At 51.6% G+C, this 54727-nt stretch carries 50 protein-coding genes and 1 pseudogene; 7 read left to right on the top strand and 44 right to left on the bottom strand.

The genetic code is table 11. The features are described 5' to 3' along the window. Positions 1-543 precede the first annotated feature (543 nt). Complete coding sequence (locus EKN00_RS05595) at positions 544-2085, bottom strand: ABC-F family ATP-binding cassette domain-containing protein (RefSeq protein WP_127849171.1); 1542 nt, start codon at positions 2083-2085, stop codon at positions 544-546. 200 nt (positions 2086-2285) lie between these two features. Here EKN00_RS05595 and lepB point away from each other — a divergent pair, with 200 nt between their 5' ends. Then, complete coding sequence (lepB, locus tag EKN00_RS05600) at positions 2286-2897, top strand: signal peptidase I (RefSeq protein ID WP_127849172.1); 612 nt, start codon at positions 2286-2288, stop codon at positions 2895-2897. Between the two features lie 112 nt (positions 2898-3009). On the opposite strand, the gene EKN00_RS05605 is transcribed toward lepB, so the two are convergent. Beyond that, entirely contained in the window at positions 3010-3330 is a 321-nt protein-coding gene (locus tag EKN00_RS05605) for a hypothetical protein (protein WP_127849173.1), read from the bottom strand. A 267-nt stretch (positions 3331-3597) separates the two neighbouring features. On the opposite strand from EKN00_RS05605, the gene EKN00_RS05610 reads away from it, so the two are divergent. Then, positions 3598-4311 (top strand): histidine phosphatase family protein, encoded by a 714-nt coding sequence (locus tag EKN00_RS05610; protein ID WP_127849174.1) that lies wholly within the window; start codon positions 3598-3600, stop codon positions 4309-4311. An 85-nt stretch (positions 4312-4396) separates the two neighbouring features. Here the strand turns inward: EKN00_RS05610 and nagA are convergent, their stop codons facing one another. From nagA to EKN00_RS05640, 6 genes are all read right to left on the bottom strand, one after another. Continuing rightward, positions 4397-5560 (bottom strand): N-acetylglucosamine-6-phosphate deacetylase, encoded by a 1164-nt coding sequence (gene nagA, locus EKN00_RS05615; RefSeq protein ID WP_127849175.1) that lies wholly within the window; start codon positions 5558-5560, stop codon positions 4397-4399. Between the two features lie 201 nt (positions 5561-5761). Continuing rightward, positions 5762-6157 carry a PTS sugar transporter subunit IIA gene (locus EKN00_RS05620; RefSeq protein WP_127849176.1) on the bottom strand — a complete coding sequence of 132 codons (396 nt, stop codon included), beginning with the start codon at positions 6155-6157 and terminating at the stop codon, positions 5762-5764. Between the two features lie 211 nt (positions 6158-6368). Then, positions 6369-7187: a PTS system mannose/fructose/sorbose family transporter subunit IID gene (locus EKN00_RS05625; RefSeq protein WP_127849177.1), complete on the bottom strand. Its 819-nt coding sequence runs from the start codon at positions 7185-7187 to the stop codon at positions 6369-6371. Then, positions 7174-8073 (bottom strand): PTS mannose/fructose/sorbose/N-acetylgalactosamine transporter subunit IIC, encoded by a 900-nt coding sequence (locus tag EKN00_RS05630; RefSeq protein WP_127849178.1) that lies wholly within the window; start codon positions 8071-8073, stop codon positions 7174-7176. The genes EKN00_RS05625 and EKN00_RS05630 overlap by 14 nt, the downstream gene beginning before the upstream one ends. Positions 8074-8169: 96 nt before the next feature. Next, positions 8170-8649, bottom strand: coding sequence for a PTS sugar transporter subunit IIB (locus EKN00_RS05635; protein ID WP_127849179.1), 480 nt, complete (start codon positions 8647-8649; stop codon positions 8170-8172). A 211-nt stretch (positions 8650-8860) separates the two neighbouring features. Continuing rightward, the gene (locus tag EKN00_RS05640) at positions 8861-10036 is read right to left on the bottom strand and encodes an SIS domain-containing protein (RefSeq protein ID WP_127849180.1); all 1176 of its coding nucleotides are present in this window, start codon (positions 10034-10036) and stop codon (positions 8861-8863) included. 287 nt (positions 10037-10323) lie between these two features. Here EKN00_RS05640 and EKN00_RS10820 point away from each other — a divergent pair, with 287 nt between their 5' ends. Next, the gene (locus tag EKN00_RS10820) at positions 10324-10461 is read left to right on the top strand and encodes a hypothetical protein (protein WP_164848041.1); all 138 of its coding nucleotides are present in this window, start codon (positions 10324-10326) and stop codon (positions 10459-10461) included. Here EKN00_RS10820 and EKN00_RS05645 read toward each other — a convergent pair. From EKN00_RS05645 to guaB, 10 genes are all read right to left on the bottom strand, one after another. Then, positions 10450-11190: a GntR family transcriptional regulator gene (locus tag EKN00_RS05645; RefSeq protein WP_127849181.1), complete on the bottom strand. Its 741-nt coding sequence runs from the start codon at positions 11188-11190 to the stop codon at positions 10450-10452. The two genes, EKN00_RS10820 and EKN00_RS05645, sit on opposite strands and share 12 nt — an antisense overlap. A gap of 754 nt (positions 11191-11944) precedes the next feature. Next, the gene (locus EKN00_RS05650; protein WP_127849182.1) at positions 11945-13489 is read right to left on the bottom strand and encodes a UDP-N-acetylmuramoyl-L-alanyl-D-glutamate--2,6-diaminopimelate ligase; all 1545 of its coding nucleotides are present in this window, start codon (positions 13487-13489) and stop codon (positions 11945-11947) included. 134 nt (positions 13490-13623) lie between these two features. Beyond that, the gene (locus EKN00_RS05655) at positions 13624-14103 is read right to left on the bottom strand and encodes a GreA/GreB family elongation factor (protein ID WP_127849183.1); all 480 of its coding nucleotides are present in this window, start codon (positions 14101-14103) and stop codon (positions 13624-13626) included. A 216-nt stretch (positions 14104-14319) separates the two neighbouring features. Beyond that, positions 14320-15621, bottom strand: coding sequence for a serine hydrolase (locus EKN00_RS05660; RefSeq protein ID WP_127849184.1), 1302 nt, complete (start codon positions 15619-15621; stop codon positions 14320-14322). A 190-nt stretch (positions 15622-15811) separates the two neighbouring features. Then, positions 15812-16963 (bottom strand): sensor histidine kinase, encoded by a 1152-nt coding sequence (locus EKN00_RS05665; RefSeq protein ID WP_479680742.1) that lies wholly within the window; start codon positions 16961-16963, stop codon positions 15812-15814. Positions 16964-16980: 17 nt separating this feature from the next. Further along, the gene (croR, locus tag EKN00_RS05670; RefSeq protein WP_127849186.1) at positions 16981-17667 is read right to left on the bottom strand and encodes a response regulator transcription factor CroR; all 687 of its coding nucleotides are present in this window, start codon (positions 17665-17667) and stop codon (positions 16981-16983) included. A gap of 1001 nt (positions 17668-18668) precedes the next feature. Next, on the bottom strand, positions 18669-19268 hold the full coding sequence (locus EKN00_RS05675) for a TetR/AcrR family transcriptional regulator (protein WP_127849187.1): 600 nt from the start codon (positions 19266-19268) through the stop codon (positions 18669-18671). Positions 19269-19386: 118 nt separating this feature from the next. Further along, positions 19387-20736, bottom strand: coding sequence for an Nramp family divalent metal transporter (locus EKN00_RS05680; protein WP_127849188.1), 1350 nt, complete (start codon positions 20734-20736; stop codon positions 19387-19389). 405 nt (positions 20737-21141) lie between these two features. After that, positions 21142-21603 (bottom strand): hypothetical protein, encoded by a 462-nt coding sequence (locus EKN00_RS05685; protein ID WP_127849189.1) that lies wholly within the window; start codon positions 21601-21603, stop codon positions 21142-21144. Between the two features lie 171 nt (positions 21604-21774). Beyond that, entirely contained in the window at positions 21775-23259 is a 1485-nt protein-coding gene (guaB, locus tag EKN00_RS05690; protein ID WP_127849190.1) for an IMP dehydrogenase, read from the bottom strand. A 481-nt stretch (positions 23260-23740) separates the two neighbouring features. Between guaB and EKN00_RS05695 the strand changes: the two genes are divergently transcribed. The 3 genes from EKN00_RS05695 to EKN00_RS05705 all read left to right on the top strand — a co-directional run bounded on the left by EKN00_RS05695 (position 23741) and on the right by EKN00_RS05705 (position 27017). After that, the gene (locus EKN00_RS05695) at positions 23741-24652 is read left to right on the top strand and encodes an ABC transporter ATP-binding protein (protein WP_127849191.1); all 912 of its coding nucleotides are present in this window, start codon (positions 23741-23743) and stop codon (positions 24650-24652) included. After that, positions 24642-26258, top strand: a complete 1617-nt coding sequence (locus EKN00_RS05700) for an ABC transporter permease (protein ID WP_127849192.1) — start codon at positions 24642-24644, stop codon at positions 26256-26258. Before EKN00_RS05695 ends, EKN00_RS05700 begins: the two co-directional genes overlap by 11 nt. A 120-nt stretch (positions 26259-26378) precedes the next feature. Further along, entirely contained in the window at positions 26379-27017 is a 639-nt protein-coding gene (locus tag EKN00_RS05705; RefSeq protein ID WP_127849193.1) for a TetR/AcrR family transcriptional regulator, read from the top strand. A gap of 154 nt (positions 27018-27171) precedes the next feature. Here EKN00_RS05705 and EKN00_RS05710 read toward each other — a convergent pair whose 3' ends face one another. The 7 genes from EKN00_RS05710 to rsmG all read right to left on the bottom strand — a co-directional run bounded on the left by EKN00_RS05710 (position 27172) and on the right by rsmG (position 33210). Then, on the bottom strand, positions 27172-27873 hold the full coding sequence (locus EKN00_RS05710) for a DUF1129 domain-containing protein (RefSeq protein WP_127849194.1): 702 nt from the start codon (positions 27871-27873) through the stop codon (positions 27172-27174). Positions 27874-27989: 116 nt separating this feature from the next. Then, positions 27990-29090, bottom strand: a complete 1101-nt coding sequence (ychF, locus tag EKN00_RS05715; protein WP_127849195.1) for a redox-regulated ATPase YchF — start codon at positions 29088-29090, stop codon at positions 27990-27992. Positions 29091-29196: 106 nt separating this feature from the next. After that, positions 29197-29382, bottom strand: a complete 186-nt coding sequence (locus EKN00_RS05720; RefSeq protein WP_127849196.1) for a DUF951 domain-containing protein — start codon at positions 29380-29382, stop codon at positions 29197-29199. 142 nt (positions 29383-29524) lie between these two features. Then, positions 29525-30394 carry a ParB/RepB/Spo0J family partition protein gene (locus tag EKN00_RS05725; RefSeq protein ID WP_127849197.1) on the bottom strand — a complete coding sequence of 290 codons (870 nt, stop codon included), beginning with the start codon at positions 30392-30394 and terminating at the stop codon, positions 29525-29527. Beyond that, positions 30384-31151: a ParA family protein gene (locus EKN00_RS05730; RefSeq protein ID WP_127849198.1), complete on the bottom strand. Its 768-nt coding sequence runs from the start codon at positions 31149-31151 to the stop codon at positions 30384-30386. The genes EKN00_RS05725 and EKN00_RS05730 overlap by 11 nt, the downstream gene beginning before the upstream one ends. A 437-nt stretch (positions 31152-31588) precedes the next feature. Then, positions 31589-32476 (bottom strand): nucleoid occlusion protein, encoded by an 888-nt coding sequence (noc, locus tag EKN00_RS05735; RefSeq protein ID WP_127849199.1) that lies wholly within the window; start codon positions 32474-32476, stop codon positions 31589-31591. A gap of 5 nt (positions 32477-32481) precedes the next feature. Continuing rightward, the gene (rsmG, locus tag EKN00_RS05740; protein ID WP_127849200.1) at positions 32482-33210 is read right to left on the bottom strand and encodes a 16S rRNA (guanine(527)-N(7))-methyltransferase RsmG; all 729 of its coding nucleotides are present in this window, start codon (positions 33208-33210) and stop codon (positions 32482-32484) included. Between the two features lie 474 nt (positions 33211-33684). On the opposite strand from rsmG, the gene EKN00_RS05745 reads away from it, so the two are divergent. Next, positions 33685-34716 carry an IS30 family transposase gene (locus EKN00_RS05745; protein WP_127849201.1) on the top strand — a complete coding sequence of 344 codons (1032 nt, stop codon included), beginning with the start codon at positions 33685-33687 and terminating at the stop codon, positions 34714-34716. A gap of 577 nt (positions 34717-35293) precedes the next feature. On the opposite strand, the gene EKN00_RS10825 is transcribed toward EKN00_RS05745, so the two are convergent. The 19 genes and pseudogenes from EKN00_RS10825 to EKN00_RS05835 all read right to left on the bottom strand — a co-directional run bounded on the left by EKN00_RS10825 (position 35294) and on the right by EKN00_RS05835 (position 54629). Then, positions 35294-35467 (bottom strand): hypothetical protein, encoded by a 174-nt coding sequence (locus tag EKN00_RS10825; protein ID WP_164848042.1) that lies wholly within the window; start codon positions 35465-35467, stop codon positions 35294-35296. Next, the gene (locus EKN00_RS05750; protein ID WP_127849202.1) at positions 35464-35691 is read right to left on the bottom strand and encodes a hypothetical protein; all 228 of its coding nucleotides are present in this window, start codon (positions 35689-35691) and stop codon (positions 35464-35466) included. Before EKN00_RS05750 ends, EKN00_RS10825 begins: the two co-directional genes overlap by 4 nt. 104 nt (positions 35692-35795) lie before the next feature. Then, positions 35796-36341 carry a CvpA family protein gene (locus EKN00_RS05755; RefSeq protein ID WP_164848043.1) on the bottom strand — a complete coding sequence of 182 codons (546 nt, stop codon included), beginning with the start codon at positions 36339-36341 and terminating at the stop codon, positions 35796-35798. Between the two features lie 266 nt (positions 36342-36607). Further along, positions 36608-36814: an LBP_cg2779 family protein gene (locus tag EKN00_RS05760; RefSeq protein ID WP_127849204.1), complete on the bottom strand. Its 207-nt coding sequence runs from the start codon at positions 36812-36814 to the stop codon at positions 36608-36610. Between the two features lie 222 nt (positions 36815-37036). Then, positions 37037-37666, bottom strand: coding sequence for an LVIS_2131 family protein (locus EKN00_RS05765; RefSeq protein ID WP_127849205.1), 630 nt, complete (start codon positions 37664-37666; stop codon positions 37037-37039). Between the two features lie 49 nt (positions 37667-37715). Continuing rightward, positions 37716-39083 carry an NAD(P)/FAD-dependent oxidoreductase gene (locus EKN00_RS05770; protein WP_127849206.1) on the bottom strand — a complete coding sequence of 456 codons (1368 nt, stop codon included), beginning with the start codon at positions 39081-39083 and terminating at the stop codon, positions 37716-37718. A 296-nt stretch (positions 39084-39379) separates the two neighbouring features. Continuing rightward, the gene (locus tag EKN00_RS05775) at positions 39380-39772 is read right to left on the bottom strand and encodes an LPXTG cell wall anchor domain-containing protein (RefSeq protein WP_164848044.1); all 393 of its coding nucleotides are present in this window, start codon (positions 39770-39772) and stop codon (positions 39380-39382) included. 219 nt (positions 39773-39991) lie between these two features. Further along, positions 39992-41032 carry a WxLIP family cell surface protein gene (locus EKN00_RS05780; protein WP_127849208.1) on the bottom strand — a complete coding sequence of 347 codons (1041 nt, stop codon included), beginning with the start codon at positions 41030-41032 and terminating at the stop codon, positions 39992-39994. A gap of 121 nt (positions 41033-41153) precedes the next feature. Further along, positions 41154-42026, bottom strand: a complete 873-nt coding sequence (locus EKN00_RS05785; protein ID WP_164848045.1) for a WxL domain-containing protein — start codon at positions 42024-42026, stop codon at positions 41154-41156. Positions 42027-42546: 520 nt separating this feature from the next. Beyond that, on the bottom strand, positions 42547-43887 hold the full coding sequence (locus EKN00_RS05790; protein WP_127849210.1) for an APC family permease: 1341 nt from the start codon (positions 43885-43887) through the stop codon (positions 42547-42549). Further along, a complete protein-coding gene (locus EKN00_RS05795; protein ID WP_206611266.1) occupies positions 43874-44638 on the bottom strand; it encodes a gamma-glutamyl-gamma-aminobutyrate hydrolase family protein in 765 nt (254 codons plus the stop codon). The genes EKN00_RS05790 and EKN00_RS05795 overlap by 14 nt, the downstream gene beginning before the upstream one ends. 411 nt (positions 44639-45049) lie before the next feature. Beyond that, positions 45050-47422: a phosphoketolase family protein gene (locus tag EKN00_RS05800; protein ID WP_127849212.1), complete on the bottom strand. Its 2373-nt coding sequence runs from the start codon at positions 47420-47422 to the stop codon at positions 45050-45052. 243 nt (positions 47423-47665) lie between these two features. Beyond that, complete coding sequence (locus EKN00_RS05805) at positions 47666-50485, bottom strand: YhgE/Pip family protein (RefSeq protein ID WP_164848046.1); 2820 nt, start codon at positions 50483-50485, stop codon at positions 47666-47668. A gap of 294 nt (positions 50486-50779) precedes the next feature. Then, positions 50780-51535: an aminoglycoside 6-adenylyltransferase gene (locus EKN00_RS05810; protein WP_164848047.1), complete on the bottom strand. Its 756-nt coding sequence runs from the start codon at positions 51533-51535 to the stop codon at positions 50780-50782. A 4-nt stretch (positions 51536-51539) separates the two neighbouring features. Next, a pseudogene (locus EKN00_RS11145) lies at positions 51540-51704 on the bottom strand (aminoglycoside 6-adenylyltransferase); the annotation flags it as partial. Between the two features lie 40 nt (positions 51705-51744). Continuing rightward, complete coding sequence (locus EKN00_RS05820) at positions 51745-51966, bottom strand: hypothetical protein (RefSeq protein WP_127849216.1); 222 nt, start codon at positions 51964-51966, stop codon at positions 51745-51747. Positions 51967-52144: 178 nt separating this feature from the next. Further along, positions 52145-53293: an aminotransferase class III-fold pyridoxal phosphate-dependent enzyme gene (locus EKN00_RS05825; RefSeq protein WP_127849217.1), complete on the bottom strand. Its 1149-nt coding sequence runs from the start codon at positions 53291-53293 to the stop codon at positions 52145-52147. Positions 53294-53303: 10 nt separating this feature from the next. Next, positions 53304-54041: an acetylglutamate kinase gene (locus EKN00_RS05830; protein WP_127849218.1), complete on the bottom strand. Its 738-nt coding sequence runs from the start codon at positions 54039-54041 to the stop codon at positions 53304-53306. A 12-nt stretch (positions 54042-54053) separates the two neighbouring features. Continuing rightward, positions 54054-54629 carry a bifunctional ornithine acetyltransferase/N-acetylglutamate synthase gene (locus EKN00_RS05835; protein WP_127849219.1) on the bottom strand — a complete coding sequence of 192 codons (576 nt, stop codon included), beginning with the start codon at positions 54627-54629 and terminating at the stop codon, positions 54054-54056. Positions 54630-54727 lie beyond the last annotated feature (98 nt).

The following is a 54727-nucleotide window of genomic DNA, read 5'->3' on the forward strand; positions in this document are numbered from 1 at the left end:
ATAATGTGTTAATTCTTCCTTCAGCTAAAGCTGAAGAACCTACATTTATACGAAACTTTGTTCAGTTTTCAAGGAACCACTTTTTAATTCATTGCCTCGCGACAACTTTATTATCATACAACGATGATAACTTGTTGTCAACAACTTTTTTCAATCGTGATGATTGCTTTGGGTTGCTGTGAAGCTGTTGTCGTTGCGTTTCCGCATCAGGCAACTTAAATATAGTACCAGCCAGCAATGAGTGTGTCAAAGGTTATTTTCAATTTTGTCCCAACTATTTTCCGAAAACGTGCCTGCATCCTTAACCTCATATTTATTCTTCTATAGAGTAGCACGCACAAATATCTTATTGCTGGTGCGAAAATAAATGCGAACTTTCGCCGTTGCTATCGCGCGCATCACCCCGCCTCTAACCAATCACGGTGTGAATAAACTGTTTTCCCACGCTAGACATTGCTGATGGTTAGATTAGACTGCCGGTCATGGGCACAAAAAAGCCCGGCGAACTAGGTTAGTCCGCCGAGCTTCCATGATTAAGCAAAATTAAACGCGCAGGGCCGCGACGTTCACAACTGTATCAACCCATGAATCGTCATAGAATCCTTCTTCATGGGAAACGAGCACTACCGCACCAGGAAAATCAATTAGCGCTTGGCGCAATGCATTCTTGGTGTCGTCGTCCAAGTGGTTCGTTGGTTCATCCATGATCAGCAAATTGGTCGGCTGCATCATCAAATCCGCAATCTTCACCTTGCTCTGCTCACCACCGGACAGAAGCATCAATGGTTTGTCCGCTTCTTCACGGGTGAGCGCGGTGCGACTGAGCACCTGCCGCAAAGTCCGCTGGTTCGCCGCCGGGTATTTACCCATCATGTACTGAAGTGGGGTCTGCTTTGGCACCTTCCAGTTCAGTTCCTGTTCAAAGTAACCAAAGACGACGTTCTGCGCAACTTCAACACTGCCACTGATGGCTGGCTGTAGTCCCAGAATCGTGCGCAACAGCGTTGACTTACCGACACCGTTAAAACCTTCAAGGACCAGGACTTCATCTTCCGCAATGGTGAAATTCATTGGGCTGAGCAACGGTTTGTCGTACCCAACGACCAAGCTGTCGACATCAACCAGCACCTGACTGTTTTGTTCCACGAACGGAAAGGCAATCTTGGCGTGCGCCCGGTTACCAGGTGGCGTCAGCCGATCAACCCGGGCCAATTGCTTTTCCCGACTCTTCGCCGAGTTACTACGGCTACCGGCCTTGAACTTCCGGATGTACGCTTCGGTTTTTTGAATCATTTCTTGCTGCTTGTGGAAAGCCTTCATGTAGGTCTCCGCATTGGCCGCCTTCTGCCGCATCGCCTGCTTCAGGTTACCGGTGTACTTGGTGATGGTCGCAAACTCAACGTCCAGGATGGCGTTGGTCACGAGTTGCAGGAAATCATAATCATGGCTGATAACGATAAATGCACCCTCGAAGTTTTGCAGCCAATCCGCAAGCCACTCAATGTGGTCCTTATCCAGGTAGTTCGTTGGTTCATCAAGAAGCAGCATGTCCGGTTCTTCCAGCAGCAGCTTCGCCAAAATAATCTTCGAACGTTGGCCCCCAGATAGCTGGTCCACCTTGTGATCAAGCCCGATTGCCAGTAGTCCTAGCCCACTAGCAACAGTCTCAATGCGCGTATCAATACCATAGAAATCTTTTGCCTCGAGTTCCTGCTGCAGGGCGCCCGCTTTTTCAAGCAATTCGTCGTCCGCATTCGTTGCGTAGTCTTCATATATTTGGTTAATCTTGGCTTCCTTGGCGTACAAATCGGCAAAGGCCGTCTTCAGGAAGTCGCCAATCGTCTGGCCGGGCGTCAGGTTAGCGTACTGGTCCAAATACCCAATGTGCAGGTGCTTTTGCCACACAATTTTGCCGGCGTCCGCTTCCATTTGACCAGTCAGAATTTTGATTAGGGTACTCTTCCCCGCCCCGTTTTGACCAATAATCCCTAAGTGGTCTTCTTTGTTCACCTGGAAACTGGCATCCTGATACAGCTGCTTATCGACGAAGCGCTGGCTCAGACCCGTTACCGTTAAAATACTCATTATCTTTCTCCTTAAACCAAACGGCGAAGTCGCCACCGCACCAATAATTCCAATGCGGGGACTCACCGTTTACCGACACGTCCGGCACGTTCTGTCCGACGATTAAATGCGCGTTTTAAAAAGCTGGAGTGCGCACTCTTCTCCCGTCACGTTAGCACATGTGGTATGATTATCACAACATTAGTTGGAGGATTAATCAGTTGCAGTCTAATAAAAATGACGCTCTAAAAACAATTTTACAGTTCATCGCGTTATTCGTCGCGGTGCTGGCAGCCACCATGTTGATTATGCGGTTTGTCATCAGCAAGGATGTTGTCCAGGGCCCTTCCATGGAGCCCGGTTTGGAAAGTGGCGACCGGCTAATCTCCCTGCGCCTCAAGAAGCCAAAGCGCAACGATATCGTCGTGCTTTATGCTCCCGAGTCCGACAATCCTAAACCTGGCGAGCTCTACATCAAGCGTGTCATCGGCATGCCGGGCGACACTGTTTCCAGCAAGAACGACCAACTCTACGTCAACGGCAAGAAGGTCAACCAGAATTACCTCGACCAAAGCTTCATCAAGAAGGAGCTTGACGAGGCCGCGGCTTCCCAAGGCGTGAACGCAAGCAACCTCAAGTTCACCGGCGACTTCACCCTGAAGACACTCGCATCAACGCACCGCGCCACCGTGCCCGCGGGCGAATACTTCGTCATGGGGGACAACCGCTACGTCTCGCACGACGGCCGGGCCTTTGGGTTCATCCCCAAGAGCGAAATCCAATCAGTAGTCGGGCTACGTTACTGGCCACTGTCGAAGTTCAAGATTTACTAATCTAAACCAATTAAAAACGAGCGCGTTGCGCTCGTTTTTTTGTTTTTAAGCCAACATCTCGCTAACAATCCTAACGCAAGGACCACTGACAATCAATTGGCGCCATTTACTACTATAGTTGAATCTCGTGTGTATCGATCAGTTTGCGCAACGCATTTTGAATCTGGAGCAGCGTTCCGCGGGCGTCCTTCTTGAATGCTTCAACGTAGGTCTGCCCAGTAAGAGCAGGTGCAGCAACCTCGCTGCCACCAATATCGGTGATGTGCAGAATGTTGCCGTCAATCTTGGCGGTGAAGTAACCACCCTCGGCACCCTCGTCCAGCAGTTCCTGCGCCCAGTTCTGGAGGCCGGCAATAATTACATCGTCTTCATCGCCGTACTGGCCCCCCGCAAGCTGTTTAACTTCATCCATACTCTGTGGTACACCATGCATATCATTACCTCCACGCGGACTTGGACCGCATTCAATCAGATTTTATTTACGCTTAACTTTCTTACCTGTCTATCTTACAATAAGTAAGCACGTTTGACACAAAAAAACGGGAATTTTCCCAATTTATTTGAATTATCGCCACCATTTACGTTCTCCATTCTGACCGCGGGATAAAAACTTGCGCCGAATTGGGGAACGACGGACAATTAAGTTAATAACTGGTCTGTGCTCTACCCATTACATCAATTTACTTTAGGAGGAATCAATATGGTTGAACTTTTGCTCACACGACACGGCGAAACCCAGTACAACGTTAAGGGCGTCGTGCAAGGAATCGTTAACTCCAACCTCACTGACCGCGGCGCTGCCGATGCCCAGGCTCTCGGCCGCGGATTTGCGCAAAGCGGCGTGACCTTTGACGCAGCCTATGCCAGCGATTTGCAGCGGGCGGTTGATACGGCCCAGCTGGCACTAAATGCGGCCGGCATCCAGCTACCCGTCACGAAAATGGTGGGGCTGCGCGAGCAAAACTTCGGCATGTTCGACGGCCAACCGGAAACCCAGCGGCAAGGCGCACTCGCAAAAATGCTCGCTGATGCCGGTGTCGCGAACGTCGATTCACTGAACATGAAGCAAATGGTCGATTTGGTGCGCATCCTCGACATCCACCATGGCCACAGCACGGCGGAAAACAGCAAAATGAGCATTAGCCGGTTCACCGCTGCGATGACCAAAATTGGCCAAACCGCTGAGCAAAACAATCAGGACCGCGTGTTCATCGTTGCGCACGGGGCCATCATCTGGCTTTTCCTCAACTCACTGGGCATGCCCGATGACGCCGGCTTCATCAAAAACGTCGCCGTCTCCAAGCTAATTTACCGCGACGGAAAATTCACAATTGCATCAATCAACGATCGGCAGTACGTGGAACTTGGTGGCGGCACTAAGAACGTGCCCACCCAGGAATTCAAGCTTAACTAAGTAGTCGGCCCAAAGCCGAAAAAATCCCCAGTTGCGGTGGTCCTAATGGACACCGCGACTGGGGATTTTTGATTACTCTTTGGCTTTATGCTTTAGCGGCCCAACGTGACTGACCATCCAGATAGGTTTCGGTCAAAGTCATGTCTGGCGCAAGCACGATGAAGTCCGCCGCGCGACCAGGCAAGATGCTGCCGCACTTGTCGTCGACCTTGCAGGACTTCGCGGGTACGTAGCTGGCCATCATCACAGCTTCTTCAGGTGTGTTGTTGTTCCAGTCGACCACATTCTTGACGGCGTCGTTCAGCTTCAAGATGGAGCCGGCCAAACTGTGCGCACCATCACGCAACTTGGCCATGCCGTCCTTAACGATAACTGGGAATTCACCCAGAACGTATTCACCATCAGGCATCAACCCGGCACGCATGCAATCAGTAATGAGGGCAATGTGCTCTGGTGTCTTTTCGCGAATCAGGGCTGCGGCAACTTCTGGACGAACGTGGCGCCCGTCACAGATCAATTCATCGTCGACAACCTGCGTGAACATCGCCGCACCAACCATCCCGGGTTCGCGGTGGTTCAACCCGCTCATCCCGTTGAATGTGTGGGTGAAAACAGATGCCCCGGCTTCGATGCAGGCCTTGGCCTCTTCGAACGTTGCACTGGAGTGGCCCAGGGAAACAACCTTGCCGGACTGAGCTACGTGCTTGGTGAATTCAACGGCACCCTTACGTTCTGGCGCAATGGCAATCTTTTGCAGAAGGCCCTTGGCGCTATCCTGCCATTCATCGAATTCCTTGATGGATGGGTCCTTGAAGTACTTAGGGTTCTGCGCGCCCTTGTGCTCTTCAGTGAAGTACGGGCCTTCGAAGTAAATTCCCTGAATCTTGGCCCCGGTTTCTTCGCCCTTGTGGTCCCCAATGGTCTTACATACAGCATTCAATTGGTCAAAAGAGCCAGTGAGTGTGGTTGGCAACCATGAAGTAACCCCGCAAGACAAAAGTCCTTCGCCCATTTCCTGGATTGCGTCCCAGTCATTGTCCATCACGTCGTGCCCCAAAAGCCCGTGAATGTGGGTGTCCACCAGCCCAGGTGCAACCCACTGATTGCCCAGGTCCTTGATTTCCCCTTCTGGCTTCTGACCTGCTGGGTAGTAATCACCAAACTTACCGTCATCGGTGATTTCGAGGTACCCCCCGTTTTCGGTCACATTCTTCAGGAAAAACTTTGCTGCGTGAATGTAATAACTCATTGCTATATTCTCCAATCTATTACTTACGTTCAGCGCTTTTGCATTAGCGCTTTCACAAACATTCTAACACTCGAGCGTTTGCTTGTTTACCGCCGTCAATGCAACGGGGCCGGAACTTGCGTCCCCGCCCCGTCGCTCACTTATTCATTGTCGCTTAGTTAGCCGATGCACCCCTGCAAATGCGCGATGCTTGGCCCAAAGCTACTTACCACTAATTCCAGCAATCACATCGTTGACGCGAACGATACCAGCCTTACTTTCGTCCACAATTGCGGGCGTCGATCCGAGTAATTCACCGTTGATGAAGCTGACTAACATCGGTAGGTTCATCCCCGCGTACAGTTCGAACTGTGCCTTTCCTTCCATCAACAAACGTGATGCGACGTTGCAAGGCGTGCCACCCATCAAGTCAGCAAAGACGGTGTAGTCGGTCAAGCCATCAAGTGTGGCCAGTAGCTTTTTTTCGAAATCTTCCGGTCCTTCACTTGGCTGCAAGCCAACGCTGTAAATGTTGTCCTGGGGGCCCATAATCATTTCCGCACTCTTCTTCAATTCGTGACAGAAGTCGCCGTGACTAATTAGTACCAATTCGCTCATACAATGTTTCCTCCTATGGGTTGAGCGGCAGCAGGTAAGGCGGTTGCCGCTCAACTTATTCACGCGGACACGCCACGCGGTTAACTATTGATGCAGTTATTCAAAACTGACCCTTATGTGCCCAAGCCTGAATGCTGTTCCGCCGGTCGCATAACTTCTATCTATGTTAGGCGACCATCAAGATATCATTTCGGCTTAGGTTGTTTCCTAATTAACCCTTAGCAATAACACCAAGTGCAGCAAGGGCAATGGAGACGAACAGAACAATGAAGATGGCCTTGGTGGAAGTCATGTGCTTCTTACCAAGCATCCAGTAGATGATCCCTACGATAACTGCAGGCAGCAGCTTTGGCAGGATCATGTCCAGGTTGTTTTGCAGGTTCAGTGGCACGGAGCCAATTGTTGGTGCCCAAGCAATCTTAACGTTAATCATCGTTGCAACAAGACCACCGACCATGAACACACCCATCAAGGTAGCGGCGTCGGTCAAAGCGGACAGCTGGTGCTGCATCGTGGTAACCAGGGAAACCCCCTGCTTGTAAGCAATCTTGAGTTGTACCCAACGGAATACGTTGACGGCCATCTGGGCAATAATCCAAATGAACAGCCCGGTTGGGTTACCTTGTGAAGCCATCGTGGCAGCAATTGCCCCGAAAATAGCTGGAATCAGGGAGGCGAAGATGGAGTCACCAATTGCGGCGAATGATCCCATGAGCCCGGTCTTCATCCCGGAAACAGTTTCGGCCCCGTCAATCCCTTGTTCTTCTTCGACAGCCAGGTCAATACCAGTGATGATGGTGTTGAAAAAGTTGGAAGTGTTGAAGAACTGGGTGTGCATCTTCATAACTTGCTTCAGTTCAGGGGTGTCATCCCCATAAATCTTCCGCAGTTGTGGCAAGATGTGGTACAAGTACCCAGAACCTTGCATACGTTCGTAGTTCCAACCCAACTGGAAGCCGAACAGGCTACGACGGTTAATCTGGTTAAAGTCTTTGTCAGTAAGTTTGTAGGTAGGCTTAGAGTTCGTCATCTTCGATTTCCCCCTCTTCTGCAGAATCTGAATTGCCGGCAGCTGGTGCTGCTACAGCTTTAGGCATGGAAATTGCACGCTGGTAACTGATTGCGGCAAGTGCAAGACCGATGAACGCAATGGCAAGCATGGACAAACCGTTGAAGCTGGTTGTGAATGCCTTGGATGCTGCGGCCAAGCCTGTACCAACAGTCTGAACGTCGGTGAACAGGGTGGACATCAGCATGGTGATAACAAACCCGAGGATCAGGTATGGCCAGTGCTTCTTAACTGGCAGGTAACGGAGCAAAATAGCAAAACCAACGGCTGGCAAAACGGCACCGGCAACGGAGAGACCATCCCCGAGCCACTTCCAAGGACCGTTCAGAGCATCAACAAGCTTGGTGATGAAACCACCACCCAGAGACAGACCCAGGGAAACTGGAATCATCCGGGACAGTGCCCATGGAAGTGCACCGGCAACGAAGTAACGCTGAATTCCCTTGTAGTTCATCTTTTCAACTTCGGCATCAATCCGGTGTGCGAAGAAGGTGTTGGTGAAACGACCCAGGATATCCATGTAAACCATCAGGCTGGCAACAGGAACGGCAACGGCTGCAATTGCGGCTGAAGCATCCATGCCGGCACCAACGGAAAAGGCTACGGCAATCAATGTCCCGGTGTTCGCGTCGATACGGGTTGCACCCCCGAAAGTACCAACACCGAGGATGGTAAGCTGCATCCCACCACCAATAATCAATCCGGCCTTAACGTCACCCATGACGAGCCCTGAAATAAGACCCGCAGCAACTGGTGAGCTCAATGAAGAGTAAATCTGCAGTTCATCGAGAATCTGGTAGCCGGCATAGAGCGTAATCAGTAAAATCTGCCACCATACAATGTGCATTGTTCTTCCTCCTTTTTGACAAGCGGTTAGGTAGACCATTGAATTACCAATGAATGTTTAACTATTGCCTTGAATGATCTACCTAATGCCGCTTCGTTACTTGTTCAGCAGCGGCATGAAGTCAGTCGCGGTGTCCCCAGGTGCCATCTGGCTAAACAATTTAACACCCAACTTGTCCAACTCTTTGAAGTTCTCAACATCGGCATCCACCACGTTGACGGAACGGGTAATTGACCGCGTCTCGTCTGTCTGGGACATGTTCCCAACGTTGATTTCCTTAATCGGTACCCCGAGCTTAATTAGTTCCAGCAGTGGTGCTGGTGTCTTAGCGACGATGAATACCTTCTGGGAGTCGTACTTGTGCGCCAGAATGTGGTTAGCAGCCGTCTTCACCGGCAGTACGGAAAGGCGTACGCTGGCAGGTGCTGCCATCCGCAAACCACTTTTTTCAATTGCGCTTCCGGCCACCTTGTCATCAACAACCATGATGCGCGTTGCCTGTAACTTAGTGGTCCAAAGGTTAGCAACTTGACCGTGAACCAAACGGCCGTCAATACGTGTTGCAATAATTGCCATGACCATTCCTCCTTGACCGGTATAGATGGATTAATGAACCCGTCCATCTGTACCGTAGCTTGGGTTACTATCACCAATTCCACTGCGTGTTTTGGTTCGCCACGGTGATATCAACCCTGTAACCTACAATGTAAAATCAATGCCGCAGCACCGATTTTATGAATGAAATAATTGCCTTAATGGCGTGGAATCCAAATTAGAAGTTTCTATTTTACCCTGCGTAGTCGTGCAGGATTACCCCTTTGACGACACGGTTAACGGTGCCTGATGGGGATGGGGTATCTGGTGTGTTACCAACCTTAATGGAGCTTAGCAGTGCCAGCGTTTGCGCAAACATCACATCAGGTAGTGCCTGGTACGCCTCGGGAAGCTTACTGTCACCCGTTGCAAACGCGAAGTTTTCACCGGAGAAGTTATTGTCCTGATTGGTGCCAATTGCGACGATGCGCTTGGCGATCTTGTCGTCGTTGATTTCTTCCATCACGTCCACATCATACTGGCGCGTGTAAGCATTATTGCTCAGGAAGTCAAAGACAAGCGTCTTGTCATCAACGAACGACTTAGGACCGTGCCTAAAGCCCATTGAGGTATCGAAAATTGTGGCCAACTTGCCGGCTGTTAGTTCCAAAACCTTAAGCTGTGCTTCACGGGTCAAGCCACCCAGGCTACCAGAGCCAAGGTAAGTGATGCGGTTGAAATCTTCATCGACGAAGTTTTGAATTTCCGCTTCACGATTAATGACTTCGTGACCCATGTTGACAATCGTTGCCACGTAATCAGCCTTAGCAACAGCATCCGCCTGATCAAATACAAGCAGTGCGGTCAGTGCCATGCAGGAAAAGCTCCCCGTCATCGCGAACCCTTTATCGTTCGAGCCAGCTGGCTGAAGCAACAACAGATTCTTACTCTCGCCGGTTGCGTGCCGCGCGAGGTTGCCGTCTGGTGCACAGGTAATGGTGATCTGGTGCAGGTTCTTGACCACTTGTTCAGCAAGTTCCACCGTCTTCACGGACTCTGGTGAGTTCCCGCTCCGAGCGAAGGAAACGAGTACTGTTGGTGTTTCCGGTTCGAGGAAATCATATGGCGCAGACACAATGTCCGTCGTCGCGATTGATTCAAACCGGAAGTGGCTGCGGTCGCCATGCTGATTCAGGTATGGGGTCACCGTGTCACCGGTGTACGCACTGGTACCGGCCCCCGTAAAGATGACGCGGGTAACCTTGCCAGATGCAGCATCAATTACCTTCTGCAGGAATTTGCCAATTGCATCCTTCTGCGCTGAATAGTTATCAAATGCCTCTTCCCACAATTCTGGCTGCTGCTTGATTTCCTTAGTGGTTATCTGCGCGCCAAGTGCCGTTAATTCTTCCGTCGATTTTGCAAACACGACTGTCTCTCCTCCTAACAGAGCGGAGTGTCCCGGGTTGAAGTTGAGGATTACCGTTGAATTTGGTTTGATGGGCGCTTTTCCCATCGGACCAAATTCAGTGGTAACCGCAAACTTCAGGGACACGGAGCTCGACTACATCACAGAGCGTAGCCACCCGGGTTGCTTTTGAGCATTACCGTGAGTTCAGTTTTGATGGGCGTTTTTCCCATCAGAACTGGACTCGTGATAAGCGGAAAAAGCAGGGTGGCGGAGCTCGACTACATCACAGAGCGGAGTGTCCCGGGTTGAAGTTGAGGATTACCGGGAAGGTGTCGGTGATGGGCGCTTTTCCCATCATCGACAGCTTCTTGGTAACCGCAAACTTCAGGGGCACGGAGCTCGACTACCACGAAGTTCTCCCGAACCTCGCCCTACGTCGTTGATCCACGTCCTGCACCATGGTGCAAAACGCGATAAACAAATTGGTCGGCGCGGGTCACGCTGAGCGTAAACTCAACGATTTCCCCGCTCGCACCAGTACTAGTACGTTGGACATTTAAACTAGGCGACCCCTTTGGTACTTCGAGCAAGTCTGCATCCTTGTCGGGCATCAAACTTGCATAGAAGGCCTCACGCGCATCAATTACCGGCGAATCGTACTTTTGCAGCATCACCGCGTACAGCCCCAAACGTTCAATCTCTGTTGCCGTCAGCTTTGGAAACCGATCGGCAGGCAGAAATGTTCGTTCAACCATCAGCGGAACCCCATCGGCACAACGCAGACGTTTTAGCTTGTATGCTGGTGTGCCAAGCGGGATGTTAAGTTGCTCGGAAATGTACTTAGTTGCCGGAAAATGTTCCAAGTAAACAACCCGTGAATACGGTCGCCGGCCTTGCTCTTCCATCTGCTCGGTAAAACTGTATGTGTCTGCCAAGTTTGTGGGTTCAACGAGAGGATTCGCGACGAACGTGCCGCGGCCACGACGTCGATAAATCAATCCCATCATTTCGAGTTTGGCCAATGCCGCCCGCACCGTGTTCCGACTAACGTTGTACTCTGACGCAAGCACACGCTCGGCCGGAATCTGTTGATGCGGCGTCATCTTGGTTTTAATCCGTTCACGGAGCTGATTCACCAGCTGCTCGTGTAGTGGTTGCTCTGCCTGTTCCATTTGTCCTCACCGCCTTGTATTGGTACCAACCAGAAGAAGTGTAAACGTATTCTTATTTATCGTCAACCTGACCAATTTGCAAATATGGATACTTTCCGAAAACAAAGTGATTATTGGTATACGTATACCAATAATGTTGACGAATAAGAAATATTTATAACACCCTTTAATGACGCGGTTTTGATTTGAACATCGTCAGTATGACAGGCCGGTGATTATATGCCAAGACTTTTTGGTATATATGCTGACAAAAAAAGACCAATATTTTTGAAAGCGTTGTCGAAGTATCATCGCAAATATCCTCAAAACGTGATACCACTAGGGTTTTACACCATGTAAGCGTAGTTTTCAATAAATGCCAATTATTGGTCTATACAGGTAAAACGCCTCTATATCAACGTTTGCGAATGGTACCAATTACGCTAACTATTGTCCTTTGCTATGAAAACCACTTTTTAGTGAACCACGTAGATTATTAGTCATCACGACTCCACGACAAATACCATGGCTGCGCGGTTTTTAGAGATTGGTATAGATAGATATTTTTGGTACCACATCTGACCCAATTTGCCCGTCAACGCCTCTTTTTTCACGGATTTAGCCGGAATGATAACTTGTACCTACAAATTTTTATCTCATTTATCATCAATCTTTCAATTACAAGTTATGTTTATTTTGTTCGTTTTATGCCCAAAATCCTTGTTAGACCACAAAAAAAGAGCGTCCACGAATTGTGAACACTCTCCTAATATAATTATAAATCTTTAATGGCCTTCTGCACTGCGACCGCATCGGTCATCCACGGGGTGTTAACTCCACGAATCCGCTGGTGATTTTCCGCACCCTTACCCGCGATGATCACAATATCTTCTGGTGCACTCGCCGCAATTGCATCCGCGATGGCCTTTTGCCGATCCAGTTCAACGTGAACGTGCACGCGCTTGCTGTCGATATTTTCTTCAATATCGCTGACAATCGATTCAGGGCTCTCAAAACCAGGGTTATCCGTCGTCAGGAACGCGTCATCAGCATAATCGTTCAGCACGCGGGCAAAATCGCCGCGCCGCGAAACGTTCCGGTCACCCGTTGCCCCAATCACCACCAGCAGACGCGGATTGTTGAACTCCGCGTTGAGAAAACTAAGCACGGATTTCAGGCTTGAGTAATTGTGCGCGTAGTCAACATAGACGTGTCCGTGACCAGGCACCGTGTATTCTTCCATCCGGCCCGGAATAGTTACCCTAGATAGGCCGTTTGCTGCCGTTGTCGCGTCGACGCCCGCCAATCCCGCACTAATCACGGCCGCCGCTGCGTTGCTTTCGTTGTAGTCACCCGTTACCTGAATGCAGTAATTGCCGCCAACATTAAGCGCCACCGCCTTATCCGTTACCGGAATCAGGGTGAATTCACTGTGTTGGGTACCCGTCGTGTGACTGTCATAGCGAAAATCAATTTGCAAATCTGGATTTTTCGGGGTGAACGTTGCCGAGGCATATAGGTACACACTATCGGCGTGGGTGGTTGTCCTGGCCGCCGCGTATACCTCATCGAAGTAATCCGTTTCGGCGTTAATAATCACCTTCCGCGAGTTCACAATCATCTGCATCTTGCAGTGCAGGTAATCTGCAAAATCCTTGTGCTCGTTTGGCCCAATGTGATCAGGAGCCACATTCAGGAAGACACCAACATCGTAGGTTAGACCGAAGACCCGGTTACGCAGATATGCTTGGCTGGAAACTTCCATCACCAAATCAGTGAGCCCGTTGTTAACCGCCGTGCGCATGTCGTGGAACAGGTCCATGCTTTCCGGCGTGGACAGGTCGGAGCGAAACTGTTCCCCCTCACCGAAACCAACAACCCGGTCGATGGACGAGAACAGTGCCACGTGCTTTGGGTGGGCCGCTTCAAGAATTCCACGAGTGAAGTAGGCTGATGTGGTTTTACCTTGGGTGCCCGTGTACGCAATAACGTGCAAATCGTCTTGGGGAAAATCATAAAAGGCCGCGCTCAAAATCGCCATCGCCTTGGTGATGTTCACCACGATGAGGGCGTTCAACCCATTTCCTTCAACGTAAGGTTTCTCGGCAACATAGGTCGTTGCCCCATTATCCTTGGCCATCGATAGATAAATCGGCCGGAACTTGGCGCCCTTACAAAAGAACAGCGTCGGCCCGCTAACCTTCCGCGAGTCGTACGCAATCCCACTCATTTCTGCGGCCGTGTCGTTCTGCACGGCACTGCTTTTCAATAAGTGATGCTCCTTCAAGAGTAAAATGCATGCTTGTAATGAGATGCTCATATTCTTCGTCCCATCCTTCTAGTGGCGCTTACACCACTGGGTTAATTATATGGTACTGCAGGTTAATTCGCAAAGCCCTTTCATTAGCCTGCTATGTCACCAATACCACCTAGTCGCTGCGGCTGCCGCCCGCTTTAATTGAAGTCACCCATGAGCGTTACGGCACTCAGAACCACGTCGTAATCCCCCGCAGGTGCGTGCACCGTGCACGTGTCGCCCGCCTTGTGGTTCAATATTGCCGCGCCAAGTGGGGAAACGGAGGTCAAATTCTCCTCGGTGATTTCGGCTTCGGCGGGACCGACCAGGTTATACTCATCCTCATCGCCATCTTCATCGCTAAACCGGATTGTCACCCGCTTGCCCAGCGTTGCAACCCCGTCGTCTGCCACCTTCACGACTTGCCCATAGCGCATCTCTTTATCCAAAAAGCGCATGCGCCCCTCGAGACCACGCAGCTCACGCTTGGATTCAGTATACTCTGCGTTTTCGGAGCGGTCCCCAAGTGCCGCGGCCGCAGCCACCCGCTTAATCAGTGCCGGTCGTTTTGCCTTGCACCGCTCAATCTCTGCCGCAAGCCACGCCATCCCTTGAGGTGTGATGTCGAAATAATCCATATACTTACCCTCCACAACCGGACGCACCGCGTCCTAGTTTTATATGGCCTATTGTGCCTAGCTTCGTCCATTTAAGCAACCGTATTCAGGCATCTTTATCATTTTGTCGCATCTGGTAATTCAAAATATCGTTGCCGTTCGGGCGTCAACCTCGGCCACCTAATAGTTTTGACCAAGCAAAAAAGCCGACCGCAGCCAGCTTTCATGCGTTAATTATTAGAATAGATTACTAAAGAAGTTGCCAATCCCGCGGAACATCAGCCGGATGAATCCTGCCTTTTCTACCGTCTTGGTTGTCTTCACCTGCACTGCAGTTTCGCTTCCATCAACGTAACCGAGGTCATCGCCCTTAACGTTCACGGTAACGTTGCCAACCGTCGTGCCCTTCTTGATTGGCGCGGCAAAGGTCTTCTTGGCTGCCTTGTAGCTCAGGGTAACGTCCTTCTTGGTCGTGCCGGTTGGAACTGGGACGAGTACAGCCTTGCTCGTTTTAACGGCAACGGTTGTGTCCTTACCCTTGTCCACATTGATGGTCTTGTGGACAGCAACGCTTGCGTTCTTGCCAACAACCTTCATTTCGGTCCAGTTGCTGAAGGTCCAGCGCATCAGCGTTGCGGTCTGCTGGAAACGCTTGGTGGCACCCGTACCGCCAGCGTTCAGTACAACCGTGATGATTCGCATTCCGTTCTTCGTTGCGGTCCCGGTGAAGCATTCACCGGCAGAATCGGTCGTCCCGGTCTTAAGCCCGTCAACATTCAAATCATCCTGGTGGTAAACAAGACCTGGAAGCATCCAGTCCCAGTTGTCCATCTTGGTGGCGTCGTCAGTCCCCGCACGGAAGGTCTTGTGCGGAATACTGGTGGTGTCGAGCACGTCGGGGAAATCAGCCAGCAACTTGGACGCAACGATTGCCATATCCTTGGCACTCATCTTGTTCTCGTCGCTCTTGCTGGTGCCGGCCACGATGTTGTTGCCCAAGTCAGAGTTGTTCAGGCCACAAGCATTGACGATGGTGGCGTCACTGATTCCCCAGCTCTGGAGCTTCTTATTCATCATGTCGATGAACTTGTCCTGGCTTCCGGCAACAATGTTCCCCAGCTCCATGGCTGCGGCGTTGGCGGAGTAAATCAGGGTTGCTTGGTAAAGTTCCTTCACGGAGTATGAACCATCCGCACGCAGAGGAACGTTGGAAAGCTTCTTATCCTGGCTAACCGTGTAGATTTCGTGATCTGGCGTTACCTTGTCAGTCCACTTCACCTTACCGGACTTGATGGCCTCGCGCAGCAGGTACACAGTGACCAGCTTGGTCATGGACGCGATTGGCAAAGATGTGTCCGCGTTCTTTGCGTACAGCACCTTCCCCGTTTTGGCGTCAACACTGATTGCGGCCTTCGCATTGACGTTAAGCGTGCTGGCAACAGAGTCGGTCGCAGCACTTGCATTAACTGCTGGCAGTACCGTTGCCCCAATCGTCATCGTCGCCAGCAAGGCCACGATGTTACGGAAGAACTTCTTCATCACTCTATCCTCTCTATGGGTAGCTATTTGGATGATTATACGCGGTAGCCACCACTAACGAACATTTTTGTGCCACTTCCGGCGCATGCAAAAGTGGGCGCTTTCGTTACAATACACTAACCATTTTACACGGCTGACCCAGCAAAACAATGCCACAAACGCGAATAACACGTTCATATTTGTTAAATAACTATGCTTGGGCCTGCTTGTCCGGTGTCAGCGTCATCCCCGTCTTCAGCGGCAGGTGCATCACAAAGGTGGTCAAGTCCCGGTTGGAATCCGCAAAGATGTAACCGCCGTGGAGCGTGACGATGCTCTGGGCAATTGCCAGCCCGAGCCCCGACCCGCCCGTTTCCTGCGAGCGGCTCTCTTCAACCCGGTAAAAGCGGTCGAAAAGTTGGTTAAGGGACGCACTCGGAATTTGCTGACCGTCATTGGCCACGCGTACCACAACCTCAGAGCCAATCTTCTCCGCGCTAAGGTAGACGTGTTTGGCACCCTTACCATACTTAAGCGCATTGATAATCAGGTTGTTAAACACGCGCCCGAGTTTCTCCGAGTCGGCTTCCATCATGAGCGGTGACGGATTGCACTGCACGTCGAACTCAATACCTTTCTTCTGCGCCTCGAGTTCAAAACTCGCCGCGAGTTGGTCGAGCATCGCCGACATGTCAAACTTGGCCAGGGTCAGCTTGGTTGTCGTACTGCGCACCTTCGTGTACTCGAACAGGTCCTCAACCAGCACCTTCATCTGCTTGGCCTTGAGGTACGCCGTGTGCACGTACTTTTGCATTTCGGCTTCGGTGCGGTACTGGCGGTCTTCAATCAACCCAAGGTAGCCAATGATTGACGTGAGCGGCGTCCGAATGTCATGCGACACGTTCGTAATCAGCTCGTCCTTGCTGGCTTCAATCTTGCGCTCTTCGTCCATCGACTTCACGGCGGAGTCAACTAGTGCGTTAATGCTCGCGACAACCTTTTTCATGTCCGGGCCGACTTCCAGCCGAATCCGGTGGTTCAGGTGACCTTCCGCAATATAGTGCAGCTCGCCGATGATGTGGCGCAACTGCATTTGCCGGTAACGACGAATGAGCCGCCAGTACAAAACGATGACGTCGGCAATGCTCATCAGAATAATGAACAGATTCTGCCAGCTCCACAGGTGACTGCCGCCAAACGTAATTGTCGTCTTGATGGTCCAAATCGCGCTTGCCCACTGCTGATCACTTGCAATCATCTGGTTAATCATCACGATGATGGCAAAGTTCAAAAGCAGCAGCAAAATAACCGTGACTATTCCTTCAACCCACAGCTCGGATTTCTCTTTGGTGGTGAGGTGAATTTTTTCACTGGCCATCTTTATGCCTCAACTTTGTAACCCACACCCCAAACAGTCTGAATTACCTTCTCACCGTCAGTTGCTTCTTCAATCTTGTCGCGCAGGTGGGAAACGTGGACCATGACCGTCTTCGCGGACACGATGGATTCTTGCTGCCAAACGCGTTCGAAGATTTCATCTGCGGAAAAGACGCGGTTCGGGTGGCTCGCAAGCAGGTACAAAATCCCAAACTCAAGCGCGGTCAGGGAAATCTGCTTGCCCGTAATTGTCACAACTTCGTGGCTGTCCTTATTAATCTTCAGCGGGCCAACTTCCAAAACATCGGGCGTGGTGTTCTGCACCGTGTTCTGGCTCCGGCGCAGCAAGCTCTTCACGCGCGCCATCACCTCAAGTGGGTTAAACGGCTTGGTGACGTAATCGTCCGCCCCGGTAATTAGCCCTTGAATCTTGTCCATGTCACCAGTCTTCGCGGAAACAATGATGATTGGAATCTGGCTGTCCTTGCGCACTTCTTTGACAACTTCCATCCCGGACATGTTTGGCATCATGATGTCGAGCACCATGAGGGCGATGTCTGGATTCGTTACCAGTTTCGTAATGGCTTCCTTCCCTGAGTAGGCTGGGATGGGTTCGTAGCCTTCATTAGTAGCGTAAATGCTGAGCAATTCAACGATTTCTTTGTCGTCATCTACAATTAAAATTTTCATTCGATATAACCTCTTCCAATATTGTGGTAGTGGTATTGCTAAACCCAATTCTACCAAAAACAACATCAGATGCGGTAACCATTACCACTTTTATGCAAAAGATAAAGTTTAGTGACCCCACGCTACCCTTTACGCTGTCCGGCAGTGTGAGTGGTTTTGTAGTCGCTGGGTACTGAGTGGTATAGGATCCGCGCCTAGGCGGGGCCGGTGCGCGTTCCGTGCGGCTGGGATTTTCCGTGCGGCCGGTTGAAGCCCCAAAAACCGGGTCTTCAACCTAAAAATTGAGCCCCGCATGCCCGTTCTTCGGGTTACGAACTTGATACGTATTGTTAGGACCTACTGGAAATCTTTTTCTCCTGGCGGGTCTTAATTTTTGCCGGCTATGGTGTGGAGAAGCCCGATGCAAAAACCGCATCGGTCTTCTCTCACCATAGCTTTCACAGGAAAATCCCAGCCGCACTACACGCGCACCGCCCCCGCCCAGTCGCTACAACGTTGTTAAAGTTCTCAGCCATTGACGATGTTCAGATCTAGTGCCATCTTGCCATCTATAGGGATTAACGGTGAATCTGAATCTATATATCCAGCGGAGCGTTGTGGGGTTTGGCCGGAGAGTCCGGGCTGGGTCTCGGGTATGCCGCCCAGCCGTGGCAACAAGAAAACACGATGTGACGACTGCGGTTTTTGCAGTTGGCACATCGTGTTTTCTTGAGGGAAAAATTTAGATTTGTGTGAGGAGCACTGTGGATTTTGGGTACGAGTTAGAACATGCGATTACATGCCAAGCATCGTACGAGTTAGGTTCAGGCTGCGACGATGCAAAGCTAAATTTTTAGTCTGGAGACGGCGTACTTCCGGCTCCAGACGACCGCCACAGCGACCACGGCGAAGCACACCCGAGGCCCAGCCCGGACCCGGAGGCCAAACCCCACAACGCGGAGCGACGCCACTGGTCTACCTCTGCAATCACGCTGATGCTGCCGGACAACGTCAGTGCATCGCTACTTCACAAGCAAGAATTCCAGTTCCTTGCGCATTTCTGCCTTCGTTGTCGCGGTCATTTCACGTTGGTTGGAGATGAGCAGCGCCTCGTAAAGGTGGCGTTGCAGGATATCCATGACTAGGTTCGTCAGTACCGGAATATCCTTATCCGTCCGCTGAATCATCGCCGCAAGTGGTAACATTGCGTCGTGAATTTCCTGCTGAATGGCGACAAGAATTGTCTTCATCCAGCTGGATTCCTCATCTGAAAGCAGCATCCGTTCGCGCACCGTAATCATGAAGGACTGATAATTATCTTCCCGCGTGAACAGCTCCCACACCTTGGTGAATAAGTGCATGATGCGGTCGACCAGGTCATCGACATTATCGACACCAGAGAAGTCGAAGGTGATTTCACTCACGCGACTTTCAAGACCCTGCTGGACGATTGTATCCAGAATTTCCTGTTTACCGTGGGGGAAGTAATAGTACAGCAACCCATCAGCAATGCCTAAAGTCTTATTCAGTTCGCGAGTAGTTGTTCCTTCGAACCCCTTCTCGGCAAACAAATCGCGGGCAACGTCCAATATCTTGGCGCGTTGATCGTCACTTTTAGTCATTTTGTCCTCACTTGCCTATTGTTTGGTGGTCCAAATGGTTAGCACCACCACATATTTTGTCCTTTTGCAAAAATTGACCACAGCTTAAGCTGCAGCCAATTGCTATTTTCTACCCCTATTACATAATGCCAATCGTTTGCAGAATAAGGTAGACATTCAGTAGAACCAATACCACCGTGGCGATCCACGCGCAGATCTTAATCCACATCTTGTTGGCAAATTCACCCATGAGCTTCTTGCTGCTTGCAAAAATCACCAGTGGTACGACCGCGAACGGCAAGGCGATACTCAGGAAAACCTGCGAGAAGGTCAGTAAGTTTTCAATTTTGGCTTCGTTACCGTGATAAATGAAGGCGAAAATCAAAACTGGCGTAACGGACAGCAACCGCGTAACCAGACGCTGAACCCACATTGGGGCCTTAATCCGGACGAACCCTTCCATTACGATTTGCCCGGCAAGCGTCCCGGTAATCGTGGAGCTTTGCCCGGAAGACAGCAGCGCAACGGCAAACAGCATACTGAGGACTGGACTCGCAATTGCCCCCACGATTTGCGGATTGTTCAGCGAGTTGAACAGTTCGGTGAAACGACCCAAAGAGCTGTTGGTCCCGTAAAACAGCGCCGCCCCCAGAATAAGGAGCATGCTGTTAACGATGAACGCAAGGAACAACTGCATGTTGGAATCGATTGTCGCAAAGCGCACCGCCTGCTTCAATTCAGCACGGTTCTTACGGTCAACCTTCCGCGTCTGCGAAATGGAGGAACCCAGGTACAGGTCATGCGGCATAACGGTCGCACCGACAATCCCCAGGGTCAAGTACAGCATCCCGTGGTTGGTAATGATTTCGCTGGAAGGAATGTAACCAGTGATAATTCCGCCGATGCTTGGTTCAGCAAGTAAGACTTCGTAGCCGAAAACAACAACAATGACGGCAACAAGCGTGGCAACAATTGCTTCAATCTTGCGGAACCCAAGCTTCATCAGTAGCAGGAGGAGCAGAACGTCCAGTGCCGTAATGCAGATACCCACAATCAGTGGAATACCAAACAACAGCTGGATGGCAATCCCGGACCCAATGATTTCGGCGATATCCGTCGCCATAATCGCGAGTTCGGCGATTACCCACAGAATGAAACCGCCTGTCTTGCTGGTGTGCTCACGCGTTAACTGCGCCAAGTCCTTACCCGTCACAATGCCCAGCTTCGACGCCATAGCTTGGAGCATCATGGCAATCAAACTGGAGATCAGCACAACGGCTAAGAGCTTGTACTTGTACTGCGCACCACCGGCAATCGACGTGATCCAGTTACCCGGATCCATGTACCCGACGGCAATGAGAACCCCGGGGCCCATGAATGCCTTAAAGGTCTTCCAAAAGCCCGCGTTCTTTGGCACCTCAATTGTGCCGTTAACTTCATCTAGGCTTCTGCCCACTGCTTCGTCAGTGTGTACATCATTTGCTTTCATGATAATACCTCTTTCCTATTGGCTTAGAAATTCGGTGATCAATGAGGCGCGCACCCGAGTTCGAACCGTCGCGCTTGTCCAGCGTGGCAACTCCGGATTACTTCAACCGTGTCGGCTTCCAAATCAATCAGCTAATTCACTTTTTTAGTTGAGCGCCCGCTCAACTTATCCCATAATTAATATACGCGCTTTTTTCTGAAAAGCAACCCTTTTTGAGCGTCCGTTCAAAATGTTTTTTGGGACACCAAACTAATTGACGACAAAAGCCGAGTGCTGGCGGAAAATCACGGTTACTGGCACTCGACTTTCATGATAATTTAGTTGCGATTTATCGCTAATCTGTCATTTTATCGGCGCACTACCTCACGCCGCTTACATCAAAACCACGCAAAAGTGTTCGGATATTCAGGCATCCTGACTGTTGGGCAAGTGCGTGAGTGTTGGGGCAAGCTCACCATCCTGCAGCTTGGTCAGACACTGCGCGTTGTCTTTGGTATTCACCATGATTTTGTATTGCTCACTGCTCGTACCAAACTGAACGTTCATCCCCTCCATTTCGGGATTAACGTTAAAGTCGCGCACCTGACTCAGCGGAATGTGCACCGCCCGCTCGGCCGCGCGCTGCGGATTGATCATCAGGCCGTCGTACGTGAAAATCAGCTCTGAATCCGTGAACGCAAGCAGACAAACCGGATCACGCCACAGCAAATCACCCTTGTGCTGATTTGCGAGCACGGGCGCGGCACTGGCCAGATTCTGCGTGGCGTAGTTCAGGTCACGGTGACCAATTAGGTAATCAGTCGCAACAGCGACACCGCACAACTTAAAAAACTGAGCAATCTTTGCTTTTGAACCCGTAAAACTCATATTGACTCCCTCTTCACTAGCCGAATAAACCGCTATCAACGCTTTAACAGCAGTATACCACGATGCCCCCGCTTCTTGCTTAACCGCTTGGGGTCTGGCGCAAACTAGGCGCCCGCCCAATGAAAAAAGCCCTCCGCGCACACTGCGCGGAAGGCTTTCTCGTTACTTAGATTATTCAACACTGTAGTTAGGTGCTTCTTTGGTAATCTGGACATCGTGTGGGTGGCTTTCGCGCAGGCCCGCACCAGAAATCTGCATGAACTGTGCGTCGTTCGCGAGCGTGGTCAGGTCAGGTGCACCGACGTAACCCATGCCGGCACGGAGACCACCGACCATTTGGAAAATCACGTCGCCGGCAGCGCCCTTGTAAGCAACGCGTCCTTCGATTCCTTCTGGGACAAGCTTGTTCGCTTCGTTGACACCAGACTGGAAGTAACGGTCGGAAGAACCATGTGCCTGTTCCATTGCCCCAAGTGAACCCATGCCGCGGTAAGTCTTGTAACGCCGACCATGGAAGAGTTCCATCTGGCCAGGAGCTTCATCGGTACCGGCGAGCATTGAGCCGAGCATTACGGCGTTCCCGCCGGCAGCAAGGGCCTTAACGATGTCACCAGAGTACTTGATGCCCCCGTCAGCAATGATGGTCTTGCCAAGTTCGCGCGCAACGCTGGCAGCATCGTAAACCGCGGTCAGTTGTGGCACACCAACACCGGCAACAATGCGGGTTGTGCAAATGGAGCCAGGGCCAATCCCGACCTTAACGATGTCAACGCCGGCTTCGTACAAAGCCCGTGCGCCTTCTGCAGTCGCAACGTTGCCGGCAATCAGGGTTGCCTGCGGGAAGTGCGCCCGAATCTCGGCAATCTTGCGCAGTACCCCAGCGGAGTGGCCGTGCGCCGTGTCGATGACAATGGCGTCAGCACCCGCATCGAGCAACCCAGCGGCACGTTCAAACGTATCGCTTGTTACCCCAACAGCGGCGGCAACAAGCAGGCGACCCTTGCTGTCCTTTGCAGACTGTGGGTACTTAGTTACTTGTTCAAGGTCCTTGATCGTGATCAAACCGGAAAGCCGACCTTCGTCATCAACGAGTGGCAGCTTTTCAATCTTGTGTGCCTGGAAAATCTTACCGGCCTCTTCAAGGGTGGTGCCCAGTGGTGCGGAGACCACTTCGTCCGTCATGGCGCTGGCAATATCAACCGACATGTCCCCGACGTAGCGGAGGTCCCGGTTGGTAATGATACCAACAAGGCGCTTGTCGTCTGGTCCGGCAACAATTGGGACACCAGAAATGTGCTCTGCATCCATGAGGTCCGCGGCTTCCTTAACGGTCCGGTCAGCGGTCAGGTAAACTGGGTCGCCAATGACCCCGTTCACTGCGCGTTTAACCTTGGCCACTTCTTCGACCTGCGCATCGATGGACATGTTCTTGTGGATAACACCCATCCCACCTTGCCGCGCCATGGCGATGGCCATTTTGCTTTCGGTGACTGTGTCCATCCCGGCACTAATAATTGGGACGTTCAATTTGATGTTCGGTGCAAGCTGAGTGGACAAATCCACCTCATTCGGTAACACATGACTCTCTGCTGGTATCAGCAAAACATCATCAAAAGTAAAACCGCGGCGTGCAAACTTGGTCTCCCAATTACTCACGATCAATCCTTCTTTCATAGTTATTGAATGGGCACCGACACAATTATCGGAGCCCATTCTTATTTTGTTGTTTGCAAGTCTAACACTGCACCGGCAATGCCACAAGGCTTCAAAACCGAACGTTGCAAAAAATAATCTGCATCCCGCTGATTTTTAATTTTTCGAAGTCAAACGCACGGTCAAATTAACCCCACGAAATTTCATTTAACTTTTTAATCAAATAACACGGCAGCTCATTTCAAAACTAAATTAAATAATTTGACTCGCGAGTCATTGACTGAACAGTCAACAGGGTGCTACACTCATCGTGCCAAGATAAATCGCGCATGCACTGGCCTTTTACCCCGGCTGATTGGAACACTGGACTGTAGGCAGTGATTATCACCAATCTAACAATTAACCAATATAATTCGAACTTAACGTACCCAGCCATCAATCACGTTTGAATGGTGCACCATGGGTAATGATACGGAGGATAAACATGGCAGTAGTGTCAATTAATCACTTGAAGAAGCACTTCGGTAAGTTTCAGGCGCTGAAAGATGTCACCTTCAGCGTCAACGCGGGCGAGGTTTTCGGCTTCATCGGGCCCAATGGTGCGGGTAAATCCACAACCATCCGCACGTTACTCGGCATCATCAGGGCCACCGGTGGCAGTGCCGAGATTTTCGGTCAGGATGTGTGGCAGGACGCGGTTAACATTCATAAGCGCCTCGCATACGTGCCAGGCGACGTGTACCTGTGGCCCAACCTGTCCGGCGGTGAGGCCATCGACCTGTTTCTCAAGTTGAACGACCAGAAACACAACGAAAAAACCGATGAACTGATTAAGGAATTCGACTTAGACGTGACGAAAAAGTGCCGCACTTACTCTAAGGGGAATCGGCAAAAGGTTGCCCTCATCGCCGCATTTGCGACAGATGCCGATTTATACATTTTCGACGAGCCCACCAGTGGTCTGGATCCATTAATGGAAGAAATATTCCAAAAAAACGTGCTGCAGTTAAAGGCGAAGGGTAAGTCTGTGCTCCTTTCGAGCCACATTTTAAGTGAAGTGGAGCGCATGTGTGACCGCATCGGTATTATTCGCGGGGGCAAAATCATCGAAACTGGGACACTTGATGAAATGCGCCAGCTCTCGCGGACAAGCGTGACCGTTACCACGCGGACACCCGCTGACGCCTTGGCAAAGCTCGGCGCCGTCCACAACTTCACCCCAGTTGCCGGCACGACAACCAAATATAGTTTTGCCGTAGATTCAGAATCTCTGGGCAACGTGATTACCGAACTGACCAAATTTGGCATTGTCACCCTGCAGAGCACCCCACCAACGTTGGAAGATCTCTTCATGCGTTACTACAACCAAGAGGAGGGTGACCAGATTGAACGCTAAGTTTGGCAAAAGCGGTTTTCTCACCCGCTTCTACTTGGGCCGGGATTGGCGGCAAATCCTATTTTGGATTATCGGCCTGGCCGGACTTATGGCCAGTGCGGCGGCCAAATTCGACGGCCTATACGGAACCGAAAAGGCCATGGCGTCTATTTCCGCCACGCTGAAGACACCCGCCATGGTTTCTCTGTTTGGCCCGTTCTCCTCTGCCGGGGAATTAAACCCCGCCATTATTTACGCGGCCGAGATGATGGTTTTTATGGGCCTATTTACCGCCATGATGAACATCTACTTTGCGGTGCGCAACACACGCGCCGAAGAGGATTCCGGAATTGCCGAGCTCATCTCTGCCCACGCAATTGGCAAGCAGAGCCAGCTGCTCGCCGCTACCCTCGAACTGATTGTGATTAACCTACTTGCCGGTATTATCGAGGCATTAGGTCTGCAAACGGCCGGCATGACCGGCTCAAGTCTTGAAGGTAACTGGCTGTTTGGCTTGGGGCTTGCCGCATTTGGGATTATGTTTGGCGCATTTAGCCTGCTAGTCGCGCAGCTGGTTTCCAGCGCCCGCTCGGCAACGATGGGTAGTTACCTAGTACTCGGAATTCTCTACGTGGCCCGCATGGGAACTGATGTCCAAAACCCCGACTACACCTGGTTCACAATTTTCGGTTGGATTGAAAAACTCAGCATTTACGTCGACAATAACTGGCTTCCACTAGGACTCATGCTAATTGCCGCGGTCCTCACTGGCAGCGTTTCGTTTGCCATTAGCAACAAACGTGACGTTGGTGCCGGCGTGCTGCCACAACGCAATGGCCGGCAGTCCGCTTCAGTGTTTTTGGCCGGTCCCTTTAGTCTGGTGGCCCGGCTCGAGCGAACCAGCATTATCGTCTGGCTAATCAGCTTGCCGCTACTAGGTGCAAGTTACGGCTCAATCTTTGGCACTGTCGGTGATATTTTGAAAACAAACCCCACCATGGCCAAGCTAATCGGTAGTGCCGCTGCCGCCAAAGCCGGTCAGGGCATCGTCCTTTCCTTTGCCGCCACCTTATGCATTGTCTTCGCCCTCGTAGCCACTATTCCCGCCCTAATTACCGTCCTTAAGATTAACGGGGATGAGAAAAAGGGCTACCTCGAGCAGGTTCACGCCCGCGGCATTTCCCGCCTGCGCGTCTTTGCTAGCTACACCGGCATTAGCCTAATAACCGGCACAATCGGCCTTCTTCTGGGCATTATTGGCATGGCAGTCGCCGGTAACAGCACAATGAGCCACCCAATTGACCTGCCCCGTTATCTGCGCGCGTTCGTCGGCTACTGGCCAGCACTGATTGTCGCTGTCGGCATCACCCTGATGCTCGTTGCCTTTCTCCCCCGCCTGCAGCAGCTGGCGTGGATTATTCCCATCTACGGCATGTTTTCCCTTTATCTTGGCCCACTCATTGATTTGCCCGACTGGACGAAGAACATCTCCCCGTACGGGTGGGTTAATAACGTCCCCGTTAAGGCAATCGACTGGGGCACCGCTGGCTGGATGACGGCGCTCGGTGCCGCGTTAATCGTCATTGCTTACCTCGGGTATCGGCACCGGGATTTGACCATTAATTAGGGTACTGGTTGCGCCGAGTATTAGCCTTGCCGCCAAATTTTGTTATACTGGTTCTTGATAATAAAGCCGACTGCCGGTAATAATCGGCCGTTAGTTTTGACCCTGAAAGAAGGATTTTCCATGCACACATCTGCACCCCGTGATCCAGAAAAAGAGGCCCGCATCTTTGCGAGTGCCACCCACATTTTCGCCAAAAATGGTTATCAAAACGCCAAGACTGATGAAATTGCGGCGGACGCGGACGTGTCAAAGGGCCTTCTTTTCCATTATTTTGGTAGCAAAGCTAATTTGTACATCGAAACGATTCGACGGACATACGCAAAGCTAACCGGGGATGCAGATCATTCTGTTTGGCAGGACGCACCGGACCTCAACACGATGGTCTCACGCGCGCTCCGGTATAAAATTCAAATGCAGTTAGACTACCCAGATGAATTCAACCTAGCACTAGTGGCCTATTCAAACAACGCAACCCTGCCCGCCAAAATGCAGCAACAGCTTGCTGACATCTGGAATTCTGAGCTTCAAAATGAGGTCCCAGCACTGATTTCGCCCGTCCTGAAGCGAATGCACTTACGGCCTGGCATCAGCGTTAACGACGTCATCAAACTAGTTACTGCAATTTCCATGCTCATCGGCGAACAGGCGAAGGTCATGGTACAAAACAACCCCAACATCAAAATTGCCGAGTTTGATTCTGTGGTTAACGAAGCTATCAAGTACATGGATATTCTCGAACACGGCTTTTTGGCCGAATAAACCATCGCTGGCTGGGTGCTGCTTCTGGGGTGTGACCTGCGACCTGCACGCGGACGATTACTGCAGACTGCGGCCCCCGCCACCATTACATTCTGCACCACAAAAAAATCACGCTGCTGGGCAGCGTGATTTTTTGATTGCTTAACTTTGGATGCTACTTTTGGGGAGCATCTGCTGCTTGGAACATGTTCCGCAGGTTGAATTTCTTCTTCATCCAGTAGTGGATTCCGTAAGCAACGACCGCGGTGATGAACTGTGCGTACCAAGGCATGTTTGCGGTGATTGGTGTGTTGATTCTTGTCAGCCACGTGGTGAACATCGAAGCCAAAACGATAAACGCAAAGGTCCCAAGAAGAAGCAGGAACCCATTTGGCCGCTGCTTCTTGTCCATGTCGGCCCACCGCTGGTAGTACGTGAAGAACAACGCGGCAAAGAACGCCATGAGCGCCAGCGACAGCAGTCCGCCGGCACCACCGGAGTTCTTGGTCCGGGGAATCAGCGCCAAAACGCCATAGATGATGGAAAAGATTGCCAAAAATGAAAAGGCCAAGTCGGTGGTTTCAATCCAAAATGGTTGTTGCTTACCTTTAGACTTTGGTGCATTAATCAAACGGGTAGCGAGAACACTTGGCGAGCCGTAAACGGTGTTTGCGGGTTTGCCAGCGGCCTGATCCTTCAAAATTGCAGGAATCAGTTCCTTGAGCATTTCTGTTTCGCGTGCATCGCTCACGCCATTTTCCTTCAAGAACTTACGGAGACGGTAAACGTAATCCGCGTTCTTATTGCTGAGTTTGGGCAGCTCTTCGTCGAGATTAACCTCGACTACCGGCTGCTGATCTTCGCCTTTTTTCGCCATGTGTTTCCTCCTGGTACGATTTTTAATCTTGCCGCGCTTTTGCAAGTATTTTGCCAGTAGCGTCAGCTATAAATTGTCTATCGATTATTTAATTGAGTATGTGTTGCTAAAAAATATTAAACGTTGAACCGGAATTCGATGATGTCGCCATCTTGAACTTCGTATTCCTTACCTTCAGAGCGCAGGCGGCCCGCTTCACGAACTGCGGCCATGCTCCCGTACTTATCGAGGTCGGCAAAGGAAACAGTTTCGGCCCGGATAAACCCACGCTCAAAGTCAGAGTGAATAATCCCAGCAACCTGAGGCGCCTTCATCCCCTGACGGAAAGTCCAAGCACGGGTTTCCTTACCGCCGGCCGTGAAGAACGTTGCCAGTCCGAGCAGGTGGTAGCTTGCCCGGATGAGCTTGTCCAGCCCGGATTCGTCAACGCCCTCAGCTTCAAGGAAGTCGGCCTTGTCGGAATCGTCTAGTTCACTGATTTCCTCCTCAGCTTCGGCGCAAAGGGCAATGACTTCAGCATTTTCCTTCGCGGCCTCTTCCTTAATCTGCTGAACGTAATTGCAGTCGTCGGGGTTCGCCATGTATTCTTCAGCGATGTTAGCAACGTACAGCACTGGCTTGCTCGTCAGCAGGAACAAGCCCTTAACGACCTTCAGTTCATCCTTATCAAAGTCGATTGACCGAACTGGGTTACCTTCTTCAAGAACCGGCTTGATCTTCTTCAGTACTTCGAATTCAAACTTAGCTTCCTTGTCACCGGAACGGGCAACCTTTTCAACACGGTCATAACGCTTCGTGATGGAATCAAGGTCGGCAATCGCCAGTTCCATGTTGATGGTGGCCATGTCGTCGAGCGGGTCAATTTTACCCGAAACGTGGGTGATATTGTCGTCGTCGAACGCCCGAACAACGTGCACGATTGCGTCCACCTGCCGAATATTTTCGAGGAACTTGTTCCCGAGACCTTCACCCTTGCTGGCACCCTTAACGATCCCGGCAATGTCGGTGAATTCGAACGTCGTGTGGATAATCTTCTTGGCGGGCACAATTTCATCAATCCGTGCAAGCCGTGAATCTGGCACCTCGACCATGCCGACGTTTGGGTCGATGGTTGCAAATGGGTAGTTCGCCATTTCTGCCCCGGCCTTGGTAATTGCGTTGAATAGGGTGGACTTACCAACGTTTGGCAGCCCAACAATCCCTGCTGTAAGAGACATGAGTTAAATGTTCCTTTCTTATTCTGGTGGCCCAATCACTGCCGCCAAGCTTAATTACACTGATATATTCATGAACGGGTGGCAGACGTGCCCATCCGCTGCTTGATTACTCGGCTGCTTTTTCCAGCACCTTTTTCATGCGCTTTTCAAAATCGTGACGGGACATCATGACGATGTGTTTGCACCCGCAACAACTAATCTTGATGTCGGCACCCATGCGAATGATTTCCCAACGGTTTTCGCCACATGCGTGTGGCTTCTTCATCATGACGATGTCGTGTAATTCGTACATTTTTATGATCCTCCGTCACACAAGTAAATATTATACCGCTTTTACTGCGTTCGTTTAACCAAAAGTGCGGCCACTGCCATCCGTGCATCAAATCTGGGCAAGCAGCTTGACGCCACTTTTCAAGCGACCCATGCAGTTCACGCTAATCGATGTTAACGTCAAGGATTGCGAGAATTCGGTTCAAATCTTCAGTGTTTTCAAAATCGATTTCAATGTGTCCCGTGCCCTTTTGACTCTGCGCAATGTTCACACGCGTTCCGAAACGGTCAACGAGTCGGTTTTCACTTGCCCGCAAGTATGGTGACTTGGGCTTATCCTGCACCGTTGGCCGCTTAACACCCGCATTGGCCTGGGCAATCAGTTTTTCGAGCTGCCGGACGGTGAGCCCTTCATCAACGACGCGCTTGGCCATCGGGATGAGCCGGCTCTTGTTCTTAAGCGACAGCAACGTCCGCGCCTGGCCCATCGATAGCTTGCCGTTTGTCAGCATCTTCTTGACTTCATCGGGCAAGGAAAGCAGCCGCAGATAGTTGGCGATGTACGGACGGCTCTTGCCCAGACGCTGCGAAACCTCGGCCTGAGTCAGGTTGAGCTTCTTAATCAGCATGTCGTATGCCTGCGCTTCTTCGATTGGCGTCAGGTTTTCCCGTTGCAGATTTTCGAGTACCGCAACTTCCATCATGGATGCTTCATCAAAGTCGCGCACGATGGCTGGCACCGTCGTTTTACCAGCGAGCTTCGACGCCCGGAAGCGCCGCTCACCAGCGATGATTTCGTAGCCATTCACGCTCTTGCGCACGATGATTGGCTGAAAGACGCCAGTGGTCCGAATTGATTCGGCCAGGTCCTTCAGTGCGTCTTCATCGAATTCCTGACGCGGCTGGTACGGATTGGGCCGGATGTCTTCCAGCGCCAGTTCAGTCACCACGTCCTGAGTTGTGTCGGGGTTGTTAAAATCAGTAAAAATCGCATCGAGCCCGCGCCCGAGACCTTTTCCCTTCTTATTCACCATGAGCAGCGAGTACCTCCTTAGCCAAATCTTCGTAAACTTGTGCCGCTCGGGACTTCGGATCGAAATCCACAATTGGCTGTCCATACGATGGCGCCTCCGCTAACCGTGTCAGGCGCGGAATTACTGTATTGTAAACCCGTTCGCCAAAGTGGGACCGCACTTCTTCAATGACCTGTGCACCTAGGTTCGTCCGGGCATCAAACATTGTGAGCAGTACACCCTCAATTGCCAAGTTCGGGTTGAAATGCTTTTGCACCAGCTTCACGGTGTTGAGCAACTGACCCAACCCTTCCAGAGCGTAAAATTCGCTCTGCACCGGAATCAAAATGGAGTCACTGGCCGTGAACGCGTTGATTGACAGCTGACCCAATGATGGCGGGCAATCAATCAGCACGTAATCATAGTTGCCAAGCACCGGCGCAAGGCCGAGCTTGAGCCGCATCTCGCGGGCAATTTGCGCAGTCAGTTCAATTTCCGCGCCGGCCAACTGAATGGTGGCCGGCACAATGTCCACACCGGCGTGGTCGGTATGTAAAATAGCAGTATCAATTGGTTCTTCATTGACGAGTACATCGTAAATGTCTTTTTGCACGCGGGGTTTTTCAATCCCCACGCCACTAGTCGCATTCCCCTGCGCATCCGCGTCAACAATCAACACGCGCTTGCCGGCATTTGCCAAACACGCAGACAGGTTAACGGTGGTAGTCGTCTTACCGACACCACCTTTTTGGTTCGCAATTGCGATTACGTGAGCCATGGTTGGAACCTCCTATTCACAGAGCGGAGCGGGCCGCTTAGAAGTTGAGGAATATCGGCACATTATGAATGATGGGTGGGTTTTCCCATCGTTCATAATGTGTGGATATCCGCAGACTTCTGGCCCGCGGAGCTCGACTATATCACAGAGCGGAGCCACCCGGTTTGCTTTTGAGCATTACCGTGAGTCTGAACTTGTCGAGCGTTTTTTGCTCGGCGAGTTCAGGCTCGTGGTAACCGCAAACTTCAGGGTGGCGGAGCTCGACTATCACAGAGCGGAGCGGGCCGCTTAGAAGTTGAGGACTCTTCGATGTCCATTGCACTAACACCGATAAATCGGTGAGTGCAATTGGCTATCGGCAAATTATGAATGATGGGTGGTTTTCCCATCGTTCATAATTCGTGGATAGCCGCAAACTTCAGGGTGGCGCAGCTCTCCTATTTCTTCGGAATTTCTATAATAATACGCACGACATCCTCGTCGTCTTCTTCGCGTTCCTTGACCTTCATTCCGGATTCCTTCACCAGCTTCAGCGATTGCTTAATCGTGTTCAGGGCAATCCGGGTATCATGCGTCATGGCGCGCCGCTTTTGTACTTTCTTCTTTGGCTTTGGTGCTGGCTTAACTGCAGGCTCAGCTTCCTGTTTTGGCAGTTCTTGCTCAGGCTCTGGTTCAATCAACGATTCCGGATTGATGATGCCCTGGACTAGCCGGGCGGTGTCCTTCACTGTGAGTCCGTCCGTTGCAATCCGTTCCAAGACAGCGGCCTGCTCGCTTTCGTCGGTTAGCTTCAGCAATTCCCGGCCGTGCCGCTCACTGATGACGCCATTCATGATGGCCGTTTGCACCGGCAAGCTCAACTTGAGCAGACGTAACTTGTTGGCCACAAACGACTGACTCTTACCGATGCGGCGGGCCAAATTCTCCTGCGTCATCGCGTTGCTTTTCATCAGGTCGGCGTACGCACGGGCCTCTTCAACGGGCGACAGCTCTGCTCGCTGCAGGTTTTCAACGATGGCCATCGCCGCGGATTCGTCGTCAGCCATCGCGGTCACAATCGCCGGAATTTTGTCCCAGTGCAACTGACTCGTCACCGCGCGGAACCGCCGCTCCCCAGCGATGATTTCGTAATGATCCCGCTCGTACTCCCGCACAATAATTGGCTGAAGCAGGCCGTGATCCTTAATGGTTGCCGCCAGTTCCTTGATTGCGTCTTCCTGGAACACCTTGCGCGGCTGGAACCTATTGGGCACAATCGCGCTAACCGGTAATTCCGTGACCGTCTTCTCGTCCTTTTTCTTGTGACCAAACAAATTAAGCGCCATGGTTATTAACCCCCAATTGGTTGCTTCGCCGGCGTGCCCGGTTTGCGCGGGTACTTCTTCGGCGTTTGTTTATCCTTATCAATTACTAACAGGTGACGGGTGTCGTCAATTAGTGGCAGGTGAATCGTAATATCTTGCTGCAGCTTACCACCCAAAGTGTTCAGGGCCGCTTTTGCATCCGCGACTTCAGTTGGTGCGTGGGCGGCCTTCAGTGCGATGAACTGGCCACCGACCCGAACAAGTGGCAGGCACAGCTCCGCCAGCACCGGCAATGCCGCCACGGCGCGCGCGGTGACAATGTCAAAACTCTCGCGTGCTGGTGATTTCTTGCCCGCAAACGTTTCGGCGCGGTCGTGCACCAGCGTCACGCCGGTCATGCCCAGCTTGGTTGTGAGTCGGTCTAGGAAATCAATCCGTTTTTGCAGCGAATCGACGATGGTGACCTCGAGCTTAGGGTTGATTATCTTCATTGGTAGCGACGGGAAACCAGCGCCCGCCCCCACATCGCACAAACGGGCGGAGGCAGTCCGCAACTCCTTGATTGCAAGCAGCGGCGTCACGGAGTCGTAAAAATGCTTGAGGTAAACTTCACCTTCAGCCGTAATCGCGGTCAAATTCATCTTCTGGTTTTCACTGACTAAGTATGTAAAATACGTGGCAAATTGTTCCTGCTGCTGCCCGCTAAGTTCGATTCCCTGAGCAGCCAGCGCGGCGGTAAATTCTTCGGGCGTCATTGCAATCTCCGTTTCTGCGTTCCACACCAATAACCTCGCTTCCGCTAAACCAAAAAGCGCAAGACAGGCTGATATATCAACCTGTTCGGCCAATCTAACGCGGGCGTTTGCCGGTGCATTTTGTGGAACATGACTAGTTTCACGTTACTCTTTAGTTTAGCCCAGCAGCCCGACTGAAGCAACTGCAACCTCGAGCTTCGGGCCGCGATAAATCGACTCAATCCACAAAGTTAACCCGGCGCATCGTTTCATGTGAAACCAAAAAGTGATACTACCATTCGCATAAATTGCTCAATCAAACTTTGCCTACCAAATATCATAATTTTCCCCACAGCGGGTATGAATTTTTTTAAGGCAGATTTTATAATCAAGTTAGCCACTCGTGACCAAGTTCTTCTGAAATAAAAAACATCAAATCAAACTCGTGTTATCATTGAAGTTCCTACACAAACAATGAAAGAAGAGTCCGATTTGATGCAACTCCAGATTAACACACCTCACATTAAGGGTCACCACCTAACTGATCATGAACGCGATTTAATCCAACAAGGACACGATGCAGGGTTATCTAACCGTGAAATTGCTCGTCAGCTGGGTGTGGCGCCCCAGACCATCCACAATGAGATTATTCGTGGCACTGTCAAACAGAAGCACAAAAAGAATGGTAAGGATGTGTATTTACATCGCTACTCCCATGACCATGCGCAGATGAAGTACGACCAAGCACGTTTCAAGTGCCATCGGCCTTCCAAGATTAACCAATCCATGGCTTTCATTGACTACCTGTACACGCAGTTCTTCAATCATAAATGGTCAATTGACGCTGTCGTCGGCTATTCAAAGGTGCACCAGCTGTTCACACCTGAGGAGATGGTCTGCACTACCACTTTGTATAACTATGTCGATCAAGGCTTGTTGATGATTAAGAATATTGATCTGCTGGAAAAGCTTAGTCGTCGCTTCCACAAGCACACGATTACCAAGTTCAACCGTATTCTTGGTCGTGGTATCGACGAACGACCGGCATCGGCCGAAGACCGAAAAGAGTTTGGTCACTTTGAATTAGACACGGTTCAAGGTAAACGTGACGGTAAGGAAAGTGTGATTCTGACGCTGGTGGAACGCAAGACCCGCATGCTAATCACTGCACTTCTAGATGGCAAGGATGCTGATTCAGTCTGTTATGCACTGCGCAATATTCTGGAACAATACGGTCCAGCAATTAAGACAGTGACGGCGGATAATGGTTCTGAGTTCGCTGACTTACTCCAGTTGGGCATTGATGCCTACTACGCACACCCTTATTCAGCCTCGGAACGTGGCTCGAACGAACGTCACAACCGAATGCTGCGCGCAACATTCCCCAAAGGTCAGTCACTCGACACGGCCACACGTAAACAGTTGTCCCGGGCGCAAGATGAGATTAATCATTTACCACGACGGGCACAAGGATACGCTACTCCTGCAGAGCTGTTCGCCAAGGAGACTGCGGCGGTGTGTGGGTAGGTTGACGGTGGGACCCCATTGAGGTGGCTAGACGCCTGGGAACGGCCGGCAAGCCAGCCGCTCCTGACCAGGCTACCACCACAATGCCCACCATCAACCTACCCACGGTTACACAGATTTTTAGAATAACGCATTGATTTAGATGTTATTTTCAGAAGTGGCTAACTTGTACTTGAAATTTACCTGAATTTTTTTAAACTTAATTTGTAGAAAAGTTGCGTACAGAAAGGAATGGTGAAATGGAAAATAATACTTGCTTGCAGGAACCGCAAAATAGCGGATACCGACATAAACAATTTCACCGCCGAGCACGCACAATTATTGGTTGCGCTTAGCATCTTTGGGGAGAGACGCTGCAACCGAAAATCGGTGAAGTTGTCAAAACAGATTTGCAGTGCGGAAAGATGCGGCGGGTAAGCAACTGCACGGTGCATTTTTGCCAACGGTTCTCCTCACAGTCATCTTCTCCGCACCAGCCATCTGCCGGAGTGTAGTTTAGGCAACGCTTAAAAGCCACCAAAATAATATGGATAAGACAAGCGGCGAATCCTTGGGGAAGGGTTCGCCGCTTGTTCGTTTATTTTTGAAAAAAGCTGGTTAAAATCAGTGCCAGCATACAGCCCAGTAACGCACCGATAATCCCAACTGCAAACACATTCGGCACTTCCTGGCGCAAGAGCCAAACTAATGCGCCGCCCAGAACAATTGCACCGGCAACAAGAAGGCCACGCACCCACCACTTGTGCATCATAGCCGTTCGAGCACCGTGTACTTGGACTTACCCGCATCGTCTGGCTTAGCCGCGCCGTCTTGCTCGTAGAAAACCGCAAACTTGCCGTCAGCATTGCGGGCAACAACGAGGCCGCCCTTCGTTTCGTGGTTTACCTTGAAAATCTGGCCACTGCGCCGTGCAGCAGAAAAATCAAAGTCAGATGCAATTGCGTCGCCCTGGTTAAAGAAGATTGATTCACTCATAGTTGTCCCGCCTTTCTCGTCTAACTTCTAACTACCTTCATTATACCAGCCCAGAGAATGCAAATGGCGGAACTAGGTAAATATATCACCTGGTTCCGCCACCTCTAAAACGTCGATGTTGAGTTACTGTTAATATCCGTCGTGTTGTTGTCCGGATTATTGTGCGTATCCACATTGCCAAGCCAATTCTGAATCTTGTTCGCGTTGATCAGCGGCATGTGCGCCGTAATGAATTGTGCGGTCGTGGAGCTTTCATACTGCTGCTCCACCCACGCGCTTTGCGTCATCAGCAAGATTGTCAGTGTGATAAAGATCAGCACGTAATTAAGCGCGCCAGCCACGAGCGCCCCCCCGATACCGTTGACCTGCTTGATGCCAGGAATCCAGGTGACGGTGCGAGACAGCGCCGCGAGCATGTTGAAGAAAATGTGGCCCACAATCACGATGAGGAAAAACGCGAGAATGCGGGTGCCCAATCCGGGGTCAGTCGAACTGCCGATGGTTTCCGCCAGCGGCTTGTACCAGATGAACGCCGCAATCCAGAGCACAATGCTCGATGCAAGCGTGATGAACGTCGATACAAGCCCGCGTTTCCATCCGTTAACGATTGACGCAATCAGCCAAATCCCAATGATGATGGTGAAAATCAACTCGACACTTCCTATCGCGCCGCCCGCATTCACGCGGACGTTTTTTTGAATTCTCAATTCGGATTCTTTGCTAAATTCATTATGCCTGATTTTTCAGAAAAAAGTATCGGCCCAAAGTCCTAACGATTATTACGTTTAACCAAACAAAAAGCGCCCGGTTACCCGCGCGCCAAATTGCGTGATTATTAAACTACTATCACCATCTGGCGAATATGTTGGCGTGCACAGCAAACCCGTTGTGGATTAGCGCACCGGCAAAAACATTCTTACTTACCCTTAGGCTTGTGTGCCATGTAGTTCTGCAGACTGGCAACCACTTCTGGGTCTGCTTCTTCCCTCATCGCTTTGATGTTGTGAATGTGTTCAACTGATACGTGGCTGTTTAGTGCCATCTCCGTATCCGTCAAATTGTTCTTGCGCTGGAATTCAACGATTTCACGTGCAAAGTCACTTAATTGTTCATACTGACCCACTATTATTGCCTCCATTTAGTCGCAGCTTTATGCGATTTATTGTTACCTTCAGTATACCGGAAATTGACGCGGTCAGCGGATTTTTTCGCGATTCGCTTGATAAACGTTGACCTATTCGACACATGGCCAACATTTGTTGCACCGGTCAGCCCGCAACGTCCAATTTAGTTGTGCCAGACTAAAAAACGGGCGGAAGGCGGAAACCCTCAACCCGATTTTTGGTTACTGCAACGGCTTAACGTTAATCAGTTGCTCGTTTGGAATGCGAATAATGGTGAACGAGTCCGCATTTTTACCGGCGTGCATCCCCAGACCATTTAATATCGTGTCCTTGTACTTGGCGCTAACCGTTGCGGCAAATGCCCGGTCACTAGATCTTTCCAGCTTCTTCAGCGTCTTCTTGGACCACGGGTAACCAGCAGCACGCACTGGCAGGTATGCTTCATCATAGTTCAAGACGGCGTTGTGCGAGCTGACCTGCACCTTGGAACCATCCGCCCAGTAGGTGTAGCGCTTGACCGGCGTCTTGCTGTTAGCGGCCTGCACCACAACGTAATACGATTGGTCTTCGTCCGTTTGCAAAACCAGTGGCACGTATTCATGACGAACCGTTACCTCGTCGGTGGCGGTGTAATCAACGGGGCGCAACCACGCCGCATAAAACAGGCCGTAACCAACCGCAAAGAAGATTACTACTTCAATCAAATCAATGATAACCGTCCGCACAGAACGTTTCTTGCCGTGAACCACAATGTTTTTAATGTGACGGCTACGAATGTTGATGCAGATGAATACCAAATAAATGAGCAAAAGTATCCAGGCTGCAATCCCAATCAAGTTGTAAGTGTTCATGTTTTAACTCCGTTCTGCATTGCACGCACGCTAGCGCAAACGCGCCGCGTCAAAAAAGTCGGTGCCGCTTTGGTTTTTCCTGGTTTACCGCCGCCTGCCCCAGCAGGTTCAGGTAGTTCCAAGGGTTATCGTAATTCGGGTTGAACAGCATATCCACGTACGCAAGATCATCAATTGTGTTCTTGTTTTGAATCATCGTTGATATCAGATTAGCACACATCGAGACGTCAAAGCGACTGTAGAACTGTGCCCCCAGAATTTGTCGATTATCTTGATTATAAACCAAGACCATGTTCAATTCTTCATTAGTTGGCATGAAGTCTGGCCGGTAATTTGTTTTGAGTGTCACCGCCGCGGAATTCGGGAAGAACTTAGCCGCCTTTGAAGCCGTCAACCCCGTGCTGGCCAGGGTCTTGCCGAACAGCGAAAGCGCACTGGTGTCCTGGGTGCCCATGTACTTGACGGACCCATACTCCGCCACGTTTGCCCCCGCGATTTTGCCCATCCGAATTGCGTTCGTGGCTAACGGCGCATAGACGTGCCGGTTGGTTGGGTTGTAGTGCACCGCGGCGGAATCACCCGCCGCAAAAATGTCGGGGTCACTCGTCTGCATGTAGTCGTTAACCTTAATGGCGTTTTCCGGCGTCATGTCGACAAGCCCGCGCACCAACTCGGTCATCGGGGAAAAACCGACACAAACAATCGCCATGTCCGCCGTGTGTTCACCTTTATTCGTGGTGATGAACACCTTGTCATCGACGGCCTCAAATGACTCACACACCTCGTTGTCGCAGACCTCAATGCCGTTGTCTACTAAGTCTTCCCGGATGATACCCGCCAGATCACTGTCCACGTAATGTCCAAGCAACTGACTGCGGCCGTTGATGAGCATGACTTCGAACCCGCGGCGGCTCAAGGCCTCAGATATTTCGGTACCGATGTAGCCCCCGCCAACCACCGCGATTTTGTGAGCATCAAGCGTGTTTTGTTCAATCGCCAGTGCGTCATCGTAGTTCTTGCAGAGGGATACCTTGGGTGTATTAACCCCCTTGATTGGGGGAACAACGGGGTACGATCCGGTCGTGATAATGATTTTGTCGTAACGTTCACTGCGCATTCGACCCGTCGTAATGGCCTGCACCTCGATTAGTTTTTCGCTCGGGTCAATCCGCACGACGTCATGCTGTAAGTAAACGTGCACGTTGGGGCCGAGCGCCTCCAGGTCCTTTGCCGTGGCGTAGAAGACCTTTTTGAGCGAGTCAACGACCCCCTCCAGGTACAAGTAAATTCCGCAAGATAGGAAAGTCACGTCATTACGCCGCTCAAAAATCGTGACCTCGGCTAATGGGTCACGTGCAATCAGTTCCTGGACGGCAGCGGTGCCCGCATGTGTGCAACCAACGATTACAGTTTTCATTATCTTCAACCTCGTTTGGTACGTCTAATACGCACCCCAAACTTTTCCCTACCATTATGACATGTCTAGTGTCATTAGCAAAATTACCTCTGCATTGAATACTAGCGCCAAATGGGCCAAAAAATGCTCATGCGCATAAAATCACATCCAGCGTGCAGGCATAATCGGCTACTTGACGGGCCAAATTTTTAAGTGATTCCGGATAGGCAACAACTTTGTAAAATAGTGAACAACCTGTAACACCAAAAACGCCACCGTTGCCTCAGCGCAACAGTGGCATTTCAAGCAAAACACGACTAACTACTAATTTCCCGCCGGTAGTAAACAACACCAAAACTCGTCAGGGCAAGAAGCACCATTCCAGCACCGGTTAGCGAGTAGTCGTGGCCATTCCCGGTTTGCGGCAAGTGGTGCATCGTCGTGACGGTGTTTTTAACGTACACGCGCTTGTACGTTCCGGCCTTGGTCCCCGGCAACGCATCGGCGTAGTGAACGCGACCATCGTGATTCCCGCTACTAGCAGCAGGCGTCCCACCAGTATCTGGCAGCTTACCGGAATCAGGCAACTTATTGTCCCCAACAACCTCAACTTGCGCGGTCGAATCGGCGGCATACACAACAGTGCGCACCACAGCAAAGGCAAACAACAACACGGTCGCAATCGTGATTAAGATTCTGGTCTTGTTCATAATCATCACCTCACAGAGCGAAGCGTCCTGGGTTGGTCTTGAGCATCAACGGAAAAGGAAAAGTGATGGGTGATTTTCCCATCGGTTTTCCTTTTTGGTTGAGCGCAGAGACCAAGGACGCGCAGCTCGACTACAAACACAGCGAAGCGTCCTGATCTGGTCTTGAGCATCAACGGAAAAGGAAAAGTGATGGGCTGGTCTTGAGTTCAAAGACGCAATTTACTTCTCGTCCTCATCGTCATCCTTACGCCGCTTGAGCAGCAGAATCAGGAGCAGGAGTAACAGAATCAGCAGCAGAATTCCGAGGCCGATGATGACCCAGACCCACCAAGGCCAGGCGTGGCTGACCTTGATTCCGGCCTCTTTGTTAATCTTGTCAGCCTCGGCCGCAAGAATCGTGAAGTTCTTCTTGAAGTGCCAGCGCCGTTTGCCACTGACCGCGAGCAAGTCGAGCGTGTAATCCCCCGGCTCAAGGCCGACGTCTGGGAAAACACCAAACGCGAAGTGGGACGTCGGTGCCATGGCGTAGTTGTAAACCTTGCGCTTGAATAGCGTTTTGGTCGAATCCCGCCAGCTCACCTTGGCCGTGATATCCATCTGGCCAAAATACGTTGGGGTTGGGTTCTGCAACGTCGCAAGGACTGCCGGCTTGTTGCTCTGTAGCCCGCCCTGGACACTCATGAGCTTTACTTCCGGCCGCACATCAGTCTGCGCGGTCTTAACGGTCTGCAGCTGCACCCCAACAACTAGCGCGAACCGGTTGTTGATGCGCATTCCACTCGCGCTGGAGCGGCGCGTCGTGCGGTCAAGCACATAGATGCCGCCAAGAAGCACACCATCAAGGCCGCGCTTTGGCACCCTCACGCTCATGGTAACGGCTTGAACCTGGCCGCCAGGAATGGTGATGTTGATTGGCTTGCTCGCGAGGTCCTTCAGGTAGTGTTTGGCGGACGGATCGGTTTGGTTGTTTGGCTTGTAGCCAATTTCCCCGTTCGTCTGGGTGAAGGCGTTCGTGGCACTCACCCTCAGCTTCTTGTCCTGATTCGTCGTGTTGGCGATGTTGACGGTCAGCTTTTGGGTGCTGCCGGGTTTAACCAGCAAGTTGAAATAACTGCTGATGTCCCCAATTTGGTTGCTAGGAATGACAGGAGCGACGGTGAAGCCAGCACCTGAGGCCGCGGATGCATGTTGCGCCTGCATCGTGCAGAACCCCATCAGTGCAGCCACCAAAACGAGCCACCATTTACGTTTTTTCATCATTACACCTCTCTACAAAATCAGTCAGAACCATTCGGCGTTGCGCCGGACCCACGAAGTTCTTCTGCCAAAAACGACCGGCTAAATTCCCCCACCGGCCGTTTTGGTTAAATATTTTAATTGATTACTTGACGTTACTTTCTGAATTCGTTGTTGTGTCTGAGTTAGTAGCATTCGTAGCAGCAACATCCTTCTTACCAGTACCGGCTTCAGGTGTTGCGGCGGTGGAAGACAGCGTCCAGGTAATTGTGGACTGGTACGTCCCCGTCTTGGCGCCTTGCTTCAAATCTAGATTAAGCTTGGATGCGCTCAGGTCTGCGATGGTCATCCCGTAACCTTGGCCTTTTGGTGCGTCCCAAATTGTTGCCGCTGTATTAGTGGTTGGCAATTTAACCTTGGTATCTAGAGTTTGATAGCCAGAAGCCAAGAACGTTTTGTCCGTAGCACCAACAACGCCTTGGCCAACGTTGTGGTTGATTAAATCAATGCTCCCAGTTAAATGTGCCGAGCTGGCGTCACCCAGGTTCGTGAAGTCAGTCATTGATGCGCTGAGTTTCCAACCCATCAAGGTCCCGCGATAGTCGGATACGGTCAGGTGTGCAAGTCCTTTGTTATAGTTTTTACCATCCTTAACCGTGGTGTCCACAAAATTTAACGTTTGCGTAGCCGATTCAATGTCACCTGCCTTAACCTTCCCGAAGTTCAGGTCGGGCACCGCAACCAGCTGGAGGAGATCCTCACCGGTGACATTAGTATTAGGTAAATCTGGTACATCCGTAATTGGCTTGCTTGGGTCGTTAGGGTTAGTTGGGGTCCCACCTTCTTCAACGACCACCTGGGCATTGGAAGTTAATGGAGTGCTCTTGTACGGTGTTGCCGTCGTTGAAGTCCCAGCAGACGTATCATCCGCGAACACCCCCACAGATGGTGCGATTGCCATCAGGGCTGTTGCCGCAATGCTGACAAAGCCGTAAACAAACTTATTATTCTTTTTCATGGTAATACCCTCCATTTTTTTGGCTTTCGGGACCGCGACCGAAACCTCTGGCTGCGGTTCTTAACTTACAAGGATATTATCTGGTTAAATTGCCTCAATTTTGACCTAGATTTCATAAACTAATTTTTTATTTTGCACGCGTTTTCGCGGGTTTTTAGCTTATCTTATTCAAAGCATTATTAATAACGACTTATTTGCCCACCTAATATCATTTGTCCCCACCAATTGCGAGCGGACGGACGTAGATGCCTGGCTGGCGGCCATACGCACCTTGCGCATGAATTGCACCACGCACCGGTGCAAAGATTATTCTCTGGATAAGTTGTACCCGTCGCGCAAAGATTGCCATCAATCTTGGGGCTATTATTATCACTGCGTATAAGAATTGCACGTTAAGCAGACGCGGCTGAATTAGGGATTACCTCGAGCCAAAAGCTCATCCGCATTCGACTTACCCAGACACAAAAAAAGACCCAACGTCAACGTCGAGTCTTTCATCGTTATCAATTCAATTACTTGGTTAGTCCTTAAGCTCTGGTGCAACAGGCGTCATCATCTCTGCGGGCTTCTTGTAGAACTTGCTCAGGAAGTAGAACGGCAGGGCAACAACTAACGCGCCGAACCCGGTGATGAACTGCATGTGCGTGGTATCCGCAAGCCATGCGTTGTACAGGAGCCAGAAGGAAATGACCAGTGAAATGACTGGAATAACCGGGCCGAACGGCAAGCTGAAGCCGCGCACTGGCTTACCGTACTTGCGGGCGAAAACCATGACCGCAATCACGGTTGGAATGTACTGCACGAATCGGGAAATAACACTAATCTGTGCAAGGTAGCTGAACGTCCCTGACCAGGAAATAATTAGGCCAATGACGAGGGAGACCAGAATCGAAACCCATGGCGCGTTGTGCTTGTTGCGCTTGGCCAGAACTGCAGGCATCATGTCGTTTTCAGCCAGAGCAACACCGGATCTTGGTGTGATGTAACTGGACGCCACGAGGATTCCCCCGACGGAGACCAGGGAGCCGGCCTGCACCAAAGCGGAACCGAACCCACCAGCGAAGTGGGCAAACACGGCCTGAATTGGCGTGCTGGTCTTTGCCAGTGCGTCCGCGCCAAGCACACCCGTGGAGATTACTTGGATTAAAACGTAGAAGAGTGCAACAATCGCCATCACCGCGGCAATCGCCTTTGGTAGGTTGCGTTTTGCATCCTTCATGTCTCCGGCTGCCACAACCACACCTTCAAACCCGGTGAACGCGTAGAACATCGTTACGGCAGTGGAACCAAAGGAACCGGCAGTGTAATGGCCACCTGGGAACATTGGCGTGAAGTTACCACCCTTGATGAAGAAAATACCGATTGCGACAAATAGAACAAGTGGAACCAACTTTGCAACGGTCACAACGTTGTTCACGTACTTGGAGATCCGCACACCGGCAATGTTCATGAGGGCCAGACCGGTCATCAAGAAGGTTGTGGTTGCCATGGCGGGAAATCCGCTTTTCAATACTGGCCAAATACCCGCCAGCAGCGTTTGGAAGGCAACGGCCATCGTTGCTTCAGCGATAATCCGGATTGCCCAAGTCACAAAGCCGACTTCAAAGCCGACGAAGCCCCCGAATGCATCCTTGGCGTACAGGTAGGGGCCACCATCGCGGTCGAAGTGGGTCGCGGCCTGCGCAAAGCAGAGTGCAAGCAAGATGACTAAAATGGCATCGAGCATGAGGACGAAAATCCCGGCGGTCCCCATGGCCTTTGCCGCAACGTTAGGCAGAAGGAAAATCCCGGAGCCGATAATACCGTTAATCCCAAGTAGAATAATGCTAAAAAGGCCTAGTTTTTCTTTACTTTGATTCATAGTGATTCTCCTTAAAGCGACGGGCGCGTCTGACGATATCCTCGAAGAACGCAAACTGTTCAGTCTGGACGGTCCACATGTTTTCTGGGTGCCACTGAACACCGATGAAGCTGTCATCATCAATTGACTCGAGTCCTTCAATTACGCCATCATCTGCAGTCGCAGTAACCGTGAGTCCCGGCGCAGCGTCACGCACTGCTTGGTGGTGCCGCGAGTTAACGTAGCTGCGTTCCCCCAGCAAGCGTTCAGTCTGACTGCCTGCAGCAATATGTATGTGGTGTGTGGGAAAGTTGCCTGGTGCTGCCTGTGCGTGCCGGATTCGGTAGTCTGGGTCCTGGCTCGGCAGGTCCTGGTAGAGGGTCCCACCAAGAGCAACGTTATAAATTTGAATACCGCGGCAGATGGCAAAAACTGGTTTACCCGCGGCCCGCACTGCCTTGATTAAGGCGATTTCAAACGCGTCCTTCTGGTAAGCAGTCCGGCCAATCGCCGCAACTGGCTCCTCCCCGAAGAAGGTAGGATCGACATCGGGACCGCCTGGCAAAACTAGTCCATCAAACAAGCTCACAACTTCCTGCGCGAGGGCGTCTGCCTCGCGGGTGTCTGCAGGAAATGGCAAAATAATTGGGACCCCACCGGCCTTAATGATGGCTTCCTTGATTGCGCTCGGCGCCATGTCAGCATCATGTTGGTTAATGACTGGTGAATGATCAATTAGTGCATCAGCGGTCAAAGCAATAATAGGTTTCACAATGTATCCTCCTTCTTTCAGAAACATGTGAATGAGTATATCACGACATTTTAATTAGAACAACAAGTGACTTTTATTAAAAACACCGTTGCATCAGTCTTGTCACCCTATCTTCATTTTAATCTTGCTCACATAATCAACTTAAACCCGCATTCTCAGCGCCCTGCCCCCTGATACTTACTCAGTGCACTGCAATTACCCAAATAACAATAAAAAAAGTCGTTTTCCCACTAAAACCGAAACTTACGGAGCGCCATTAATGCAGTCAAACTGAAAACGGCGTGCATAGTTTAATGGGTTAGTATCGCCCATCGCCTCTAATTCTGACGGCAGCCTTTTCATTCGGGACGCAAAAAACCACCGGAATTCGCAAATTCCGGTGGTCCTTTTCACTAATTCAACTGAGTGCTGCTATTTAACCGCAGTCCAGTGCCAGTCGCGAACCTCTGGGATGTCATCCCCGTATTCACGAATATAATCGTGGTGGTACTGCAACTTGTTGTCCATTTCTTGAATGAACGCACCAGCCTTGCTTGCGTATTCCGGTACGGCCATTATGGCTGCCTTGGCCAAGTGGAACCGGTCGAGGGAGTTCAGCACGCGCATGTCAAACGGCGTAGTGATGTCCCCTTCTTCGCGGTAACCGTGAACTTCAAGGTTACGGTTCTGCCGTGGGAACCAAATGTCCTTAATCAGGCCTTCGTAACCGTGGAAGGCGAAGATGACCGGTTTGTCGGTCGTGAAGTACTGGTTGAACTCCGCATCGGTCAGGCCACGCGGGTCAACAGATGGTGCGCGCAGCTTGAGCAAGTCGATGACGTTGATGAAACGCACCTTCAGCTCAGGGAACGCTGCATGCAACAGGTCAATGGCCGCCAGACTTTCCATATTTGGTTCCGTCCCGGCCGCAACCATCACCACATCGGGTGCGGCGTTGTCGTCGGTACTTGCCCAACCAATTCGACCGAGCCCGTTGTTTGCGAGTACGGTTGCTTCATCAATCGTGTAGAACTGTGGCCGTGGCTGCTTGGATGCAATCAAAATGTTGACGGTCTGCTCACTGCTGAAGAGCTTTGGTGATACCGCCAGCATCGAGTTGGCGTCCGCCGGCAGGTACTCACGCACGAATTCCGGCGTCTTCTCGGCCACGTGGGTCAAAATCCCGGGATCCTGGTGGGTGTACCCGTTGTGATCCTGCTGGAAACTGGTGGACGTGGATACGATGTTCAGTGATGGGTAGTGACGACGCCACTTCTGCTCACTGGCTTCCTTAATCCACTTGAAGTGCTGGGTAATCATGGAGTCCACGACGCGCAGGAAGGCTTCATAGCTGGTAAACAGGCCGTGACGCCCAGTCAGGGTGTAGCCTTCATTAAATCCTTCGCTTTGGTGTTCAGACAACTGGGAATCGATGATGCGCCCTGCCGGTGCCAATTTCTCGTCCGTGTAATCGTTGATTGGTTCCAGCCACTGCCGCGGCGATGCCTTGAAGATGTCGTATAGCCGGTTGCTCATCGTTTCGTCTGGACCGAAAATTCGGAAGTTGTCCGGGTTGAGCTTAATCAATTCTGCCAGGTATGCGGACCAAACGATCATGTCCTGCTTGGTGTCCTTACCGTGCTCCGTGTTGTCCAGGGCAAACTTCCGGTAGTCTGGCAAAATAAGTGGCTTCGGGTCAAAGCCCCCATTGGTAATCGGGTTGCTGGACATCCGCTTGTCCTTTGCGGGCACCAGTGCCTGCAGCTCGGGAACCAAATGCCCGTCAGCGTCGAATTGCTGTTCTGGGTGGTAGGACTTAAGCCAGTCGGTCAGGTTGTCGGCGTGCTGCATGTCCGCGGCGTCGACCGGAATTGGAATCTGGTGGGCACGGAAACTACCCTCAATTGGCAAGTTGTTCCAGGTCTTTGGCCCAGTCCAGCCCTTAGGTGTCCGGACGACAAGTACCGGCCACTTAGGTTGGGTCGTGTCGCCGGTTTCGCGGGCGTGTTTTTGAATGGCCTTGATTGCCTCAATTGCACCATCCATGGCCGCCGCCATTTCGGGATTGAGCTTCTCTGGGTCGTCGCCTTCAACAAAGACTGGGGCCCAGCCGGCGCCTTCCAGGTACTTGCGCACGTCTTCGTCACTCTTGCGGGCGAGGATTGTTGGGTTAGAAATCTTGAACCCGTTCATGTGGATGATGGGCAGAACGGCACCATCGTTAATTGGGTTGATGAACGTGCCGGAGAACCAGCTAGCCGCCAGTGGTCCGGTTTCCGTTTCGCCATCCCCGATGACCGTCGCCGCAATTACATCCGGATTGTCGAGAATGGCACCCACAGCGTGGCTCAATGAGTAACCAAGTTCCCCACCTTCATGCATGGAGCCAGGTGTCTGCGCGCTCGCGTGGCTGGCCACCCCACCAGGAAAACTAAACTGCTTGAACAGGCGCTTCATGCCGGCCTTGTCCTGGCTAATGTTCGGGTAAATCTCGGAATAGTGTCCGTCAAGGTACGCGTTGGACACCATCACCTGGCCACCGTGACCGGGACCCTCGATGTAAAACATGTTCAAACCGTACTTATTGATGACACGATTCAGGTGTGTGTAAATAAAGTTTTGCCCCGAAATTGTCCCCCAGTGGCCAATCGGGTGCGCCTTAACGTCCTCCTTCGTGAGCGGACGCTCTAGAAGCGGGTTATCCTTCAAATACAACTGCCCGACAGACAGGTAGTTCGCTGCTTCCCAGTAACGGGTCATCAGGGCGAAATACTCTGGTGTGCTGTAATCAGTAGTAGTTGGCATATCGTACCTCCAAATGGGCCGCACGTCGCAATCACGGCGCCGCGGCGAATATTCGCGCGCACATAAACGCGCTTTCAAACATAGCTCTAGTATACAACAAAAGTAGGCACAACCAGGGCAGGTTTTGCCTCTTCCTTGGTTGAACCGCCGTGCAATTAACCCAAAATGTCGCCTGGGCCATGAACGCTAAATCAAAAACACCCCGCAAGCCGAAAATGGCTTGCGGGGTGCAATAGTAATAATTTAGTCGCGCGCTTCAGCTTCGAGCTTACCCATCAGGTACTTAATCGCTGGGAACATCAGGGCAATACTGATGACCCCAATTGCAATCAGAATGAATACACTCTCGGCAACCGTTGCGGAGGCAATCCCACTAGTAATCGCGTTGCGGAACCCGTTAATGGCATACGTCATTGGCAGGAACTTCTGGAAGCCTTCGTACAGTGGACTAATTGTTTCGGCTGGGAATAACCCGCCAGATCCGCTCATGGTGAGCAACCCAAGGGCAACGAAAATCCCGACGCCGCCAAATGCAAGGTTCAGCATTTGCGTCATGTACATCGCCGACAGGGCAAACAGAATTGTCATGCCGTAGAACTGGGCCACGTGGTCAACTGGCAGGCCAACAACCATCATGAGGGTTGCTTCAATGAGTGCCATTGCCAGGGCAACAAGTGTCCCAACCGCAATCTTCGCCTTGAACCAGTCAGCAACAGACTTGTATCCGTCGTGACGACGCATTGGGTAGGTGAAGTTGAAGATGATGATGGCAATGAACAGTGCCAGTGCCAGAACGTAAGGTGCAAGTGCAGCACCGTAGTTCGGCACGGTTGTCATCCGCTTCTGGATGTCCTTGCTTGGTTCAGCAAACATCTTGGCGGTCGCCTTGGTCAGCTTCACGTCATTAATCTGCTTGTAACCTGCGTTCAGACCATCAGCAAGTTGCTTGGTCCCATCCTTCAGCTGGCTAGTACCGTCAGTCAGCTGACCGGAGTTGTCGGTTAGCTGTGTCGTCCCATCAGCAAGCTGGTTGACCCCATCGAGGAGTTGTGGCACCTTGCTGTTCAGCTGGTCGAGACCGCCGCTAAGCTTGTGGCCACCGTTATCAAGTTGGGTGACCCCACTTGCGAGGGTTGGCACCTTGCCGTTAAGTTGATCAAGGCCAGTAGATAGCTTGCCAGAACCGGCGAGGAGCGCCGTAATCCCACTGGACAGCTTAGGCGCCTTCCCGTTGAGGGTTACAAGACCGTCATCCAGCTGCTGAACACCACTTGCAAGCTGTTTGCGGCTGCCATTCATCTGACTCAAACCATCGTTCAGTTGGGCAACCCCGTCAGCAAGAGTCCCACGCTGCTTGTACAGCTTGTTGATGCCCGCCTTTAACTGCGCACTGCCATCAACAAGCTGCTTAATCCCAGCATCGAAACCAGTAGCATTCTTCTCAGTTGGGTTAAGCTTCTTATTCATCACGGTCAAGCCAGAAGCAAATTGGTCAACCGCAGTCTTCAGACCGTTTGGATCCCCTGTAGCTGGATCCGTTTCGGTGGTGCTCATGTTGTAATCAACCAGATTCAGCACTGACATCGCCGAAATCTTGGACATTGCACCAATTGGGTTCTTGGCGTCGTCATTCGTGAGGGTCTTACCGTTATCCAAAACAGTTTGAGTCTTGGTCTGCGCAGCCGTGGTCTCTTTCCAGGCCGCCTCCAGTGCTGCTTTCTGAGTCGCGTCTTTCACACCGGCAATGGCAGCTTCCATCTTCTTATCCGCCGCGTCCTGTGTAGCCTTAGCGGACTTAACGTTAGACTTAAGCATCATGCTTGCTAGGCTAAGCGCAGAAATCTGCGTCTTAACCTTATCCTGAAGGGTCAACATCTTGTTTGTGATGTACTCAGTTCCCTTGGCTAACCCGTATTCAGTTGGGTCAGAGCTCTTGTTGTTACCGAGTGTTTGTTTTTGTAACTGTTTAAGCCCCGTGTCGAGCTGGGACATACCATCGTTCAGCTGTTCAACTGCACTGACCAGTGATGGGTCACTACCGTTGGCCACATTAACGCTGGTGTTAAGCTGTTTCATCCCCGTGGATAGTTGTTCGATAGCGCTGACCATGGATGGCGTGTTGCCAGTCCCGTGGTTAACTTTCTGGTTTAATTCATTCATCCCGTCGGTCAGGCTCTGAACGCCACCAGTAAGGTCGCTGTCCCCAGTTCCGTTAATCTGACCGTTGATTTCGACCAAGCCGCCCTTGATTTGGTGACTACCATCATCAAGCTGCCGCACCCCAGAGCTAAGTGCCGGGATGTTACCGGCCAACTGGTCAAGTCCGGTGGCCAACTGGTGGCCACCATCGGTCAACTGCTGCACCCCAGAGCTGAGGGGCTTAGCCGCAACCTTCATGGTCTGAATCCCGTCGTGTACCTTGGAAACCCCAACGGTGTACTGGTTCACCCCGTTGTCGAGCTTGACGGTTCCTTCATTGATTTGGGTCGCACCAGTGGCAGCCGTGCCAATCTTCTTACCAATGCCACCGACCTGTTCAAACAAGGTGCTGGCAAAAGCGTTGGTCACGTTGGCCCGGATTTGGGCGTTCAGCTTATCTGCCCCAACCTGACTCATGACTTCACTGATGTAGTTCAGCGAGCCGTTCGTCTTGTAGGTCAGCTTCATCTGCTTCGGGTGCAAATTGAGGACCGTAGCTGCGTTCTTCGAGAAATTCTGCGGAATCGTCACAACAGTGTAGTACTTGTTGTTCTTCAGTCCCTTTGCAGCTTGCGCAGCGTTCACGATGTGCCAGCCGAGCTGGTTATCCTTGCGCAATTTCTTGACCGTTTCGGCCCCGACCGCAACCTTTTTCCCCTGCAGGGTCGTCGGTTCATCATTGTTCACAACGGCGATTGGCACCTTACCAGTGTTACCGTATGGGTCCCAGGCCGAGGTCAGGAAACAAAACGAATATACAAATGGAATAAGCACAATCGCCACAATTAGTAACATGATCGACTTACTGTGGAAAATGTTGGAAAATTCCTTCTTAATCACGAGTAGTTTCAACTCCTTCTTCATATCCTCCAACGTTACAGGTGTAACGCGGATTTCACGCATAAAATTGCAACTGGCGCGATGGCTAGCTATGTTCCCAAAAACAGTTAAATCCCAGCACATCGGTGTTTTCGCGCTTGCTGCGGGAAAACACTAACTACCTTCATGCGCTGTAGTTTACTGGTTATTCGGCCGTTTGCATACGATACTCGTGTAACTGATAGAGCAAAATGGCAGCAAAAAAGCCGACCATTACGGCCGACCATTTTGCTGCCCTCAAGTATTTATGGGTTAGTATGCAACGATTATGCGAGTTTTCTACACTTCAATTGACGTCGCATCTGGTGCTAATTTCCTAATCGCATCAATGTATTTGCGGCTTCCTCGTTCTTCCTCGCGCACGTAATTAAATTCCAGCCGCGAAGCAACCTGCCCCGCAACCTGCGCAAACAAATCCATCGACATATCCAGCGCGTGCCAGGTGTCACTAATGGTTCCCGCCGCGTACGTGCTTGCCAGTTGCCGCCATAACGTTTCCGGCAAGAGCTGCTGCAGCTCCTTATGCATTTTGCCAGTACTAATCCGCCAGTCGTAGTCACTCGCCACGAGCCAGTCACACATGTCCAGCAAGTGCGGACGGATTACGTTCGCCAGCATGCCATTCGCGTACAATAATTCATTCCGCCACAGACCCTTTGCCACGTACGGCGCCACCCACCAGAAATCGTTGGTGTGGTGGTAAAACAATTCAGCGCTTGGCCGTTTTACCCAGTGATCCCGGTCACTAGTGGCCGGTAGCGGCGGTAAAATGCCATCCTTGTCCAGCAGTGGCACGGTTTGACTGTCGCTGCCGTACCCCAGTTTGCAGGCAGCGACCGTTTCCAGATGCAAATCCATCCGGTTGCCATCAGTGAACACGTTCATGATTGTGTACCCATCGGTTTCCGGATTGCATGTTTGGCCCACCGCCATATCCAGCGCGTCCGGCTCCTGATGCACCAGTGGCAGGCCAAAGGGGCGCAAGCCAGCTTCGCTCTGCCAGCATCCCCGCGATGTCGGTCGTAACGTAGACAATGTCAAAATCCTGGAACAAGTCCGGATGTGAATTCGGATTCGCCCGTGAACCGTTCATGTATACCGCCCGGACGCGCGGGTCGCTTTCGGCCACGGCCTTTATAATCGTCATCATCTGCATCGCTGTTCGCATCATTTCGCATCCTCCTCTGAACTCAAAAAGGGGCATTCCGCAACCATCACTGGTTATGGAAATGCCCCACTACAAACTAGCGGTAACGCTTCGGCCGATTAGCCTGCGTCGCTGCTGCCGCCTGCATTTGTGGCCGCGGCCGACCTGGGCGCGGCACGGCTTGGACTTGTGCTTTTGGCGTTTCGTTATCAGGCCCCGGCGCAATCTTTTTGCCCGCAATTACAACTTGGGTGTGCTCGAGCAGAAAGGCCGTCAGTGCGCCCGCCGCAAAAGCAACTAGTGCAGTTTTCTTCGACATCGTTTTCCTCCAGAATCTCGGCACACGGTGAAAGTAAGGTCTATCTTCTCCGCGATAACCGGCATATATTCAGGTGCAAAATCGCCTTGCAACGTTTGATTTGCCCCAATCATACATGTAGATGCTGGGGGATTGCAACTGTCCGGTACTTGATTCGTAAACTACCTGCCTTGCTTGCCTAATACCCCGCAATGACGGACTTAATAGTCGCAAGTGCCGTCAACAACGCCTGCTGGCTGATAATCAGTGGCGGCAGTAAGCGCAGGGTGTTGCCCTCCGCAGTCAGCGTCAAAATACCATACTCGTGCAGCTTGGCGGCCAGCGCGCCGGCGGGAACATTCTCCGCCAGCTGAATCCCAATCATGAGACCAAGGCCACGAACCGTAATGACGTTTGGCAGCTCCTTCCAAGTCTCCAGTTCGGCAAAGGCCGCCTTGCTCGTGGCCTGCATCTGACTGAAGAATTCAGGGGTGAGCGCCGCCAAGGTTGCATTCGCACTGGCCATCACGACCGGATTGCCCCCGAACGTGGTCCCGTGGGCGCCATAAGGAAAGGCGGACGTCAGACTGGCTTTCCCAATCATCGCCCCAACCGGCAACCCGCTGCCCAGACCCTTGGCGCTAGTGATGATGTCGGGCGCAATTCCGTATTGCTGAAAGGCAAATAAGGTGCCGGTCCGGCCAATTCCGGTCTGCACTTCATCAACAATGACCAGCACACCGAGTTCTTCGGCCTTAGCAACGAGGGCGGCAAGCCAGATCTTGTCCGCCGGTACCACGCCGCCTTCACCCTGCACGACTTCAATAATCAGCGCAGCAAAGCTGTCATCAAGCAAATCCAGCGCATCTTCGTCGTTAAAGGTCGCGGTAACCACATCGCTGGTATCAACGCCAAAGCCCTTCTGAATGTCAGGCTTGGGGGTGACGGTCAGTGAACCGTAAGTCCGGCCGTGGAAGCCGTGGGTGAAATTCATGATTTTCGTCTTCCCGGTATAACGGCGAGCCAGTTTGAGCGCCGCTTCGTTAGCCTCCGTTCCTGAGTTGCCAAAGAACACAAGGTAATCGTCAGGCAGGTTGAGACCGGCAATCAATTGCGCGGCCACTTTTTCCTGCAGTGGGGATTGGTAGAGGTTCGAGGTGTGCCAAATCTGACCAATCTGCTTGGTCACGGCCGCCTGCACACTTGGGTAATGGTAACCCAAATTCATCACGCCAATGCCAGAGGTGAGGTCGGTGTAATGCTTGCCTGAATCGTCAATCAAGGTCCAGTTCTGCCCATCAACAAGGGCAAATGGCCACCGTTTGTACGTCGTAAATAAATTCGTCATTGTCTGTCTCCTACTGCTCTTCCTGATTCGCCGTCAGCTGGGTCCCAGCACCGTAAAGCGCGCCGATTGTCACCCGGGTCCCTTGCGCCGCCACCGCCAGCCCCGCGCGCAACTTGACCGTCATGCCGCCGCTGATAACATGGTTGGCGGTCAGCGTCTGCATTTTTACCGGTGTCAACTGCTTCACGACGGCACCTTGATCATCTAACACACCCGGAACGTCGGTCACGAAATGGAGCTGCTGAACGCCAAGTTTGCGGGCAAGCGCCATGGCCACATCGTCCGCATTCACGTTGAGCAATTGGCCGTCGCTGCTCGGCAAAAGCGGGCCGATGAGCAGCGCACCCGTTTCGGCTAGCTGTGATTGCAAGGCGGTGCAGCTAATCGCGCCGACCGCACCAACAAGCCCGTACTTTGCTGCGTTTAATTGCGTTGCCGTCACCCCACCGTCAAGTACGTGCGGGTGGATGCCAAGCGTTGCGAGCTGGGCGCACAAATTGGGCTGCACCTGCTGGTTAATTATCTTCTGGGCAATCTTCAGGACTGCGGGCGGCGTCACGCGCAATCCGTCGACACGCCTTGTCGTAATCCCCGCCGCAACCGCCGCCTCGGTGATGTCTGAGCCGGCACCGTGCACAATGATTAATTGGTGCTGGCGCGCGAGGGCACCCAATTGCCAAAGCAGTGACTGCGGCATTTTGCGGGCCGTTTCACCGCCGATTTTGATGAGAACAATGTTATCCAGCATGTGTTACCTCCCTTAACTCGTGTACGCTGAGTTAATGTGCACGTATTCGTAGGTGAGATCTGCGCCCCACGCCTGACCCTCTGCCTTGCCAACACCCAAATCAATTGCCAGCACAATCTTGTCCGGGCTCATCGCCTGCTGCACGAGCGGTGGCGTCAGCTCCTGGGCCTTGCCAGCAGCGACCATCGCGACGCCATTAATGCCAATAGCCAGTTTATCCGGGTCGAGACTGACACTGGTGTTGCCCAGTGCGTCAATTATGCGACCCCAGTTTGGATCTTGACCAAACATCGCGGCCTTGACCAGGTTCGAACCAATGACGGCCTTAGCTGCCATCCGCGCATCGGCGGCCGTTGTCGCACCGGTGACGTTGGCCTCGAGGAACTTAGTCGCCCCTTCACCATCGCCGGCGATTGCTTGGGCCATTGTCGCCATCACCTTGTGGAGGGCACTGCTGAAGGTACTTAGCGCGCTCCCCCCGGTAATGGTCGGCGCGCCCGCCTGCCCATTTGCTAGGGCAATAACCATATCGTTGGTGCTCGTGTCACCGTCAACCGTAATCTGGTTAAATGTGCCTGGATTATTCATAGAATTTCAAAAAAGCAGCGTAATCCCATGATTCACACGGGACTGCGCTGCTTTGGTGTTTCACCCATTGGGTGCGCCTATATGCTAAGGTTAAGTCG

Source organism: Lacticaseibacillus hulanensis, assembly GCF_004010095.1.
GTDB classification, from domain to species: Bacteria; Bacillota; Bacilli; order Lactobacillales; family Lactobacillaceae; genus Lacticaseibacillus; species Lacticaseibacillus hulanensis.

What these genes read in the sequence shown, in the direction of transcription:
- EKN00_RS05650 (WP_127849182.1), bottom strand. Translation starts at nt 13,489, where the DNA reads ATGAGCATCTCATTACAAGCATGCATTTTACTCTTGAAGGAGCATCAC.
- EKN00_RS05635 (WP_127849179.1), bottom strand. Translation starts at nt 8,649, where the DNA reads ATGGCAATTATTGCAACACGTATTGACGGCCGTTTGGTTCACGGTCAA.
- EKN00_RS05610 (WP_127849174.1), top strand. Translation starts at nt 3,598, where the DNA reads ATGGTTGAACTTTTGCTCACACGACACGGCGAAACCCAGTACAACGTT.
- EKN00_RS05705 (WP_127849193.1), top strand. Translation starts at nt 26,379, where the DNA reads ATGCACACATCTGCACCCCGTGATCCAGAAAAAGAGGCCCGCATCTTT.
- EKN00_RS05790 (WP_127849210.1), bottom strand. Translation starts at nt 43,887, where the DNA reads ATGAATCAAAGTAAAGAAAAACTAGGCCTTTTTAGCATTATTCTACTT.
- EKN00_RS05765 (WP_127849205.1), bottom strand. Translation starts at nt 37,666, where the DNA reads ATGAACACTTACAACTTGATTGGGATTGCAGCCTGGATACTTTTGCTC.
- EKN00_RS05725 (WP_127849197.1), bottom strand. Translation starts at nt 30,394, where the DNA reads ATGGTGAATAAGAAGGGAAAAGGTCTCGGGCGCGGGCTCGATGCGATT.
- EKN00_RS05605 (WP_127849173.1), bottom strand. Translation starts at nt 3,330, where the DNA reads ATGCATGGTGTACCACAGAGTATGGATGAAGTTAAACAGCTTGCGGGG.
- EKN00_RS05800 (WP_127849212.1), bottom strand. Translation starts at nt 47,422, where the DNA reads ATGCCAACTACTACTGATTACAGCACACCAGAGTATTTCGCCCTGATG.
- EKN00_RS05645 (WP_127849181.1), bottom strand. Translation starts at nt 11,190, where the DNA reads ATGGAACAGGCAGAGCAACCACTACACGAGCAGCTGGTGAATCAGCTC.
- EKN00_RS05655 (WP_127849183.1), bottom strand. Translation starts at nt 14,103, where the DNA reads ATGGATTATTTCGACATCACACCTCAAGGGATGGCGTGGCTTGCGGCA.
- EKN00_RS05730 (WP_127849198.1), bottom strand. Translation starts at nt 31,151, where the DNA reads ATGGCTCACGTAATCGCAATTGCGAACCAAAAAGGTGGTGTCGGTAAG.
- EKN00_RS05775 (WP_164848044.1), bottom strand. Translation starts at nt 39,772, where the DNA reads ATGAACAAGACCAGAATCTTAATCACGATTGCGACCGTGTTGTTGTTT.
- EKN00_RS05825 (WP_127849217.1), bottom strand. Translation starts at nt 53,293, where the DNA reads ATGACGAATTTATTTACGACGTACAAACGGTGGCCATTTGCCCTTGTT.
- noc (WP_127849199.1), bottom strand. Translation starts at nt 32,476, where the DNA reads ATGGCGCTTAATTTGTTTGGTCACAAGAAAAAGGACGAGAAGACGGTC.
- EKN00_RS05805 (WP_164848046.1), bottom strand. Translation starts at nt 50,485, where the DNA reads ATGAAGAAGGAGTTGAAACTACTCGTGATTAAGAAGGAATTTTCCAAC.
- EKN00_RS05695 (WP_127849191.1), top strand. Translation starts at nt 23,741, where the DNA reads ATGGCAGTAGTGTCAATTAATCACTTGAAGAAGCACTTCGGTAAGTTT.
- EKN00_RS05745 (WP_127849201.1), top strand. Translation starts at nt 33,685, where the DNA reads ATGCAACTCCAGATTAACACACCTCACATTAAGGGTCACCACCTAACT.
- EKN00_RS05785 (WP_164848045.1), bottom strand. Translation starts at nt 42,026, where the DNA reads ATGAAAAAGAATAATAAGTTTGTTTACGGCTTTGTCAGCATTGCGGCA.
- EKN00_RS05720 (WP_127849196.1), bottom strand. Translation starts at nt 29,382, where the DNA reads ATGTACGAATTACACGACATCGTCATGATGAAGAAGCCACACGCATGT.
- EKN00_RS05595 (WP_127849171.1), bottom strand. Translation starts at nt 2,085, where the DNA reads ATGAGTATTTTAACGGTAACGGGTCTGAGCCAGCGCTTCGTCGATAAG.
- EKN00_RS05680 (WP_127849188.1), bottom strand. Translation starts at nt 20,736, where the DNA reads ATGAAAGCAAATGATGTACACACTGACGAAGCAGTGGGCAGAAGCCTA.
- ychF (WP_127849195.1), bottom strand. Translation starts at nt 29,090, where the DNA reads ATGTCTCTTACAGCAGGGATTGTTGGGCTGCCAAACGTTGGTAAGTCC.
- EKN00_RS10825 (WP_164848042.1), bottom strand. Translation starts at nt 35,467, where the DNA reads ATGATGCACAAGTGGTGGGTGCGTGGCCTTCTTGTTGCCGGTGCAATT.
- EKN00_RS05830 (WP_127849218.1), bottom strand. Translation starts at nt 54,041, where the DNA reads ATGCTGGATAACATTGTTCTCATCAAAATCGGCGGTGAAACGGCCCGC.
- nagA (WP_127849175.1), bottom strand. Translation starts at nt 5,560, where the DNA reads ATGAGTTATTACATTCACGCAGCAAAGTTTTTCCTGAAGAATGTGACC.
- EKN00_RS05750 (WP_127849202.1), bottom strand. Translation starts at nt 35,691, where the DNA reads ATGAGTGAATCAATCTTCTTTAACCAGGGCGACGCAATTGCATCTGAC.
- EKN00_RS05630 (WP_127849178.1), bottom strand. Translation starts at nt 8,073, where the DNA reads ATGCACATTGTATGGTGGCAGATTTTACTGATTACGCTCTATGCCGGC.
- rsmG (WP_127849200.1), bottom strand. Translation starts at nt 33,210, where the DNA reads ATGACGCCCGAAGAATTTACCGCCGCGCTGGCTGCTCAGGGAATCGAA.
- EKN00_RS05770 (WP_127849206.1), bottom strand. Translation starts at nt 39,083, where the DNA reads ATGAAAACTGTAATCGTTGGTTGCACACATGCGGGCACCGCTGCCGTC.
- EKN00_RS05660 (WP_127849184.1), bottom strand. Translation starts at nt 15,621, where the DNA reads ATGAAGAAGTTCTTCCGTAACATCGTGGCCTTGCTGGCGACGATGACG.
- croR (WP_127849186.1), bottom strand. Translation starts at nt 17,667, where the DNA reads ATGAAAATTTTAATTGTAGATGACGACAAAGAAATCGTTGAATTGCTC.
- EKN00_RS05620 (WP_127849176.1), bottom strand. Translation starts at nt 6,157, where the DNA reads ATGAGCGAATTGGTACTAATTAGTCACGGCGACTTCTGTCACGAATTG.
- EKN00_RS05710 (WP_127849194.1), bottom strand. Translation starts at nt 27,873, where the DNA reads ATGGCGAAAAAAGGCGAAGATCAGCAGCCGGTAGTCGAGGTTAATCTC.
- EKN00_RS05675 (WP_127849187.1), bottom strand. Translation starts at nt 19,268, where the DNA reads ATGACTAAAAGTGACGATCAACGCGCCAAGATATTGGACGTTGCCCGC.
- EKN00_RS05820 (WP_127849216.1), bottom strand. Translation starts at nt 51,966, where the DNA reads ATGTCGAAGAAAACTGCACTAGTTGCTTTTGCGGCGGGCGCACTGACG.
- EKN00_RS05625 (WP_127849177.1), bottom strand. Translation starts at nt 7,187, where the DNA reads ATGACGAACTCTAAGCCTACCTACAAACTTACTGACAAAGACTTTAAC.
- EKN00_RS05780 (WP_127849208.1), bottom strand. Translation starts at nt 41,032, where the DNA reads ATGATGAAAAAACGTAAATGGTGGCTCGTTTTGGTGGCTGCACTGATG.
- EKN00_RS05685 (WP_127849189.1), bottom strand. Translation starts at nt 21,603, where the DNA reads ATGAGTTTTACGGGTTCAAAAGCAAAGATTGCTCAGTTTTTTAAGTTG.
- EKN00_RS05835 (WP_127849219.1), bottom strand. Translation starts at nt 54,629, where the DNA reads ATGAATAATCCAGGCACATTTAACCAGATTACGGTTGACGGTGACACG.